The organism is Streptacidiphilus neutrinimicus, from assembly GCF_000787815.1.
Lineage (GTDB): Bacteria > Actinomycetota > Actinomycetes > Streptomycetales > Streptomycetaceae > Streptacidiphilus > Streptacidiphilus neutrinimicus.
The window spans coordinates 61,964-117,380 of record NZ_BBPO01000019.1 but is presented as its reverse complement, the minus strand read 5'-3'; the positions used below and the strand labels follow the sequence as shown (position 1 = coordinate 117,380).

Genomic DNA, 55,417 nt, shown 5'->3' with positions numbered 1-55,417 from the left:
GCCGTGGCCTCCCGGTCGGAGGCGCCGGTGCGCGGCAAGGCGCCCGCGCGGCCCCGCCCGCCCGCGCCGAGGAGGCCGGGGCCCGGCGGGACAAGGCTGCGGCTCGGTGAGCCCCGGAAGCGGCTGCGCGGGATGTGGGTGGCCCTCGCGGTGGTGTTCGCCCTGTTCGCCGGCCGGCTGGTGCAGCTCCAGTTCCTGGACTCCACCGCGCTCGCCGAGGAGGCCAGCGCCAACCGGTACGTGACGACGCCGCTCGCGGCGCAGCGCGGCACGATCACCGACGCCGACGGCGCCGTGCTCGCCACCACCGTCACCGCGTACGACGTCACCGCCGACCCGACCATGCTCACGCCCCAGCAGCTGCACGTCACCGACGGGCCCGCGCAGGCCGCCGCGCTGCTCGCGCCGATCCTGGGGCAGGACCAGAAGACGCTCCAGCAGGCGCTGACAGCGAAGAACCCGAAGACGGACATGTACCGTCTCATCGCCAAGCAGCAGACCCCGCAGACCTGGAACCAGATCAACACGCTCAGCAACGCGCTCGCGTACAAGGCCGGTTCAGGCCACTGCCTGGTCGAGAACACGCTGGCGCTCAAGGCCGGGGACGAGGGACGCGTCGACGAGGCCTGCGCCAACCCGCTCGCCGCGATCTTCCACGCCCGGCACGACAAGCGCGTCTACCCGGACGGCGGCCTGGCCGCCAACGTGCTGGGGTTCGTCAACGCCGACGGCATCGGCTCCGGCGGGCTGGAGCAGCAGTACGAGAAGCTGCTGCGCGGCGTGGACGGCAAGCAGGTGTACGCGCAGGCGAACGGCCGCGAGGTGCCCACGGCGGGCGGCCAGCACGAGACCGAGCCCGTGCCCGGCTCGAGCCTGCGGCTGACGCTGAACCGGGACATCCAGTGGGAGGCCCAGAAGGCCATCTCCGACCAGGTGTCCAAGAGCCAGGCCCTCGGCGGCTACGTCATCGTCCAGGACGTCACCGACGGCCGGATCCTGGCCATGGCGACCGCTCCCGGCTTCGACCCGAACGACCTCGCGCACGCGAGCCCGGCCGCGATCGGCAACACCGCCCTCAGCGACGCCTACGAGCCCGGCTCGGTCAGCAAGCTGATGACGATGGCCGCGGTGCTCCAGCAGAACGTGGCCACCCCCGAGACGCACGTCACCGTGCCGGGCGCGCTGCCGCGCGCGGACCGGGTGTTCCACGACGACGTCGCCCACGGCACCGAGCAGCTGACGCTGAACGGCGTGCTGGCGCAGTCGTCCAACATCGGCACGATCCTGGCGGCGGAGCACCTGGGCTCGACCCAGAGCCAGGCCGACCAGGTGCTCTACGACTACTTGTCCAAGTTCGGCATCGGCCGGCCCTCGGGGCTGGACTTCCCCGGGGAGACGCAGGGCATCCTGCCGCCGCCGCAGCAGTGGAACGGCTCACAGCAGTACACGATCCCCTTCGGTCAGGGTCTGGCCGTCAACGCGCTGCAGACCACCTCGGTCTACTCGACCATCGCCAACGGCGGCGTCCGGGTCGCGCCGACGCTGGTGGAGGGGATCACCGGACCGGACGGCCGGTACACCGCGACGCCCGCGCCGGCCACCACGCGCGTGGTGAGCACGGGCGTGGCGCAGCAACTGGCCGAGATGCTGCAGTCCGTCGTCGGCAGCGAGCAGGGCACCGGCACCATGGCGCAGATCCCCGGCTATCTGGTGGCCGGCAAGACCGGTACCGCGAACAGGGCCACCGGGTCCGGTTACAGCGGTTACACGGCGTCCTTCATCGGTTTCGCGCCCGCGGACAAGCCGCGGCTCACCGTCTCCTGTGTGATCCAGAAGCCGGTGGGCGCGCACTTCGGCGGCGAGCTGTGCGGGCCGGTCTTCAAGCAGGTGATGGAGTTCGCGCTGAAGACACTCGACGTCCCGCCGACCGGCGCGGCCCCCGCGAACCTGCCTGTCAACTGGTGACATGGGTCACGGCGGGGTGGCAGACGGCGGAAAAGGATGGCGATACCCTCACATGACCAGCACGGATGGCGGCATGCACATGGCAATCAACTCCCCACTTGGCTCCGAGAGCACCGGTACGGGTAACCTCACCGCCGTGCCCCATCGTGATCAGCCCTCGCTCCGCCCCAGGACCACCGACGGCGTCGCCCTCGCGCAGGTCGCCGAGCAGCTCGGTCTGGGTGCTCCGGCGAGTGACGACACGCGCGTGACGGGCATCACCCACGACTCCCGAGCGGTCCTGCCCGGCGACCTCTACGCCGCGCTGCCCGGCGCCAACGCGCACGGCGCGGACTTCGCCGACCAGGCCGTCGCGAACGGAGCGGTGGCCCTGCTGACGGACGCCGAGGGCGCCGAGCGCGCCGCCGACGCCGGGGTCCCGCTGCTGGTCGTCGCCCAGCCGAGGGCCCGCGTCGGCGAGCTGGCCGCCGCGATCTACGGCCGCGCCGCCGAGCAACTGCTCTCCATCGGCGTCACCGGCACCAGCGGCAAGACCACCACCGCCTACCTGATCGAGGGCGCGCTGCGCGGCGCCGGCCGCACCCCCGGCCTGCTCGGCACCGTCGAGATGCGCGTGGGCGAGATGCGGATCAAGAGCGAGCGGACCACGCCCGAGGCCACCGACCTGCACGCGGTCCTCGCGATGATGCGCGAGGCGGGCGCGGACGCGGTCGCCATGGAGGTCTCCAGCCACGCGCTGGTCTTCGGCCGGGTCGACGGCGTCGTCTACGACGTCGCGGTGTTCAACAACCTGACGCCCGAGCACCTTGACTTCCACCCGGACATGGACGACTACTTCCGGGCCAAGGCGCAGCTGTTCACCCGCCGCCGGGCCCGGGTCGGCGTGGTCAACCTCGACGACCACTACGGCCGTCGCCTGGCCGCCGAGTCCGAGATCCCCGTCCTCACCTACTCCGCCTCGGGCGACCCGGCCGCCGACTGGCGCGCCGAGCAGGTGCACCTCGGCCACGCCGACTCGCACTTCCGCGTGGTGGGCCCGGACGGCCAGGCCGCCGACGCGTCCTCGCCGCTGCCCGGCCCGTTCAACGTCGCCAACGCGCTCGCCGCCATCGCCGCCGCTGTCACCGCCGGGCTGCCGCTCGACGCGGCCGTCGCCGGCGTCGCCGCGGTGCCGGGCGTGCCGGGCCGGATGGAGCAGGTCGACGCCGGACAGCCGTTCCTCGCCGTGGTCGACTACGCGCACAAACCGGACGCGCTCGAGGGCGCGCTGCGCTCGCTGCGCGAGGTGACCAAGGGCCAGGTCCTGGTCGTCATCGGCTGCGGCGGCGACCGCGACCCGTTCAAGCGCGGCCCGATGGGCGCCATCGCCGCCCGCTACGCCGATACCGCCATTCTGACCAGCGACAACCCGCGTTCGGAGGACCCGCTCGCGATCCTCGCCGCGATGTTCGCCGGCGCCGTCGAGGTGCCGGAGGAGAGCCGCGGCGACGTTCTGGTCGAGCCCGACCGCGCGCGGGCCATCGCCGCCGCCGTCGCCCGCGCCCACGCCGGGGACTCGATCCTGGTGGCCGGCAAGGGACACGAGGTCGGCCAGTACGCCAAGGGCGAGACCCGCCCGTTCGACGACCGCGTCGTCCTGCGCGACGCCATCGCTTCTCAGACAGCGCAGTCCAGTCTCATTGCCCAGTCCACCCCCATGGACGTCGAGGAGTAGAGCCAACGTGATCCCCCTGACCCTCGCGGAGGTGGCCGAGGCCACCGGAGGGACGCTCGTTGACGCACCGGACCCGCAGGCGCGGGTCACCGGCCCGGTGGTGCACGACTCGCGCCAGGTCACGCCCGGTGCGCTGTTCGTCGCCGTGGCCGGCGAGCGGGTCGACGGCCACGACTTCGCCCAGCGGGCCGTCGCCGAGTCAGGCGCCGTCGCCGTGCTGGCGAGCCGCCCGGTCGGCGTCCCCGCCGTGGTCGTCGCCGACGTGCTGGAGGCCATGGCCAAGCTGGCCCACGCCGTCACCGCGCGGCTGACCGACACCACCGTCGTCGCGCTCACCGGCTCGACCGGCAAGACCAGCACCAAGGACCTCATCGCGCAGGTGCTGGGCGCCAAGGGCAGCTGCGTCTACACCGAGGGCTCGTTCAACAACGAGATCGGCTTCCCGCTGACCGCCCTGAAGGCGAGGCAGGACACCGAGTTCCTGGTGCTGGAGATGGGCGCGCGCGGCAAGGGCCACATCGCCGAGCTGTGCGCGATCACCCGGCCCAAGGTCGGCCTGGTCATCAACGTCGGCACGGCGCACCTGGGCGAGTTCGGCAGCCGCGAGGGCATCGCCGAGGCCAAGGGCGAGCTGGTGGAGGCGCTGCCCGCCGACGGCGTGGCGGTGCTGAACGGCGACGACCCGCTGGTGCGCGGCATGGTCCCGCGCACGCAGGCGCGCGTCGTCTTCTACGGCGAGGCCGAGGACGCGACCGTCCGCGCCGAGGATGTCCGATTCGACCAACTGCAGCGTGCCTCGTTCACCTTGAGCACACCCACCGGTTCCGCGCCGGTGGCCCTGAAGCTCTACGGTGAGCACCACGTGAGCAACGCCCTCGCCGCCGCCGCGGTCGCGACCGTGTGCGGGCTGGGCGTCGAGCGGATCGCCGCCGCGCTGAGCGAGGCCGGGAGCCTGTCCAAGTGGCGGATGGAGCTGACGGAGCGTTCGGACGGCGTCACCGTGATCAATGACGCGTACAACGCCAACCCCGACTCGATGCGAGCCGCCCTGCGCGCGCTCGCCGCGATCGGCGGGAGAGGCCCGGAGGCCCGTCGCACCTGGGCGGTCCTCGGGGAGATGCGGGAACTCGGCGAGGAGTCCCTCGCCGAACACGATGCCGTGGGCCGGCTCGCGGTCCGGTTGAACATCGCGACCCTGGTCGCGGTGGGCGGCCGGGAAGCGGCCTGCATGGAGCTGGGCGCGAGAAACGAAGGTTCGTGGGGTGAGGAATCGGTGCTGGTGCCCGACGCGGATAGCGCGGTCGAGCTGCTCCGGGAGCAGGTTCGGCCTGGGGACGTGGTCCTGGTGAAGGCGTCCCGTTCGGTGGGCCTGGAGAAGGTCGCCGCGGCCCTGCTCGCGCAGGACGCGCAGGTCGGCGGCGCCGTCGGGGAGGCTGGTCGTTGATGAAGGCGATCCTCTTCGCCTCGGCGTTCGGCCTGTTCTTCTCGCTGGTCGGCACTCCGGTCCTGATCCGGATCCTGGCCCGTCACGGCTACGGCCAGATGATCCGCGACGACGGCCCGCAGGCGCACCACAGCAAGCGCGGCACGCCCACCATGGGTGGCATCGCCTTCATCCTGGCGACGCTGGTCGGCTACGGGCTGACGCACCTGATCATGGGGACCAAGCCCACCATGTCCGGGCTGCTGGTGCTCTTCCTCTTCGCGGGGATGGGCCTGGTCGGCTTCCTGGACGACTACATCAAGATCGTCAAGCAGCGTTCGCTCGGTCTGCGGGCCAAGGCCAAGATGGCCGGCCAGCTGATCGTCGGCATCGTCTTCGCGGTCGGCGCCCTGCGCTTCCCGGACCCGGCCGGCACCACGCCGGCGTCCACCAAGCTCTCCTTCGTGACCGACTTCGGCTGGTCGCTCGGCCCGGTGCTCTTCGCCATCTGGGCGCTGTTCATGATCCTGGCCATGTCCAACGGCGTGAACCTGACCGACGGCCTGGACGGTCTGGCCACCGGCGCCTCGGTGATGGTCTTCGGCGCCTACGTCTTCATCGGCATCTGGGAGTACGGCCAGAACTGCGCCACCGCGGCCACCGCCGGGGCGCAGTGCTACCAGGTCCGCGACCCGCTCGACCTGGCCGTCGTCGCGGCCGCGCTGATGGGCGCCTGCTTCGGCTTCCTGTGGTGGAACACCTCGCCCGCCAAGATCTTCATGGGTGACACCGGGTCCCTCGCCCTCGGTGGCGCGCTCGCGGGTCTGGCGATCTGCTCGCACACCGAGATGCTGCTCGCCATCCTCGGCGGCCTGTTCGTGCTGATCACCCTGTCCGTGATCATCCAGGTCGGCTCGTTCCGGATGACCGGCAAACGCGTCTTCAAGATGGCACCACTCCAGCACCACTTCGAGTTGAAGGGCTGGTCGGAGGTGCTCATCGTGGTCCGATTCTGGATCATTCAGGGACTGTGCGTCGCCGTCGGCCTCGGTCTCTTCTACGCTGGCTGGGTCACGTCGTAAGAGAACAGGCGAGCGTAATTGAGCAGCGGTGAGGTCGCGGACGGTATGACGGCTATCAACTGGGAGAACCTGCACGTCACGGTGGCCGGGCTGGGCGTCTCCGGCGTCCCCGCGGCCAGGGTGCTGCACAGCCTCGGCGCGGTCGTCACCGTCGTCGACGGCGGTGACGGCCCACGTCAGCAGGCCCAGGCCGAGGAGCTGCGTGATCTCGGCGTCACCGTCCGCCTCGGCGACGGCGACTCCCTGCCCGACGACACCGAGCTGATCGTCACGGCCCCGGGCTGGCCGCCCTACGCGCCGCTGTTCCAGGCCGCGGAGAAGCTGGACATCCCCGTCTGGGGCGACGTCGAGCTCGCCTGGCGCCTGCGCCGCCCGCACCCGGAGACGGGGGAGCCCGCGCCGTGGCTCGCCATCACCGGCACCAACGGCAAGACCACGACGGTCCGCATGCTCGCCTCGATCCTGACGGCGGCCGGCAAGCGCACCGCGGCCGTCGGCAACGTCGGCGTCTCGGTGCTGGACGCCGTGCTGGCCGAGGAGCCGTACGACGTCCTGGCGGTGGAGCTCTCCAGCTACCAGTTGCACTGGGCGCCGAGCGTGCGCCCCTACTCGGCGGTCGTGCTCAACATCGCGCCGGACCACCTGGACTGGCACGGCTCGATGGAGGCCTACGCAGCCGCCAAGGGCCGGATCTACGAGGGCAACGTCGTCGCCTGCGTCTACAACGTCGCCGACCCGGCGACCGAGGAGCTGGTCCGCGAGGCCGAGGTCGAGGAGGGCTGCCGCGCCGTCGGCTTCACCCTCGGCGCGCCGGCCCTGTCCCAGCTGGGCGTCGTGGAGAACCTGCTGGTGGACCGGGCCTTCATCACCGACCGCCGCCACGCGGCCGCCGAGCTGGCCTCCGTGGAGGACGTCCAGCCCAGCGCCCCGCACAACATCGCCGACGCCCTGGCCGCGGCCGCGCTGGCCCGCGCCTACGGCGTCGAGCCGCGCGCCGTCCGCGACGGCCTGCGCGCCTTCCGGCCCGACGCCCACCGCATCGCCTTCGTGGCGGAGGTGGACGGCGTCGCCTACGTCGACGACTCCAAGGCGACCAACCCGCACGCGGCGGCCGCCTCGCTGGCCGCCTACGAGTCGGTGGTCTGGATCGCCGGTGGCCTGGCCAAGGGCGCCGAGATGGGCGACCTCGTCGCCACGGCCGCCCCGCGCCTGCGCGCCGCCGTCCTGATGGGCGCGGACCGCGCGGTGATCAAGGCCGCCCTGGACGAGCACGCCCCGCACGTGCCCGTCTTCGAGCTCCCGGACGGCGTCGTGGGCGCCGCCGCGATGGAGGCGGTCGTCAACGCGGCGGCCGGATTCGCCGAGTCCGGCGACACCGTGCTGCTCGCTCCCGCGTGCGCGTCCATGGACATGTTCACGAACTACGGCGAGCGCGGCGACCTGTTCGCCGCGGCGGTGCACGCGCTGTAGGCAGTGCCTCCACGCTGATCGGCGGATGACCCGGTAGGGTCGTTCGCCGATAGTCGTCGTGCCGGGGAGAGGACCACCGAAGTGCCGGAAGCGAACGTCGCAACCTTCCGGTCCTACAGTCGGCTCAGTGGCGTCAGAAGTGCCTGGCGGAGCTTTCAGCGGGGCCTCGAAAGACCGCTGACGCCGTATTACCTCATTCTCGGGTCCTCCGCGCTGATTCTCGTGCTGGGCCTGATGATGGTCTTCTCCGCCTCCCAGATCCAGGCGCGGCTGGACGGGCTGCCGTTCGACTACTACTTCAAGAAGCAGCTCATCTCCATCGTCATCGGCGCCGGCCTGATGTACCTCGGCGTGCGGATGCCCGTCCGCGCCCACCGCGCGCTGGCGTACCCGCTGCTGCTCGGCGTCGTCGTGCTGCTGCTGGCGGTGATGGTCCCGGGCATCGGGGTCGAGGTGAACGGCAACCGCAACTGGATCCGGCTGGGCGGCTTCTTCCAGATCCAGCCGTCCGAGTTCGCCAAGCTGGCGCTCGTGCTCTGGGCGGCCGATCTGCTCACCCGTAAACAGCAGATGAAAACTCTCGGTGAGTGGAAGCACCTGCTGATCCCGCTCGTCCCGGTGGGTTTCCTGCTGCTCGCGCTCGTCCTCGCCGGCGGCGACATGGGCACCGCGATGATCATCTGTGCGCTGCTCTTCGGGCTGCTGTGGATGGCGGGAGCGCCCACGCGCCTGTTCAGCGCCAGCGCCCTGCTCGCGCTGCTGGCCAGCGCGGTCCTCATCATCACCGTGCCGCACCGGCTCTCGCGCCTCGGCTGCATCGGCGCCACGCACGTCGGCGCGGACGGGTCCTGCTTCCAGGCCGTGCACGGGATCTGGGCGCTGGCCTCGGGCGGGATCTTCGGGACCGGGATCGGCGCCAGCGTGCAGAAATGGGGTCAGCTGCCGGAGCCGCACACCGATTTCATCTTCGCCGTGACCGGTGAAGAGTTGGGTCTGGCGGGGACGGTGTCGGTCCTCGTTCTCTTCGCGGCACTAGGGTATGCGGGTATCCGCGTGGCCGTACGCACGAAGGAGCCGTTCATCAGGTACGCAGCGGGAGGCGCCACCACCTGGATCATGGCCCAGGCCATGATCAACATCGGTGCGGTGCTGGGACTTCTGCCCATCGCGGGCGTCCCGCTCCCGATGTTCTCCTATGGCGGGTCCGCGCTGCTGCCGACCATGTTCGCGATCGGCCTGCTGCTCTGCTTCGCGCGCAGCGAGCCGAGGGCGAGGGCGACGCTCGCCGCGCGGAGCAAGCGCAGGAGCAAGGGAAACAAGCAGGCTCGGCGCCGGTTCCTCCGGCGGCCCCACAAGGAGCGGTGAATTTCGGTGCATGTGGTCCTCGCCGGCGGTGGCACCGCCGGTCATATCGAGCCCGCACTCGCGTTGGCTGACGCGCTGCGGCGCAACGACCCCACGGTCGGCATCACCGCGCTCGGCACCGAGTCGGGGCTGGAGACGCGGCTGGTTCCCGAGCGCGGCTACGAGCTCGCGCTGATCCCGAAGGTCGCCCTGCCGCGCAAGCCCTCCGGCGACCTGATCACCCTGCCCGGCCGCCTCCGCAACACCGTCAAGGCCGTCCAGGACATCCTGGAGCGCACCAAGGCGGACGTGGTCGTCGGCTTCGGCGGCTACGTCTCGATGTCCGCGTACTTCGCGGCCAAGCGCAGCGGCGTGCCGATCGTCATCCACGAGGCGAACGCCCGTCCCGGCGTCGCCAACAAGATCGGCTCCCGCTACACCGACTACGTGGCCGTGGCCACGCCGGACAGCAAGTTCCAGAAGGCCCGCTACATCGGCATCCCGCTGCGGCACACCATCGCCAACCTGGACCGCGGCATGGCCCGCCCGCAGGCGCGGCAGTACTTCGGCCTGGAGCAGAACCTGCCCACCCTGCTGGTCTCCGGCGGCTCCCAGGGCGCGCGGCGCCTGAACGAGACGGTCCAGGCCGTCGCGCCGCGGCTGCAGCAGTACGGCGTGCAGATCCTGCACGCGGTCGGCCCGAAGAACGAGCTGCCGCCCGTCAACGACCTGCCGGGCATGCCGCCCTACCGGGCGGTGCCGTACCTGGACCGGATGGACCTCGCCTACGCCGCCGCGGACCTGATGCTCTGCCGGGCCGGCGCGATGACCGTCGCCGAGCTCGCCGCCGTCGGCCTGCCGGGCGTCTTCGTGCCGCTGCCGATCGGCAACGGCGAGCAGCGCCTGAACGCGCAGCCGGTCGTCCGCGCGGGCGGCGGCCTGCTGATCGACGACGCCGAGCTCACCCCGGACTGGGTGCTGCAGAACGTGCTCCCGGTGCTCACCGACCCGCAGCGCCTGTGGCAGATGTCCCACGCCGCGGCCGAGTTCGGCCGCCGCGACGCGGACCAGCTGCTGGCGCAGATGGTCTACGAGGCGGTCGACGCACACCGGAGCGGCCGCCGCCGTGGCTAGGACCCTGAGTCGGAACCCCGGCTGGCTGCCACCCCTGCGGCTCCGCCGTGCTGGCTCGGGTCGCACGGTGCCGTCGATCGCAGGGCGGCCCGAGCACAGCCGGAGTTCCGACTCAGGGTCTCGCGTCGGGGTCGAGGAGCCGAAGGCGGGCCCTGAAGGGGAGCGCCCGCCCCGGCCCCGGCTCAGGCTGTCCCGCCGGGGGATCGTCGTGCTGTGCGGCCTCGTCGCCGCGCTGCTCGGCACCGGCGTCTGGCTGGTCTGGTTCTCCTCGGTCTTCGACGTGCGCACGGTCTCCGTGGCCGGGCTCAGGACGCTGACCAGGGCTCAGGTGCTGCAGGCCGCCCAGGTGCCGCTGGGCGGCCCGTTGGAGCAACTGGACACCGGCGCGGTGGAGGCGCGGGTGGAGAAGGCGCTGCCGCGCGTCGACCACGCCGCCGTGTCCACCTCCTGGCCGCACTCGGTCCGGATCACCGTCACCGAGCGGGTGCCGGTCGCGGCGGTGCGCGGCGCCGACGGCCGGTACGCGCTGGAGGACACGACGGGCGTGCGGTTCGTGACGCTGTCGACGCCGCCGCCCGGCGTGCCCGTCGTGCAGCTCGCGCTCTCGGACGCCGGGAGGGGCGAGCTCGCTCAGTTCCCCGAGACGGTTCTGGTGGCGGGCGCGGTCGAGGTGGCCAAGTCCCTCCCGCCCGCCGTCGCGAGGCGCACCTCGCTCGTCGTCGTCCACTCGTACGACGACATCGAGCTGACGCTCACCGGCCCTTCGGGCACGGTCTATTGGGGCAGTCCCGAGCAGAGCCCGCGCAAGGCCGTCGTGTTGGGCGCACTGCTGAAGCAGTCCGCACACGGATACGACGTGAGCGCACCGACGGATCCCGCGCTGCGGTCTTGACGGACCGTCTACTGTGCCGTGACGCTTGTTGACCCCCGTGTACGCGCGGAGACCTTAGATCACATAGGCTCACAAGAAAAAACCGCTTGCTCGGCGTGTCCGTTGAACCGGCATGCCCAGATGCCTACTGTCCTAGTGACAGTGGATAATGCAGCAGTGACATAGCATTAACTCTAAACCTCATGTTTAGGGTTCGGGTCGGGAGCGTCGAAAGCACCGCCCCTTCGGTATGAGTAGACAGATCCGAGGCGAGAGGCCTTCGACGTGGCAGCACCGCAGAACTACCTCGCAGTCATCAAGGTCGTCGGTATCGGCGGCGGCGGCGTCAACGCCATCAACCGGATGATCGAGGTCGGGCTCAAGGGCGTCGAGTTCATCGCGATCAACACCGATGCCCAGGCGCTGCTGATGAGCGACGCCGACGTGAAGCTCGACGTGGGCCGTGAGCTCACCCGCGGCCTTGGCGCCGGAGCCAACCCCGAGGTCGGCCGCAAGGCGGCCGAGGACCACCGCGAGGAGATCGAGGAGGTCCTCAAGGGGGCCGACATGGTCTTCGTGACCGCAGGCGAGGGCGGCGGCACCGGCACCGGCGGCGCGCCCGTGGTCGCCAACATCGCCCGCTCGCTCGGCGCGCTGACGATCGGCGTGGTCACCCGCCCGTTCACCTTCGAGGGGCGCCGCCGCGCCAACCAGGCGGAGGACGGCATCGCGCAGCTGCGCGAGGAGGTCGACACCCTCATCGTCATCCCCAACGACCGCCTGCTCTCCATCTCGGACCGCCAGGTCAGCGTGCTGGACGCGTTCCGCAGCGCCGACCAGGTGCTGCTCTCCGGTGTCCAGGGCATCACCGACCTGATCACCACCCCCGGCCTGATCAACCTCGACTTCGCGGACGTCAAGTCCGTGATGAGCGGCGCGGGTTCCGCGCTCATGGGCATCGGTTCGGCGCGCGGCGAGGACCGCGCGAAGGCGGCGGCGGTCATGGCGATCTCCTCACCGCTGCTGGAGGCGTCCATCGACGGCGCCCGCGGCGTCCTGCTCTCCATCTCCGGCGGCTCGGACCTGGGCCTGTTCGAGATCAACGAGTCGGCGCAGCTGGTCAGCGAGGCCGCGCACCCCGAGGCCAACATCATCTTCGGTGCGGTCATCGACGACGCCCTCGGCGACGAGGTCCGCGTCACCGTCATCGCGGCCGGCTTCGACGGCGGCCAGCCGACCCCGATCGTGCGCGAGCCGATCGTCCGCTCCGCGTCGAGCGACCGTCCGGCGGCGACGCCGGAGTTCCCGCGGGCAGGCGCGGGTTCGTCCGCGGCGGGCTCCACGGCGACGGGCCGCAGCATCCACACCCTCGGCAGCGTGCCGCGGGCCGAGGACAACCCCCGTCCGACGCCGGCCCCCGAGCCCACCATCCCCCCGGTCCCGCAGCAGGCCCCGCCCCGCCCGCCGTACGTCGACTCGGCGGCGGAGGAGCTGGACGTCCCGGACTTCCTGAAGTGACGCAGTCGCTGTAGGTGCACCCCCCGGGGGGCGCGAGGCTGCAACACCATGCGGCTCCGCCGCGTGGGCGCGAGCGACCACCCAGTGCGGATGGCCCTGCTCGCTCGGCGACGCACCAGTTCAGGTGGCTTGTCGCGCAGTTCCCCGCGCCCCTCGGTTTCCTCCCCGTGTGCCATAAGGTGATCCCATGATCGGCCAGCGGATTGACCTGGGACATGGAGTGCACGCCGCCTTCACGGACCGGTGGGGCGGGGTGAGCGCGGAGCCCTACGCGGAGCTGAATCTCGGGGGCGCGGTCGGGGACGACCCGGCCGCGGTCCGGGAGAACCGGAAGCTCGCGGCGGCCGCGCTCGGGATCGACCCGGCGGACGTGGTCTGGATGAACCAGGTCCACGGCGCCGAAGGCTTCATCGCGAGCGGGCGGCAGGCGGACGGCGAGGCGCCGAGCGTCGACGCCGTGGCGACCCGGGTGCCCGGCCTCGCTCTCGCCGTTCTCACGGCGGACTGCACGCCGATCCTCCTCGCCGACCCCGTGGCCGGCGTCGTCGGCGCCGCGCACGTCGGGCGGCCGGGGCTGGCGAAGGGGGTCGCCGACACCGTCGTGGCGCTGATGCGCGAGCTGGGGGCCACCGGTATCGAGGCGATGATCGGGCCGAGCGTGTGCGGACGGTGCTACGAGGTGCCGGCGGCGCTCCGGGCCGAGGTGGCGGCCGGGACGCCGGAAGCCTTCGCCGAGACGAGCTGGGGGACGCCGTCCCTCGACATCCCGGCCGGCGTCGCCGCCCAACTCGCCCTGCGCGGAGTGACGGTCCGCAGCGGCCGGCACGTCTGCACCCTCGAGTCCGAGGACCACTTCTCCTACCGGCGGGCGTCGCGGACCGGACGCCTGGCGAGCTACGTCTGGCTGGATCCCAAGTGACAAATCTGACATCAGCGGAGCGTCTGGCCTTTTCAGACCGACTGGCAGAACTCCGGACAAACCTCGCCGCAGTGGAGGCGCGCATCGGCGCCGCCTGCGCGGCCGCCGGGCGGCCGCGCGACGAGGTGACCCTGGTGGTCGTCACGAAGACCTACCCGGCGTCCGACACCCGGCTGCTGGCGGAGCTCGGGGTGACCGACGTCGCCGAGAACCGCGACCAGGATGCGGCGCCGAAAGCGGCGGAATGCCGGGATCTGGCCCTTGCTTGGCATTTCGTCGGCCAATTGCAGACCAACAAAGTCCGTTCCGTTCTCCGGTACGCCGACCGCGTGCATTCCGTGGACCGGACCAGGCTCGTCGACGCGCTCTCGGCGGAAGTGGTCAAATCCGGACGAGCCGAGCTCGGCTGCCTGATTCAGGTCGGCCTGGAGTCGGAGACCCCGGAGGGGGCGCACCGCGGCGGAGCCGCGCCGAGTGAGGTCGAGGCGCTGGCGCAGGCCGTAGCGTCCGCCCCTGGCCTGCGACTTGACGGTCTGATGGCGGTGGCGCCGCTGGTGGGACCGTTCGCAGGCGACGCAGGCCGTGCCTTCGGCCGTCTCGCGGAAATCGCATCCCGCGTACGCGAGACCCATCCTGCTGCCACGATGGTCTCTGCCGGGATGTCAGGAGACCTGGAAGAAGCCATTGCTGCCGGTGCGACACACGTACGCATCGGTACGGCGGTACTGGGTGCGCGGCCGACGCTCCGGTAACGTCACCGGTTAGAAGATCAGACCGGAGAACAAATCCGGACATTCCAGAATCTCTCCGGGGAGCCGGAGGGGAACCGTGGATCGTAGTACCTCCCGGACCGATCCACCACAGAGCGGAGGACAGGAGTATGGCCGGCGCAATGCGCAAGATGGCGGTCTACCTCGGTCTCGTGGAGGACGATGGCTACGACGCCCAGGGTTACGACCCGGACGACGACTACGACCACGAGCCCGAGCCGCTGAGGACCGGACAGACCGAGGAGGTCCGTCGCCCGGCCGCGCCCGTGGCCGCCCCGGTCGCCGCCGCTCCGGTGGCCGCCTCGGCGGTCGTCGCCCCGATGCGGGCGCCCGAGCAGCGCATCGCGCCAGTGGCGTCCATCACACCCGAACGTCGTCTCGTCGAGAAGAGCGCCCCGGTGATCACGTCCAAGACCGCCTCCGAGCGGGAGCCGTACCGCATCACCACGCTGCACCCGCGAACCTACAACGAGGCCCGTACCATCGGGGAACACTTCCGTGAGAACACCCCTGTGATCATGAATCTCACGGAGATGGACGACACGGACGCCAAGCGCCTCGTAGACTTCGCGGCTGGACTCGTCTTCGGGCTTCACGGCAGCATCGAGCGCGTGACGCAGAAGGTGTTCCTGCTGTCTCCTGCTAACGTCGATGTAACGGCGGAGGACAAGGCACGGATCGCCGAGGGCGGGTTCTTCAACCAGAGCTGACAGGCATGAAGGGCGAGGGGAGACACGGTGAGCGTTGTATGGCAGGTGCTGTACATCGTCCTGATGTGTTTCTTCGTCCTGCTCCTGGCCCGCATGGTGATGGACTGGGTCCAGTTCTTCGCCCGCGACTGGCGGCCAGGGCGGGCCATGGTCGTCCTGCTCGAGAGCATCTACACCGTCACGGATCCGCCGCTCAAGTTGTTGCGGCGGTGGATCCCTCCGGTGCGGATCGGGGGAGCGGCCCTCGATCTTGCCTTCATGCTGCTGATCATCATTGTGTTGATCTTGATCCAGGTCGTGGGGGCACTGTGACCGACGCAGACGCCCGGCTGTCCGACGATCACGTTGAGGTGAAGAAATGGCATTGACCCCCGAGGACGTTCGGAACAAGCAGTTCACGACCGTCCGCCTCCGCGAAGGCTATGACGAGGACGAGGTCGACGCCTTCCTCGACGAGGTGGAAGGCGAGCTGACCCGCCTCCTGCGCGAGAACGAGGACCTGCGCGCCAAGCTGGCCGCCGCGACCCGTGCCGCCGCCCAGGCGCAGAACCAGCAGAACATGCGCAAGGAGCTGCCCGGCCCGCAGGACGGTCCGCAGCAGCAGCGCCCCGGCGCACCCGTGCCCGCCGCCATATCCGGCCCGCCGGTTCCGCAGCAGGGCATGCCCCAGCAGGGGATGCCGCAGGGCATGGGCCAGCCCGGCATGCCGCAGGGCATGGGCCAGCCGGGCATGCCCCCGCAGGGCATGGGCCAGCCCGGTATGCAGCAGGGCATGCCGCCGCACATGCAGCAGCAGATGGGCGGCCACCCCGGTCAGCCCGCGCTCCCCGGCCCCGGTGGCCCGGGCGGCCCGCAGCTGCAGCCGGCCCCGCAGATGGGCGGCCCCATGGGCGGCCACACCATGGGCGGCGGTCTCGCCCCCATGCAGCAGCAGCCGATGATGCCGCAGCAGCAGAACAACGACTCCGCTGCCCGCGTCCTGGCGCTGGCCCAGCAGACCGCCGACCAGGCGATCGCCGAGGCCCGCTCCGAGGCCAACAAGATCGTCGGCGAGGCCCGCAGCCGCGCCGAGGGTCTGGAGCGCGACGCCCGCGCCAAGGCGGACGCGCTGGAGCGGGACGCGCAGGAGAAGCACCGCGTCGCGATGGGCTCCCTGGAGTCCGCGCGGGCCACGCTGGAGCGCAAGGTCGAGGACCTGCGGGCGTTCGAGCGTGAGTACCGCACGCGTCTGAAGTCCTACCTGGAGACGCAGCTGCGTCAGCTGGAGTCCCAGGCGGACGACAGCCTCGCGCCGCCGCGGACCCCGGCCACGGCTTCGCTCCCCCCGGCTGCTCCCCTGCCCCAGCCGGCGATGAGCCCGGTTGGCGCCTCCCCGATGAGCGCGGGTGGCCCCTCCTTCGGTGGCAACCAGACGTTCGGCGGCCAGCAGTCCTTCGGCGGCGGCCAGAACGGCCCGTCGTTCGGCGGCAACGCGTTCCAGCCGGCCGGCGCTCAGCCGACGCCTCCGGCGGCGATGACCCAGCCGATGGCGGCCGTCCGTCCGCAGCCCCCGCTGCAGCAGGCGCCCCAGCCGATGCGCGGGTTCCTGATCGACCAGGACGACGAGAACTAGGGTCGTCATACGAGAGGGCCCCGTTCCGGGAAACCGGAGCGGGGCCCTTCTGCGTCGCTCGGCCCTTCTGCGTCGCTCAGGAGAGAGTGACGACCGCGGCCACGCCGTGGTGGACGTCGAGCGCCGCTTCACCGGTCACGAGTGCGGCGTCGAGCGGGCCGAGGTCGGCGCCCTCGACAGTGGCGGCGCCCTCGAGGACGACGGTGAGGGTGGTGCCCGTCACAGCGGTGCTCGTCCTGACGAACCGGACGTCCGCGGAGACCGCGCCGCGGCGCGTCATCACGTTGAAGTCGACCAGCGGGCCGCCGAGAAGACGGCAGTCCGTCCGCGCGTCGCCGGAGAAGGCGAACGGCGAGAAGCGCTCCGAGACGACCGTCTCCACACCGTCGACCGTGAGGGCCATGCCCTCGCCCCGGACGACGGTGATGATCCGGTCGACGCCCTCGAAGAACGAGAACGGACCGCCGGAGGCGACATCGGCGAGTGAGACCCGCCAGTCGAACTCGCCCGCCCCCGACGGCGACGACGCGACCTCGCGGGTCACGCCGCCGCCGTTCTTCCAGGGACTGGCCACGCGGTCGGCGGCGCGCAGTACCTGAAGAGTCGTCATCCTCAGACCTTGCGCAGCCAGAACGTCAGGCCCAGGGCCTCGTCCGCGAAGGGCGCGGCGTCGGCCCAGTCGGGCTCGCCGGAGGCGAAGTCCGTGGCGAGGACCTCGTCGGCGAGGAGCGCGCCGTGGGCGGCAAGCGCCTCGGCCGTCTCGTCGGTGGCGGCGACGTAGCGCAGCACGATGCGGTCGGAGACCTCCAGGCCCGAGTTCTTGCGGGCCTCCTGCACCTGGCGGATGGCGTCGCGGGCGACGCCCGCCAGGCGCAGCTCCGGGGTGATGTGCAGGTCCAGGGCCACGGTCGCGCCGGACTCGTTGGCGACGGCCCAACCCTCGCGCGGGGTCTCGGTGATGACCACGTCCTCCGGCGTGAGCTCCACCGTCTCACCGTTGACCTCGACCGACGCGGTGCCGGTCGCGCGCAGCGACGCGGACAGCGCCGCGGCGTCGGCGGCGGCGACCACCTTGGCCACGTCCTGGACGCCCTTGCCGAAGCGCTTGCCCAGGGCGCGGAAGTTGGCCTTCGCCGTGGTGTCGACGAGCGACCCGCCGACCTCGGCCAGCGACTCGATCGCGGCGACGTTCAGCTCCTCCGCGATCTGCGCGAGCAGCTCCGCCGGGAGCTCCTCGTAGCCGTGCGCGGAGACCAGCGCGCGGGACAGCGGCTGGCGGGTCTTGACGCCGGAGTCGGCGCGCGTCGCGCGGCCGAGCTCGACCAGCCGGCGCACCAGCGCCATCCGGCGCGACAGCGCCGGGTCGATCAGCGACTCGTCGGCGACGGGCCAGGTCGCGAGGTGGACCGACTCGGGGGCGTCCGGCGCCACCGGGACGACCAGGTCCTGCCAGACCCGCTCCGTGATGAACGGGGTCAGCGGGGCCATCAGCCGGGTCACCGTCTCCAGCGCCTCGTGCAGGGTCGCCAGCGCGGCCGGCTCGCCCTGCCAGAAGCGGCGGCGGCCACGGCGCACGTACCAGTTGCTGAGGTCGTCGACGAAGGAGGAGAGCAGCTTGCCGGCCCGCTGGGTGTCGTACGCCTCAAGGGCCGCGTCGACGTCGCGGACCAGGGCGTTGAGCTCGCTCAGCACCCACTGGTCCAGCATCGGCCGGTCGGCCGGCGCGGGGTCGGCGGCGGACGGCGCCCAGCCGGCGGTGCGGGCGTAGAGGGCCTGGAAGGCGACGGTGTTCCAGTAGGTCAGTAGGGTCTTGCGGACGACCTCCTGGATCGTGCCGTGGCCGACGCGTCGCGCCGACCAGGGCGAGCCGCCGGCGGCCATGAACCAGCGCACGGCGTCGGCGCCGTTGGTGTCCATCAGCTCGATGGGCTCCAGGATGTTGCCCAGGTGCTTGGACATCTTGCGGCCGTCCTCGGCCAGGATGTGGCCGAGGCAGACGACGTTCTCGTAGGAGGAGCGGTCGAAGACCAGGGTGCCGACGGCCATGAGGGTGTAGAACCACCCGCGCGTCTGGTCGATGGCCTCGGAGATGAACTGCGCCGGGTAGCGCTTCTCGAACAGCTCCTGGTTCTTCAGCGGGTAGCCGTACTGCGCGAACGGCATGGAGCCCGAGTCGTACCAGGCGTCGATGACCTCGGGCACGCGCACGGCCGTCTTCTGGCAGCTCGGGCACGCGAAGGTGACGTCGTCGATGAACGGGCGGTGCGGGTCGAGGCCGCTCTGGTCGGCGCCGGTGAGTGCGGAGAGCTCGGCCAGCGAGCCGACGCAGGTGAGGTGGTCGTCCTCGCAGCGCCAGATCGGCAGCGGGGTGCCCCAGTAGCGGTTGCGGCTGAGCGCCCAGTCGATGTTGTTGTTCAGCCAGTCGCCGAAGCGGCCGTACTTGACCGTCTCCGGGTGCCAGTTGGTGCGCTCGTTCTCGCGCAGCAGGGCGTCCTTGACCGCGGTGGTGCGCACGTACCAGGAGGGCTGCGCGTAGTAGAGCAGCGCCGTGTGGCAGCGCCAGCAGTGCGGGTAGCTGTGCTCGTAGGCGACGTGCCGGAAGAGCAGGCCGCGGTCCTTGAGGTCGGCGGTCAGCGCCTCGTCGGCCTTCTTGAAGAAGACGCCGCCGACCAGCGGGACGCTCTCCTCGAAGGTGCCGTCGGCGCGGACCGGGTTGACCATCGGCAGGCCGTAGTTGCGGCAGGTCGCGAGGTCGTCGGCGCCGAAGGCCGGAGCCTGGTGGACCAGACCCGTGCCGTCCTCGGTGGTCACGTACTCGGCGTTGACGACGTAGTGCGCCTCGCCGTCCACGTCCACGAGCTCGAAGGGACGCCGGTAGGTCCAGCGCTCCATCTCCTTGCCGGTGAAGCGCTCGCCGGTGGTGGTCCAACCCTCGCCCAGCGCCTTCTCGACGAGCGGCTCGGCGACGACGACCTGCTCGGCGCCGTCGGTCGCGACGACGTAGGCGACCTCTGGGTGGGCGGCCACGGCGACGTTGGAGACCAGCGTCCACGGGGTCGTCGTCCAGACCAGCAGCGAGGCCTTGCCGGCCAGCGGGCCTCCGGTCAGCGGGAAGCGGACGTAGACCGACGGGTCGACGACCGTCTCGTAGCCCTGGGCCAGCTCGTGGTCGGAGAGGCCGGTGCCGCAGCGCGGGCACCACGGGGCGACGCGGAAGTCCTGGACCAGCAGGCCCTTGTCGAAGATCTGCTTCAGCGACCACCACACGGACTGGATGTAGTCCGGGTCCATGGTGCGGTAGGCGTCGTCGAGGTCGACCCAGTAGCCCATGCGCTGGGTCAGGCGGGTGAACGCGTCGGTGTGCCGGGTGACGGACTCGCGGCACTTCGCGTTGAACTCGGCGATGCCGTAGGCCTCGATGTCCTGCTTGCCGGAGAAGCCGAGCTCCTTCTCGACGGCCAGCTCGACGGGCAGGCCGTGGCAGTCCCAGCCGGCCTTGCGGGCGACGTGGTAGCCCTTCATGGTCCGGTAGCGCGGGAAGACGTCCTTGAAGACGCGGGCCTCGATGTGGTGCGCGCCCGGCATGCCGTTGGCGGTCGGCGGGCCCTCGTAGAACACCCACTCCGGGCGGCCCTCGGACTGCGTGAGGCTCCGCTCGAAGATCTTGTGGTCCTGCCAGAAGGAGAGGATCTGGTGTTCGAGCGCGGGCAGGTCGACTTGGGCGGGTACGGCGCGATACAGCGCGGTCATGATTCCTCCGGCGGAACTGCGAAACAGCTGTCTCCGACGGAGGGACGAGGCGACGCGCGCCCCGCGGTACCACCCTCCTTGGCCGCACGTACGGGACTGCGGCCCCCTCATTGGGGTCAGCGGCCGGTTCTACTCCACCTGGCCGAGGGCCCGGCGTTTCCTCCGACGGCTCCGGGGTGATCTTCTCGCTGCGCACGCCCCCGGGCTTCCACCGTCCCCGGGTCTCTCCTGGCTGCGTTCGGCGGTACTCGTCCCCATCCACGCCTTGCTGCGGAAGAAGTCTATAGGGATCGCCGCCGTGATTTCGCGCCCAATGCACGCGCGCCCCTGCACGCCCCCTGTGAGGTGACGCGCCGGTAACGGACACACCGGGCGATTATCGCGTCACGTTCTGGGCACAACTCCCTTCGTCCAGTCGTCCTTCATGCTGCAGGACCACGCGGCCCGGGCAACCGCGCTGGTGCAGCCAGGCGAGTGGAAGGGCGTACTTCGGTATGTCCCGTTGTGGTGGCATTCGCCACGGTTTATCGTTCCGGCACCGAGAGAAGGCCGGTCAGTCATGCACGAAGGGGTCGAGGGAATGGCGGACAAGGCAAGCAGCCGAGCTGGCGGGACACGCCGCGCCGGAGTGTCCGTGGGCGACCCGGGGGAGAGCATCGTGACGCGCAACAAGACCACTGCCGCCACCCGGACGACGCACCAGGCCACCGGCGCGCGTCTGGACCCGGCCGCGCTTCCGGTCCGCCCGGGTGAGGACCCGTGGACGGCCGAGGAGGTCATGGAGCTCCAGTCCGAGCTCACCGCCGAGGCGGCCGAGCTGAGGGCCGAGATCCACACGGCCGAGGAGGCCGTCAGCGGACTGATGCGCGACTCCGGCGACGGAGCCGGCGACGACCAGGTCGACGCCGGTACCAAGAACATCTCGCGCGAACACGAGCTGTCGCTGGCCGCCAACGCCCGCGACATGCTCGCCCAGACCGAGCGCGCGCTGCTGCGCATGGCCGGACCGCAGTTCGGGCTCTGCGAGTCCTGCGGCAAGGCGATCGGCAAGGCGCGCGTCCAGGCGTTCCCGCGCGCCACGCTCTGCGTGGAGTGCAAGCAGAAGCAGGAACGCCGCTACTGAGCCGTACCGGCGAGTAAGGCACCGTCCCCGGGTGCGGCCCCACACCGCGCCCGGGGCGTCGCGTGCCGTACCCTCGACGGCGACAGCCCAACCGACACGGTCACGCGGAGCGCATCATCAGTACCCAGGGTCACCAGAACGCCGAGGCTGCCGCTCCCGCCTCGGGTGAGGACGAGACGGTCGAGACGGTGGAGCCGACGCCGGTCGTGAAGAAGCGCCGCATCGGCGTCCTGCTGAGCGTCGCGCTGCTCGCCTACCTGCTCGACCTCGGCAGCAAGCTGCTGGTCGTGGCCCAACTGGAGCACAAGGACGCCATCCGGCTGATCGGCGACTGGGTGCAGCTCACCGTCATCCGCAACCCCGGCGCGGCGTTCGGCATGGGCGCGGCGCTGACCGTGGTGTTCACGCTCATCGCGACCACGGTCATCGTGGTGATCATCCGTCTGTCGCGTCGCCTCTACAGCCTGCCCTGGGCGGTCGCGCTCGGCCTGCTGCTCGGCGGAGCGTTCGGCAACCTGACCGACCGCATCGTCCGCTCGCCCGGCCTGTTCCGCGGCGCGGTCGTCGACTTCATCTCGGTCAAGCACTTCGCGGTCTTCAACCTGGCCGACTCGGCCATCGTCTGCGGCGGCATCCTGGTGGTCCTGCTCTCCTTCCTCGGCACCAATCCGGACGGCACGGTCCAGCGCGACAAGTGAGCGGCGCCCGGGGGACGGGCGCCCGCAGGTGGGAGGGGGCGTCCGGCTCGGCCGGGCGTCCTTCGTCCATACGGCATACTCGTGACGGTGAGCACCGTTCCCCAGATCCGCGCCCTGCCCGTGCCCGACGGCCTCGAAGGCGAGCGCGTCGACGCCGCGATCGCCCGTATGTTCGGCTTCTCCCGCACGAAGGCCGCCGAGCTGGCCGCCGAGGGCAAGGTCACCGTGGACGGCGCCGAGGTCGCAAAGTCCGAGCGGGTCACCGCCGGAGCCTGGCTGGAGGTCGAGCTCCCCGCTCCGCCGGCGCCGGTGCAGATCGTCGCCGAGAAGATCGACGACATGAAGATCGTCTACGACGACGAGCACTTCGTCCTCGTCGACAAGCCCGTCGGCGTCGCCGCGCACCCGAGCCCGGGCTGGACCGGCCCGACGGTCATCGGCGGCCTCGCCGGGGCCGGCTACCGCATCTCCACCTCCGGCGCGGCCGAGCGCCAGGGCGTGGTGCACCGGCTGGACGTCGGCACCTCCGGCCTGATGGTCGTCGCCAAGTCCGAGCAGGCGTACACCTCGCTCAAGCAGCAGTTCCGCGACCGCGTGCCGGAGAAGCGCTACAACGCCCTGGTCCAGGGCCACCCGGACCCGCTGTCAGGCACCGTCGACGCCCCGATCGACCGCCACCCCAACCACGACTGGAAGTGGGCCGTCGTGGCCGGCGGCAAGCCGTCCGTCACCCACTACGACCTGATCGAGGCGTACCGCGCCGCCTCGCTGCTGGACATCAAGCTGGAGACGGGCCGCACCCACCAGATCCGCGTCCACATGTCGGCGCTGCGCCACCCCTGTGTCGGCGACACCACCTACGGCGCGGACCCGACGCTGGCCAAGCGGCTCGGCCTGACCCGCCAGTGGCTGCACGCCGTCTCGCTCGGCTTCGAGCATCCGGCCACGGGGGACTGGGTGGAGTTCACCAGCGAGTACCCGGCGGACCTGGCCCGCGCCCTGGAGATCATCAGTGCCGAGAGCTGAGGCCGTCGGCGGGGTGACGATCGCCGTCGCCGACGAGGCGGACATGGCGGACGTCCGGGCCGTGCGCCACGAGGTCTTCGTCGTGGAGCAGCGGGTCCCCGTCGAGCTCGAGTACGACGAGCTCGACGCGACCAGCGTCCACGTGCTGGCGCGCGCCGAGGACGGGACGCCGCTCGGGACGGGCCGTCTCATCCACGGTCCGCAGGCGCTGGCCGAGACCGGCCGCGAGGGCGTCGTGCTGCTCGGCCGCCTGGCGGTCCGTCAGCCCGCGCGCGGCACCGGGCTCGGGGCCGCGCTGGTCCGCGCGATCGAGGCCGCGGGGCGTGAACACGGCGGCGTGGAGCTGGAACTGCACGCCCAGGTCCAGGCCCTCGGCTTCTACGAGCGGCTGGGTTATGTCGCTTTTGGAGAGGAATACCCTGACGCGGGTATTCCGCACCGGAGCATGGTGAAGCGTCTGGCATGATGCTCGTGTGGCGCAGCTGACCCTCCTCTTCACGGTTTTCCTCTGCGCCATCATCACCACCCCGCTCGCCGAGCGGATCCGGATTCCGCAGCCCGTGCTGATGACCGTGATCGGCGTCGTGCTGGCTCTGCTGCCGTTCGTGCCGAACATCAGCATCGAGCCCGAACTCATCCTGCCGCTCGTGCTGCCCCCGCTCATCTACGCCTCCGCGCAGCGCTCGACGGCCCGTTACTACCGCCAGAACGCCCGCGTCATCCTGCTGCTGGCCGTGGCCCTGGTCCTGCTCACCACCGCCGCGGTCGCCGGCGCCATGCACTGGATCACCCCGGCGATGCCGGTGGCCGGCGCCGTCGCGCTCGGCGCGCTGATCTCCCCGCCCGACCCGATCGCGGCGGCCGCGGTCGCGCAGAGCGTCGGCCTGCCGCGCCGCCTGCTCGGCATCCTGGAGACCGAGGGGCTGTTCAACGACGTCACCGCGCTGGTCGTCTACGCGCTCGCCATCGACGCCGTGGTGACCGGTCACTTCTCCACCGCGCACGCCGCGCTGCGGCTGCTGCTGTCCGCGGTGCTGGCCCTCGTCTTCGGCGTCGGCATCGGCTGGCTCAGCGGCAAGTTGATGACGCTGCTCAGCGACGCCACGCTCCAGGTCGGGCTCAGCCTGCTGGTCCCCTTCGCCGCCTACGTGCTCGCCGACCAACTGCACGGCTCCGGCGTGCTGGCGGTGCTGGTCTGCGCGTTGTGGATCAACGACCGGGCGGTGGGCGCGGACGACGTCGCGTTCCGGCTCGTCGGCTCCGCGTTCTGGGACGTGGTCGAGCTGCTCATCTCCGGCATGGCCTTCGGGCTGATCGGCCTCGAGTGGTCCACCGTGCTGCACGAGGCCGGCAGCACCTGGCCGTCGATGATCGGCGACGCGGCCCTGGTCATCGTCGTCGTGGTCGGGGTCCGCTTCCTGTGGCTGCTGCCCGGTTCCTGGTTCGCCGCCTGGCTGGACCGGCGGCTGGGCCGCCGCGAGGACGTGACGCCGCTCGGCTGGCGGGAGTCGGTGGTGCTGTGGTGGGCGGGGATGCGCGGCGTGGCCTCGGTCGCGCTGGCGCTGGCCATCCCCTTCACCGTGCACGGCGGCGCGACCTTCCCGCTGCGCTACGAGATCGTCTTCATCGCCTTCTCCGTCGTCATCTTCACGCTGGTGGTCCAGGGCATGACGCTGCCGCTGGCGGTGCGCTGGCTGGGCCTGAGCCGGGACCAGAGCGCGGAGGACCACGAGGAGCGCCGCCTGTGGTACCGGGCCTCCCGGGCCGGGTTGATGCGGCTCAAGGAGATGGCCGCGAACGAGGAGCTGCCCGAGGAGCTGGTCGACCGGCTCAAGCAGCGCCAGGTCGACCGCCTCGCGCGCAGCCGCCCCGACCTCTACGACGAGCAGCAGCGCGAGGAGTGGAAGAAGCGGGTCAAAGTCGTCAAGACCCTGCGCCGGGTCGAAGGCCAGATGCTCGCGGCCTCCCGCGAGGAGATGCAGGCCGCGCGGATGGAGCCGGGCGCCGACCCGGAGCTGGTCGACCGCGTGATCCGCCAGCTCGACCTGCGCAGCGAACGTTGAATCCCTGTCACGAAAGGCACGTGTGAGCACCGACCCGCGGACGACGTCCGACATCGCATCGCAGCAGGCCGACGTCGAACTCGACGACTCGGGGGACGCGGGCTACGCCAAGACCCTGGCGCCCCGTCACATCAGCATGATCGCCATCGGCGGCGCGATCGGCACCGGCCTCTTCCTCGGCGCCGGCGGCAACCTGGCCAAGGCCGGGCCCTCGTTGGCCATCTCCTACGCGGTCGCCGGCGTCTTCGCCTTCTTCGTGGTGCGGGCGCTCGGCGAACTGGTGCTGCACCGGCCCTCGTCGGGCTCGTTCGTCTCGTACGCGCGCGAGTTCCTGGGCGAGAAGGGCGCGTACATCGCGGGCTGGATGTACGTGCTGAACTGGTCGACCACCGGCATGGCCGACATCACGGCCGTCGCCCTCTACGTGCACTACTGGTCGGTCTTCTCGTCGGTCCCGCAGTGGGTGCTGGCGCTGGTCGCACTGGCGGTGGTGCTGTCGATCAACCTGATCTCGGTCCGCCTCTTCGGCGAGATGGAGTTCTGGTTCGCGATCATCAAGGTCGCGGCCATCGTGCTCTTCCTCGTCGTCGGCATCGTGCTGTTGGCGACCCAGCACCAGATCGCCGGGCAGACGCCCGGCCTGCACATGATCAGCGACAACGGCGGCTGGTTCCCGCGCGGCGTACTGCAGATGATCGTGGTGCTGCAGAGCGTGGTCTTCGCCTACGCGGCGATCGAGATGGTCGGCGTCACGGCGGGCGAGACGGCGGACCCGGCCAAGGTCGTCCCGAGGGCGATCAACTCGATCTCCTGGCGCATCCTGATCTTCTACGTCGGATCGATCGTCATGCTGGTGCTGCTGCTCCCGTGGACCGCGTACTCGGCCGGCGAGAGCCCCTTTGTCACCGTCTTCTCCAAGCTGGGCGTGCCGGGCATCGGGGGCATCATGAACGCGGTCGTGCTGACGGCGGCGATGTCCAGCCTCAACTCCGGCCTCTACTCGACCGGCCGCATCCTGCGCTCGCTGGCCGCGGCGGGCTCGGCGCCCGCCTTCACCGGCCGGATGAGCCGTACCCAGGTCCCCTACGGCGGCATCCTGCTGACCGCTACGGCGGCCCTGATCGGCGTCGCCCTCAACGCCTGGCTCCCGGGTGAGGCCTTCGAGATCGTCGTGAACATCGCCTCGCTGGGCGTGATCTCGACCTGGATCATGATCATGGTCTGCCACGCCCTCTTCGTCCGCCGGGCTCGCGCGGGCCACGCCGAGCGCCCCGCCTACCGCCTGGGCTTCTCGCCCTGGATCGAGCTGGTGACGATCGCCTTCCTGCTCTTCGTCGTGGTGGAGATGGGCGTCTCCGGCGGCACCGTCGGCCGCTGGACGGTCCTGCTGATCGTCCCGATCGCCGCGGCGCTGACGGCGGGCTGGTACGCGCTGCGGCGCCGCGCCTGAGGGTCACTCCACCGCGGCCGGCCGCGAGGGCGCCGGCTGCGGGAAGACGCGGGTGTGCTTGACGCTGCCGAAGGCGAACTCGGACTCGATGGAGGCGATGCCGGGGATCGCGTGGAGGCGGGTGCGGACCAGGCGTTCGTAGGCCTGGAGGTCCTCGACCACGATGCGGAGCAGGTAGTCGGTGCTGCCGGCCATCAGGTAGCAGTCCTGGATGTGGTCGATCCGTTGGACGTGCGCCTCGAAGGCCTCGACGCTGGCGGCGTTGTGGCGTTCCAGTCCGATCCGCACGAAGGCGGTCACCGGCAGGCCGAAGACGGACTGGTCCACCAGGGCGGTGTAGCCCTCGATCACCCCCGCCTCCTCGAGCCGGCGCACCCGGCGCAGGCAGGGCGAGGGGGAGAGGCGGACGCGGTCGGCCAGCTCCTGGTTGGTCAGTCGGCCGTCCTGCTGCAGCTCGCGGATGATCGACCGGTCGACGGCGTCCATGGTGCTCGGGTCTCCTGAATGGCTGATCGTGGCAGATCCTGCCTCTTGGCTGGTCTCTGGGGACATTTTTAGCAATCGCATGCCGCACCTGTCGCCATAGCATTGCCGCGTTCCCGCCATTTTCGGCAGCTAGTGGAGTCACGCCGCCATGCCCCCGACGTCCGCCCCGCCCCTCGCGACCCTGCCCGCCGCCGAGCGGACGGCGGCTGCCGAGCCCACCGCCCGTCGGCTCGGGCGGCGGGTGGCCGACCCTCTCGGCGTCGCCGCGCTGCTGGCGACGGTCTGCCTGTGGAGCGCGTTCGCGCTCAGCGACCGGGCGCTCGCCGCCTCCTCGCTGCGCCCGGCGGACGCGGCGCTGATCCGCTTCGGCCTCCCGGCGCTGGTGCTGGCCCCGGCGCTCTGGCGGCGGCGCGGGCAGTTCACCAGCGCGGCGGGCCTGCGCTGGGCGCCCGCTTTGAAGATCGTCCTCGGGGGCGGGGTCCCCTTCTACCTGGCGGCGACCTACGGCGGCGCGCTCACGTCGGCGGCCTTCGTCGGCGCGCTGGTGCCGGGGATGGTCCCGCTCTTCATCGCCGCGCTGGCGGTCCGCGCCGGCCGGGCGCCGCGCGGGCTGCAGGGCGCGGGCCTCGGCCTCATCGGTCTGGGCGCGCTCGCCCTGGTGGGGCCCGATCTGGCGGGGCCCGGTCTCGCGGGGGTGGACGGGCGCACCCTCGCCGGGGTCGGCCTGCTGCTGCTCGCCAGCGGACTCTGGGCGATCTACACCGTCGGCCTGCGGGAGATCTCGCTCGACCCCGTCGCGTCCATGGGGCTGCTCTGCGTCCCGACCTTCGCTGTCATCGCCCTGCTGGCTCTGCCCGGCGTGCTGCCCAGCACCCTCCTCAGCCACGCCGCGCCGCGCGACGTGCTGCTCTTCGTCCTCGTCCAGGGCGTCGGCACCGGCGTCTGCTCCGGCCTCTTCTATGCCACGGCGATCCGCCGTCTCGGCCCCGAACGCTGCACCACCGTCGGCAGCCTCAGCCCCGTCCTGACGGCCGCAGCCGCCGTCCCCCTGCTCGGCGAACCCCTGACCCTCCCCGTCCTGGCCGGCACCGGGTTCGTCGCGGCCGGCGTGATGCTGGCCAATCGACGCGTCGTCCACTCCGGGGGGATGTAGCAGCCAAGCGGAGTCCTCGGCCCCCTGTGGTGGCGGGGTCACGACGAGTCGGTGCGGAAGCTGCTTGTGCCCCGCCCCGGCGGGGCTGTCCCCTCACCCCGCCGTCCGCACGCGCGGGAGCGCCTCCGGGTGGTGGTCGCGGAGCCAGGCGAGGAGGTGTTCGCGGGTCGCGCACTTGAGGGTGTAGGCGTCGTCGGGGTTGCGCGTCGTCATGGTCGCGCGGATCACGATCGTGGACGGGGTGGTGTCGAAGACGACTAGGCCCCAGTCCCGGCCGTCCCACTCCTTGCTGTCCAGCAGCAACCGGTGGAACTCCTCGCGCAGCTCCGGGACGGGAGTGGTGTGGTCGAGGTGGAGCAGGACCCAGCCGGTGGTGTGCGGGTCGGCGCGGGTCCAGTTCTCGAAGGGCCGGCTGACGAAGTAGGAGACGGGGACGACGAGCCGGCGCTGGTCCCAGAGGCGGACGACGAGGTAGGAGAGGGTGATCTCCTCCACCGTGCCCTGCTGTTGCTCGACCACCACCGTGTCGCCGATGCGGACCAGGTCGCCGAAGGCGATCACCAGCCCGGAGAAGAAGTTGCCCAGCGTGCTCTGTGCCGCGATGCCGGCGACGATGCCGATCAGTCCGGCCGAGGCCAGCAGCGAGGCGCCGACGGCGCGCATCTCCGAGAAGGTCAGCAGCATCGCGCCGACCGTGACCAGGATCACCAGCGCGCCGGCCGTCCGCCGTAGCAGGCTGATCTGCGTGCGCACCCGCTGCACCCGGGAGGGGTCGTCGGCGACCTCCTGGTACCGGGAGAAGAAGGCCGTCAGCACGGCCGCGACGACCCGGCCGGCCAGCCAGCCGACGGAGGCGATCAGCGCCAGCAGCAGGCCGTGCCGGACGTCGCCCGCGTGGCTGTCGAAGAGCTGCGCCAGCGGCGCGTTGGCGAGCAGCAGGCCGAGGCAGACGACGCACTGCAGCGGGATGCGGCAGCTCCGCAGCATCGGCCAGACGGTCGTCTCGGGGTGCCGCGCGGCGACGCGCTGCAGCGCCTTGTCGACCAGCCAGCCGATGAGCAGGGTCAGGCCGATGGTCAGCGCGAGGGCGATCAGCTGGCCGATCACGTTCCACGACATGCGGGGCTTCGGACCTGTCTCGATATGTCTGCTCAGCCGGAAATCCTCCCGGCATCATAGGGTCCTGCGTGCTGCTTTGCCTTCAGGCTCACGGGTCCCTAGGGTTGTTCTCTACCCCAGTCGCCGCCCTCGTGAGGAGTGCCGTCCGCCGTGGCCGACAGCTTCGTTCACCTGCACGTTCACACTGAGTTCTCGATGCTGGACGGGGCCGCGAAGAACGGCAAGATGTTCGCTGAGGTGGAGCGGCAGGGCATGCCCGCGATCGCGATGTCCGACCACGGCAACATGTTCGGCGCCTACGAGTTCTTCCAGATCGCGCAGAAGCACCCGGTCAAGCCGATCATCGGCATCGAGGCCTACGTGGCGCCCGGCAGCCGCACCCACAAGAAGCAGACCTTCTGGGGCCAGCAGGGCGGCCGGATGGCCGGGGGGGACGCCAGCGGCGAGGGCGGCAAGGACGTCTCCGGCGGTGGCCGGTACACCCACATGACCATGTGGGCCAAGAACGCGGGCGGCCTGCGGAACCTGTTCAGGCTCTCCTCGCTCGCCTCCATCGAGGGCTACTACATGAAGCCCCGCATGGACCGCGAGATCATCTCGCAGCACTCCGAGGGCATCATCGCGACCACCGGCTGCCCCTCGGGCGAGGTGCAGACGCGGCTCCGCCTCGGCCAGTACGAGGAGGCCGTCGCGGCCGCCTCCGCCTACCAGGACATCTTCGGCAAGGAGAACTACTTCCTGGAGCTGATGGACCACGGGCTCGACATCGAGCGCGACGTCCGGACGGACCTGCTGCGGCTGGCCAAGGAGCTGAACATCCCGCTGCTGGCCACCAACGACTCGCACTACGTCACCGCCGACCAGGCGGACGCGCACGACAACCTGCTCTGCATCGGCGTCGGCAAGAACAAGGACGACCCGAACCGCTTCAAGTTCAACGGCTCCGGCTACTACCTCAAGACCGCCGAGGAGATGCGCGAGCTCTTCCGCGAGCTGCCGGAGGCGTGCGACAACACGCTCCTGGTCGAGTCGATGATCGAGCCCTACGACGAGGTCTTCGCCTTCGTCGACCGGATGCCGCAGTTCGACGTGCCCGAGGGCGAGACGCAGGTCAGCTACCTGCGTCAGAAGATCGGCGAGGGCCTCAAGAAGCGCTTCGGCGACGACCCCGGCCAGGAGGTGCTCGACCGGATCGAGCTGGAGATGTCCGTCATCGACCCGATGGGCTTCTCCTCCTACTTCCTCGTCGTCGCGGACATCTGCCAGTACGCCCGCGACAACGGCATCCCCGTCGGCCCGGGCCGCGGTTCCGCGGCCGGCTCGATGATCGCCTACCTCACCGGCATCACCCAGCTCGACCCGATCGAGCACGACCTGCTGTTCGAGCGGTTCCTCAACCCCGAGCGCATCAACCCCCCGGACGTCGACATCGACTTCGACGACCGCCAGCGTGACCAGATGGTGCGCTACGTCGGCGAGAAGTACGGCGCCGCGTACACCGCGCAGGTCAACACCTTCGGCACGATCAAGGCCAAGGCCGCCGTCAAGGACTCCTCCCGCATCCTCGGCTACCCCTTCGCCATGGGTGACAAGATCACCAAGGCGATGCCGCCGGACGTGATGGGCAAGGGCGTCCCGCTCAAGGACCTCTTCAATCCCGAGCACCCGCGCTACAACGAGGGCACCGAGATCCGCGCCCTCTACGAGAACGAGCCGGACGTCAAGAAGATCATCGACACCGGTATCGGCATCGAGGGCCTGATCCGCGGCACCGGCGTGCACGCGGCGGCGGTCATCCTCTCCTCGACCCCGCTGCTCGACCTGATCCCGCTGCACATGCGGGACAAGGACGGCACGATCATCACCGGCTTCGACTACCCGTCGTGCGAAGCCATGGGCCTGATCAAGATGGACTTCCTGGGTCTGCGGAACCTGGGCATCATCGATCACTGCATCAAGGTCATCAAGGCCAACCGTGGTGTCGACGTCGACTGCGACGAGATCCCGCTGGACGACCCGGTCACCTTCCAACTGCTCCAGCGCGGTGACACCCTGGGCGTGTTCCAGCTCGATGGCGGTCCCATGCGCGCGCTGCTGCGCCTGATGAAGCCGACCGAGTTCGCCGACATCTCCGCCGTCTCCGCGCTGTACCGCCCGGGCCCGATGGGCATGAACTCGCACACCAACTACGCCCTGCGTAAGAACGGCCAGCAGGAGATCACCCCGATCCACCCGGAGCTGGAGGAGCCGCTCAAGGACGTCCTCGGCCCCACGTACGGCCTGATCGTCTATCAGGAGCAGGTCCAGCGAGCCGCGCAGGTGCTGGCCGGCTACAGCCTCGGACAGGCCGACCTGCTCCGCCGCGCGATGGGCAAGAAGAAGAAGGAGGTCCTGGAGAAGGAGTTCGTGCCCTTCCACGCGGGCTGCAAGGAGCGCGGCTACTCGGACGAGGCGATCCAGGCGGTGTGGGACGTGCTGGTCCCGTTCGCCGGCTACGCCTTCAACAAGTCGCACTCCGCCGCGTACGGGCTGGTCTCCTACTGGACCGCGTACCTCAAGGCCAACTACCCGGCGGAGTACATGGCCGCGCTGCTCACGTCCGTCGGCGACGACAAGGACAAGATGGCCGTCTACCTGGCCGACGCGCGTGCCCAGGGCATCAAGGTGCTCTCCCCGGACATCAACGAGTCCGTCACCGACTTCACCGCCGTCGGCGAGGACGTCCGCTTCGGTCTCAAGGCCATCCGCAACGTCGGTGAGAACGTCATCGACTCGCTGGTCGCCACCCGCAAGTCGAAGGGCAAGTACGCGACCTTCGCCGACTTCCTGGACAAGGTCGAGCTGCCGGTCTGCAACAAGCGTGCCGTTGACTCGCTGATCAAGGCCGGTGCGTTCGACTCGCTGGGCCACACCCGGCGCGGCCTGGTCGCCGTGGCGGAGACCGCGATCGACGCCGTCATCGGCGTCAAGAAGCAGGCCGCGATCGGCCAGGACGACCTCTTCGGCGCGATCGACGACGGCGCCGGGGCCCCGACGATCGGCCTGGACTTCCAGGTCGACGACAAGGAGTGGCCGCGCAAGCACCTGCTCTCCACCGAGCGGGAGATGCTCGGCCTGTACGTCTCCAGCCACCCGCTGGACGGCGCGGAGCACATCCTTGCCCGCAACCGTGACACCTCGATCGCCGAACTGCTCGGCTCCGGCCGGACGGAGGGCGAGGTCAAGCTCTCCGGGCTGATCACCTCGGTGGACCGCCGGATCAACAAGGCGGGCAACGCCTGGGCCCTGATCACCCTCGCCGACCGTGACGGCTCGGTCGAGGTGCTGTTCTTCCCCAAGACGTACATGCTGCTCAGCGAGATGCTGGTGGAGGACAACGTCGTCGCGGTCAAGGGCCGCCTGAACGAGCGCGACGGCGCGCTGAGCATCTTCGGCTCGGAGATGCAGATGCTCGACATCTCCGCCGCGGAGCACGGCGGCAAGCCGCCGATCCAGCTGAACATCAACGAGCGGAAGATCAACGCCCAGTTGGTCTCCGAGCTCAAGCGCGCGCTCCGCGCCCACCCGGGCGACGTCCCGGTCCGCCTGCTGATGGAGGGCCACTCACGCAGCGTCCTGTTCGAGCTGGGCTTCCTGGTGGACCCGGACAACGGCTTCGCGAGCGACATCAAGGGCATGCTCGGCGCCGGCGCCTGGGCGACGCTGTAGCCGTCGGGCGGGCGTCCGGGGCGCGCGGCCGACCGTGCAGGTCGCCCGCGCGCCGGACCCAGGGCGTGCCCGACGCCTCAGTGGCGTTCTTCCTTCGGCGTGAACAGGGCCGTGGCCGCCAGGAAGGTCAGCAGGGCCGCCATGGGCCAGGCGACGATCGCCGTCTTCGCGCCGAGGGCGAGGGGGCGGGAGAAGTCCTTGTTCGTCGGGACCGAGGCCGCCAGCTTGAGCAGGTCCTGCTGGCCGATGTGCACGGCAAGCTGCCAGGCGATCCAACCCGCCGCGAGACCGCCGAGGGTGAGGCCGATCGGGACGGCCAGGCCCGCGCCCCGGCGACGGGTGAGGAAGTAGGCGAGCGCGGCCGCGACGATGCCGAAGCAGCCGCCGATCAGGGCGAAGTAGCCGTCCGCGGCGATCTGCTGCTCGCCCTCGGGGTCGCGCAGGTAGACCGCGGTGCCGTCGGAGTACAGCGGGACGCGGGGCGCCACCGCGTGCCACAGCAGGCCGAAGAGGAGACCGGCGACCGCCGAACCGACCACCAGGGCGAGGCCGATGAGGATCTCGCGGCGGTGGTCCGGGCGCGGCCGCGCGGCGTCGGCCGCGTCGTCCGGAGCCTCCCAGCGCGGGCCGTCCCCGGGCGGGGCCGGAGGTGCGGACGGCTGGCGGCTGGGGCCCTCGGGGGTGTTGGGTGCGGTCACCGGGACATGGTCGCACGTCCGTCCGGCGGCCGCGCGGACGGACCCGCGATCGCCGCCGCCCAGGCGGGCGTCAGGCGCGCGTCGCGGCCTTGCGGTAGGCCCAGGTGGACAGCGCCAGCGACAGCACGCCCACCGCCGCGCAGACGGCGAGGTCGCCGGCGACGGCCGCCCAGTCCGGCCGGGCGGTGAAGGTGCGGGCGAACGCCTCCACGCCGTAGGTGGAGGGGAGCAGGTCGCGCAGCCACTGGAGCGCCGTCGGCATGTGGCTCGCGGGCAGGACGCCGAGCAGCAGCGCGGCCGACATGCCGAGCTGCCCCAGCAGCGTCGCGATCTCCTGCCTCGGCGCCAGCAGGCCGAGCGCGGCGCCGACCCCGGCCAGCGCCGCGCCCGCGAGCGGGATCACCGCCAGCACGATCCACACATGCACCCAGGGGAGCTGGAACATCGCGCAGCCCACGGCCGCCGTCACCAGCGTGCCCGGTACGGTGAAGGACGCGTACGCCGCCGCAGTGCCCAGCACCACCGACGCGGCCGGGACGGGCAGCGTCGCGTAGTGGTCGAGGCCGCCGGTGGCCCGCAGTTTGCCGAAGTACTGGGCGAACAGGTTCAGCGCCACGAACGCCACGACCAGCACCGCCGATCCGGCGACCACGTCGCGCGCGGCCTCGGTGTCGTGGGCGCCGACCACGCCGCGCATCATGACCAGGATGCCGAGGGACTGGAACGTCGCCACGAACATCAGCGGGATCCGGGCCACCCTGGCCCGGGAGAGCTGCGCGCGGTAGACGGCCCCGAGCGAGGGCAGCAGCGCGGCGCGCGGCGCGGGCGCGAACGGCTCGAAGGCCGAAAAGCCCTCGACGGTCTCGAAGGGAGCGCTCACTTCTCCAGTCCCTCGTGTCTGCCGCCGAGCAGCAGGTAGACGTCCTCCAGGCTGGGCGTGGACAGCGAGAAGTCGTCCAGCGCCGCGAACGCGGGGCCGCCGGTCACCTCGGCGACCAGCTCGCGCGCCTCGTCGGGCTCGGCGCGCACGGCCCACCGGCGGCCGTTCACGGTGGCGCGGCCGGCCAGCGCGGCGACGAGCGGCAGCCCCGTCGGAGCCTCCTCGCGCCAGACCAGGTCCAGCCGGACCGAGCCGTCGACCATGGCCTTGAGGCCGCCGGGGGTGTCGCAGGCGATGATCCGGCCCTCGTCGACGACGGCGACGCGGTCGAGGACGGTCTCCGCCTCGATGACGTTGTGGGTGACCAGCAGGACCGTCACGCCGTCCTCGCGGCGGCGTCGGTCGACGGCCGACCAGACCGCGCGCCGGGCGACCGGGTCCATGCCCGTCGTCGGCTCGTCCAGCACCAGCAGCGGGCGCGGTCCGGCGATCGCGGCGCCGAAGCAGGCCAGGCGGCGCTGGCCGCCGGAGAGCTTGGCCAGCGGGCGGGCGGCGATCGGGCCGAGCGCCAGCTCGTCGATCACCTCGGCGGTCACGCCGCGGGCCGCGGCGGCCGTCAGGCCGCGCAGGCGGGCGGTGGTCTCGACGGCGAGGCGGACCGTCAGCTCGTCCAGCGCCGTCGACTCCTGGCCGAGGTAGGCGAGCAGGCGCGCGGCCAGCTCCGGACGGCGGACGATGTCGTGGCCCAGGATCTCGATGCTGCCGGAGTCGGGACGCAGCAGCCCGGTCAGCTGGCGGACCAGGGTGGACTTGCCGGCGCCGTTCGGACCGAGGAGGCCGAAGACCTCGCCGCGGGCGATCTCCAGCGACACGCCGTCGTTGGCGCGGATGTGCGTGGCCTTCGCGCCCCGGCCGACGCGGTAGGTCTTCACCACGTCCCGCAGCGCACAGCAGACGGCGGTCGCGGGCGTGGCCGTCGCCGCCTGCGGTTCTGCTGCCACCGTGTTCACGTGCTCCCTCACCGTCCGGGCACGCTGGGGAAGACCCGGACCGCGTAGAGCCTACGCCGCCCGCGGGGATCGATGTCGCCGGGGGCGGAGGGGACGCGTCCGGCGTCGGGGACAATGGGTCGGGTCGACGCCTGATCGAGGATGAGGAAGATGCGCAGACGGTCCGTGCTCCTGCTGGCCTCCGTGGTGCTCGCGGTGGGCGGCATCGTGCTGCCCTCGATCGGGGAGCAGCAGTCCAGCGGTTCCACCCGGATCACCCACGTCGTGGTGAACGGCGGCAAGCCCGTGGTGCTGAAGGGCAAGGACAGCGCCACGGTCACCTTCGCCATCACCGCGCAGGACAAGTCCGGCATCAAGTCCGTCGACAAGATCGGCGTCTGGGGCAGCAACTACGGCGTGCTGCGGCCGTCCCCCGCGCCCTGCGTGGCCAGGAGCAGAACGGTCTCGGTCTGCACCGGCTCCTTCACGGTGAACCTGGCCGACCACGACGTCTACGACAACATGGCCGGCCGGTGGTTCATCCAGGCCACCGCGACCGCCAACGACGGCGACCGCTTCGAGTCCGACACGGCGGGCAAGTTCTTCATCAAGAAGGACGGCTACGCGACCCTGACCGGCACCCAGTCAACCGCCGCCCCCGGCACGCTGCTGGACATCGAGGGCCAGCTGATGCAGCCCAACTGGAAGTCCGGGCTGTGGACCTGGGACCCCTACCAGCCGGTCCAGCTGCGCTTCAAGCCGGCGGGCAGCTCCGCGTGGCGGATAGTGGCGCGCACCAAGACCGACTCGCACGGCTACATGCGGGCCGAGACCAAGGCCACCACGACGGGCACCTACGCCTGGTACTTCGCGGGCAAGGACTGGTCGGTGCCGGTGACCAGCGCGGCGGCGCAGGTCAGCGTCGACTGATCGGCGCGACGACGGCCCCCGTCAGCGTCGCCAGGTCCCCCGGGGCGAGCTCCACCTCCAGGCCGCGGCGTCCCGCCGAGACGAAGACCGTCGGGTGCTCCAGCGCGGAGGCGTCCAGCACCGTCGGCAGCGCCTTGCGCTGGCCGAGCGGGGAGATGCCGCCCCGCACGTAGCCGCTGCTGCGCTCGGCGGCGGCCGGATCGGCCATCGCGGCGCGCTTGCCGCCGAGCGCCGACGCCAGCGCCTTGAGATCCAGCTGGCCCGCGACGGGCACGATCCCGACCGCCAGTGCGCCGTCGACCTCGGCCACCAGGGTCTTGAACACCCGCTCCGGGGCGACGCCCATCGCCTGCGCCGCCTCGCCGCCGTACGACTCGGCGGTCGGGTCGTGGACGTAGTCGTGCACGCTGAACCCGACCCCGGCCCGCTCCAGCGCGACGGTCGCGGGCGTGCCCTGCCCGCCCTTGCTCTTCTTCGCCACGTGCGCCGCGCTCCTGTCCGGTCGTCTCGCTCTGGGGGCTCGGCGCCTGTGCCGCCGCCGGCCCTAGTTGGGGCTGAAGGCCTGTCGGGTCAGCTCGACCGCCGGGAGGGAGGGGAGCTTGGCGAGGACCGCCGCCTCGCGGCGCAGCAGGCGGAGCTCCGCGCGGAGCCGGTCGCTGGCGGAGCCGGCGGCCAGCAGGCGCTGCTTGTCCCCGGTGTCCAGCACCGAGGCCGCCGCGACCAGGTAGGAGAGGATGTTCGGGTCGTCCGGCAATTCGCGCTCGCCCGCGACGGTGCTCTCCTGCGCGCCCGCCAGGCGCTTGCGGTAGGTGCGGAACACCCGCTCCACCCCGGCGGCCAGGACCTTCGCCTCCGGCCCTGTCTCCTCCGGGACGTCCTCGACCTCGGCGGTGAGGTAGGGGCCGGTCGCGTCGATGGACAGGACGCGGAAGCGGGTGGTGCCGGTGGCGATCAGCTCGTAGCGGCCGTCGCGGTGCGACTGGAGCTGGGCGATCTCGGCGACGCAGCCGATCTCGAACAGCGCCCGGTGCGGGTCGGGGCCGAGCCCGGCCAGCGCGGGAGCGCCGTCGACGCCCGTCGGCGCGACCTCGCGGCCGTCGCGGATCGCCACGACACCGAAGCGGTGCGGCTCGGGCTGGGCGGTCAGGTCGGCCATCAGCCGGCGGTAGCGCTCCTCGAACACGTGGAGGGGGAGCACCAGCCCCGGGTAGAGCACCGAGCCCAGCGGGAAGAGGGGGAGCCGTTCCGTCACAGTGCGCAAGCGTAAGGGCTACCGGCGGGTCGCCGTGCCGGGGTTCCGGTGCCCGTACCGGGTCGCGCTCGGGGCAGCTCGCCGGTACGGGTGTTCGGGGGTCTCCGGTTCGGGGACCGAAGACCACGCTGCCCTCGCCGCACGGGCCCGGCGAGTCCGGCGCGGCCGAACGTGTCGTCGGTCACGGTCGGGCGCGGCTGCGGCCTCCACGGGGCGGTCCGGGCCGATGATGTCACCGCCCGTCTCAGGACACGTATCAGAGAGTGATATGGATCGGCAGTCTTTTCCCACGCCTCACTAGACTCGACAGCGTGATTTCTCGAATCGACCTCCGCAGCTCCACCGAGGACCCGCGCGCCGTGCTGCCGCGCGCCGAGCTCGATGTCGAGGCCGCCCTGGAGAAGGTGCGGCCCATCTGCGAGGACGTCCATCATCGCGGCGTCGAGGCGCTGATCGAGATCACGGAGCGCTTCGACGGGGTTCGGCTGACCGACATCCGCGTGCCCAAGGCGACGATCGCCGCCGCACTGGAGACGCTGGACCCCGCCGTCCGGGCCGCGCTGGAGGAGTCGATCCGCCGCGCCCGCCTGGTGCACCGCGAGCAGCGCCGCACCGACCACACCACCCAGGTGGTGCCCGGCGGCACCGTCACCGAGCGCTGGGTGCCGGTCGAGCGCGTCGGCCTGTACGTGCCGGGCGGCCTGGCCGTCTACCCGTCCTCGGTGGTCATGAACGTCGTCCCGGCGCAGGAGGCCGGAGTCGGCTCCCTGGCCGTGACCTCGCCGCCGCAGAAGGAGTTCGGCGGGCTGCCGCACCCGACGATCCTGGCGGCGTGCGCGCTGCTGGGCGTCGACGAGGTCTACGCCGTCGGCGGCGCCCAGGCGATCGCGATGTTCGCCTACGGCGCCGGCGAGTGCCGCCCGGTCAACCTGGTCACCGGCCCGGGCAACATCTGGGTCGCCTCCGCGAAGCGCCTGCTCAAGGGCCGGATCGGCATCGACGCCGAGGCCGGGCCGACGGAGATCGCGATCCTGGCGGACGCCACCGCAGACCCGCGTCACGTCGCGGCCGACATGATCAGCCAGGCCGAGCACGACCCGATGGCCGCGGCCGTCCTGGTCACCGACTCCGTCGAGCTCGCCGAGGCCGTCGAGGCCGAGCTGCCCCAGCAGGTCGAGGCGACCAAGCACAGCGAGCGGATCGCCACCGCGCTGGCGGGCCCGCAGTCCGGCATCGTCCTGGTGCGCGACCTGGAGCAGGGGCTCGAGATCGTCAACGCCTACGCGGCCGAGCACCTGGAGATCCAGACCGCCGACGCCGAGGCCGTCGCCGCGCGCGTGGTCAACGCGGGCGCGGTCTTCGTCGGTCCGTTCGCGCCCGTGTCGCTCGGCGACTACGCGGCCGGGTCCAACCACGTCCTGCCCACCGGCGGCTGCGCCTGCCACTCCTCGGGGCTCTCCGTCCAGTCCTTCCTGCGCGGCATCCACGTGGTCAGCTACGACCGCGACGCCCTGGCCGAGGTGGCCGGGCACGTGGTCACGCTCGCCAACGCGGAGGACCTTCCGGGCCACGGTGACGCGATCCGTGCCCGCTTCGACTGGAGTGTGCCGAAGAGTGAGTGACGACCTGCAGATCGACGACCTGCCCATCCGCGACGAGCTCAAGGGCAAGTCCCCGTACGGCGCGCCGCAGTTGCACGTGCCGGTGCTGCTGAACACCAACGAGAACCCGTACTCGCTGCCCGAGGACCTCGTCGCCCGCATCGCCGAGCGGGTCGCCGAGGCGGCGCGGGACCTCAACCGCTACCCCGACCGCGACGCGGTGGAGCTGCGCACGCAGCTGGCGGCGTACCTGTCGCGGTCCACCGGACGGACGGTGACGCGGGAGCAGGTCTGGGCCGCCAACGGCTCCAACGAGATCATCCAGCAGCTGATGCAGACCTTCGGCGGCTCCGGGCGCACCGCGCTCGGCTTCTCGCCGACGTACCAGATGCACGACCTGATCTCGCGCGGCACCGGCACCCGTTGGATCGAGGGCCCGCGCCGCGCGGACTTCACCATCGACGTCGAGGCCGCCGAGGCGACCCTGCACGCCGAGCGTCCGGACGTGCTCTTCGTCTGCTCGCCCAACAACCCGACCGGCACGGCCGTCGAGCGCGAGACGGTGATCCGCCTCTACGACGCCGCGCAGGCGGTCAAGCCGACGCTGGTCATCGTCGACGAGGCCTACGTCGAGTTCTCGCACCGGCCCTCGCTGCTGGAACTGCTCGACGGCCGCCCGCTCATGGTCGTCACCCGGACCATGTCGAAGGCCTTCGGCGCGGCCGGTCTGCGTCTGGGCTACTTCGCCGCGACGCCGGCCGTCGTCGACGCCGTGCAGCTGGTCAGGCTGCCCTACCACCTCTCCGCGGTGACGCAGGCGACGGCGCTGGCCGCGCTGGAGTTCACCGACGTCCTGCTCGGCTACGTCGACAAGCTCAAGTCCGAGCGCGACCGCATCGTCACCGAGCTGCGCGCGATGGGCCTGGAGGTCACCGACTCCGACGCCAACTTCGTGCAGTTCGGCCGCTTCGAGGACACCCACGCGATCTGGCAGGCGATCCTGGCCCAGGGCGTGCTGGTACGCGACAACGGCGTGCCCGGACGGCTCCGGGTCACCGCGGGCACCCCCGCCGAGAACGACGCCTTCCTCGACGCCGTCCGCACAGCCCTCCCGTCGCCCGCCGCCACCCTTTCAACGACGCGCTCCGCGCGCTCCTCCCTTTTGGAGAACCGCTAAATGTCCCGCAGCGACCAGCACCGTGTGGGCCGCGTCGAGCGCACCACCAAGGAGACCTCCGTCAAGGTCGAGATAGACCTGGACGGCACCGGGAAGACCGACATCTCCACCGGTGTCGGCTTCTACGACCACATGCTCGACCAGCTCGGCCGCCACGGCTTCTTCGACCTCACCGTGAAGACCGACGGCGACCTGCACATCGACACCCACCACACCATCGAGGACACCTCGCTGGCACTCGGCGCCGCCTTCAAGCAGGCGCTGGGCGACAAGGTGGGCATCCGCCGCTTCGCCGACGCCTCCGTGCCGCTGGACGAGTCGCTCGCGCAGGTGACCGTCGACCTGTCCGGCCGTCCGTACCTGGTGCACACCGAGCCCGAGGGCATGGCCCCGATGATCGGCTCGTACGACACCACGATGACGCGGCACATCCTGGAGTCCTTCGTGGCCCAGGCACAGGTCGCCCTCCACGTCCACGTACCGTATGGACGTAACGCCCACCACATCGTCGAGGCACAGTTCAAGGCGCTGGCGCGCGCACTGCGCTACGCCTCCGAGCTGGATCCGCGCGCGGCGGGCATCATCCCGTCGACCAAGGGCGCACTGTGAGCGGCACCTCCTTCGTTCTGATCTTCCTCGGCCTGTTCCTCGCCGGCGGCGCGTACTCGTTCTGGAGGCAGAAGCTGCCGAAGGGCGTGATCGTGCTGCTCGCGATCTGTGCCGTGATGAGTCTCGCCGCGGGCCTGCTCCGCATCTGACCCGGAAGGGACGTACGACATGACCGCCAAGAGCGTGGTCGTCCTCGACTACGGCTCCGGCAACGTCCGCTCCGCGCAGCGCGCCCTCGAGCGCGTCGGCGCGGAGGCCGTCATCAGCTCCGACTTCACCGAGGCGCTGAACGCCGACGGGCTGCTGGTGCCCGGCGTCGGCGCCTTCGCCGCCTGCATGGAGGGCCTGAGGGCCGTCAAGGGCGACCGGCTGATCGGCCGCCGCCTCTCCGGCGGCCGCCCGGTGCTGGGCATCTGCGTCGGCATGCAGATCCTCTTCGCCCACGGCGTCGAGCACGGCGTCGACACGGAGGGCTGCGACGAGTGGCCCGGCACCGTCGAGCCGCTGCGTGCGCCCGTCGTGCCGCACATGGGCTGGAACACCGTCACCCCGGCCGAGGGCACCGTCCTCTTCGCCGGGCTGCCCGAGGACGCCCGCTACTACTTCGTGCACTCCTACGGCGTCCGCCGCTGGGAGATGGACCCGATCGAGCAGCTGCGGCCGCCCAAGGTCACCTGGGCCGAGCACGGCGAGCCGTTCGTCGCCGCGGTGGAGAACGGCCCGCTCTCCGCCACGCAGTTCCACCCCGAGAAGTCCGGCGACGCCGGCGCCGCCCTCCTCAAGAACTGGATCGACACGCTGTGAGCGACACCTCCAAGCTCGTTCTCCTCCCTGCCGTCGACGTCCGCGACGGTCAGGCCGTGCGCCTGGTCAAGGGCGCCTCCGGCTCGGAGACCTCCTACGGCGAGCCGCTGGCGGCCGCGCTGGCGTGGCAGAACGCGGGCGCCGAGTGGATCCACCTGGTCGACCTCGACGCCGCCTTCGGCACCGGCGACAACCGCGAGCTCCTCGCGGAGGTCACCGGCCGACTGGACGTCAAGGTCGAGCTCTCCGGCGGCATCCGCGACGACGCCTCGCTGCGCGCCGCGCTCGCCACCGGCTGCGCCCGGGTCAACCTCGGCACCGCGGCTCTGGAGTCCCCGGAGTGGGTCGCCAAGGTCATCGCCGAGTACGGCGACCGGATCGCGGTCGGCCTCGACGTCGTCGGCACCACGCTGCGCGGCCGCGGCTGGACCAGCGAGGGCGGCGACCTGTACGAGGCGCTGGCCCGCCTCGACGCCGAGGGCTGCGCCCGCTACGTCGTCACCGACGTGGACAAGGACGGCACGCTCACCGGCCCCAACCTGGAGCTGCTGCGCAACGTCTGCGCCGCCACCGACCGTGCGGTCGTCGCCTCCGGCGGCGTGTCCTCGCTGCCGGACCTCCGTGACATCGCGACGCTGGTGCCCGAAGGTGTGGAGGGGGCCATCGTGGGCAAGGCCCTCTACGCGCAGGCGTTCACGCTCGAAGAGGCTCTCGCAGCAGTGTCCTGACACCGATGGAGGTCGCGGGATGACGCAGGATCGGCGGCACGTGGGCGGTTACTCCCCCTGGGAGGACCAGTACGGCTTCGCACGTGCCGTCGCGATAGGGGACTTCGTCTTCGTCTCCGGCTGCACCGCCTGGGACGACGGCTCGGTCCGGTTCGAGGGCTCGCCCTACGAGCAGACCGTGGCCGCCTTCGGGGTCGCCCTCGACGCGCTCTCCCGGTTCGGCCTGGACAAGGCGGACATCGTCCGCACCCGCCTCTACGTCACCCACGCCCGCGACACCGACGAGGTCGGCCGGGCCCACCGGGACCTGCTGGGGGAGATCCGGCCGGCCTGCACCATGGTCGTCATCAACGCCCTCGTCGACTCGAGAATGAGCGTCGAGGTCGAGGTCGACGCGTACAAGAAGAATGTGGAGCTCCTGAGATGACCCTCGCGGTCCGCGTGATCCCCTGCCTGGACGTCGACGCCGGGCGGGTGGTCAAGGGCGTCAACTTCCAGAACCTGCGCGACGCCGGCGACCCGGTCGAGCTGGCCAAGATCTACGACGCGCAGGGCGCCGACGAACTGACCTTCCTGGACATCACCGCCTCCTCCGGCGACCGCGAGACCACGTACGACATCGTGCGCCGCACCGCCGAGCAGGTGTTCATCCCCCTGACCGTCGGCGGCGGCGTGCGCACCGTCGAGGACGTCGACCGGCTGCTGCGCGCGGGCGCGGACAAGGTCGGCGTCAACACCGCGGCCATCGCCCGGCCCGAGCTGATCCGCGAGATCGCGCGGCGCTTCGGCCGTCAGGTGCTGGTGCTGTCGGTGGACGCCCGCCGCGTCGTCGACCAGGACCGCGCCGAGGGCGCCGGGACCGCCTCCGGCTTCGAGGTCACCACGCACGGCGGCCGCACCGGCACCGGGATCGACGCGGTGGAGTGGGCGACGCGCGCCGCGGAGCTCGGCGCGGGCGAGATCCTGCTGAACTCCATGGACGCCGACGGCACCAAGGACGGCTACGACCTGGAGATGATCGCGGCCGTGCGCAAGGCGGTCTCGGTCCCGGTCATCGCCAGCGGCGGCGCGGGCAAGGTCGCCGACTTCGCCCCGGCCGTGGGCGCGGGCGCGGACGCGGTGCTGGCCGCCAGCGTCTTCCACTTCGGCGATCTGACGATCGCTGAGGTGAAGGAGTCCCTGCGCGGGGCGGGGCACCCCGTCCGGCTCTGAGCAGGGCTGAGTCGGGATCAGGTCCGACCTCCGAACGGCTCTGTCCGAATTGCGGGGGTCGATGGTGACGCTCTGATACTGAACAGGTGCGAAAAGGCATCCTGCAACGACTCGGCGAATGGTGCGCCCGCCACGCGATCATCGTGCTCGTGGTGTGGCTGGCGGTCCTGGGCGTGCTCCACGGACTGCAGAACAGTTTCGGCGGCACGTACTCGGACGACTTCAACCTGCCCGACAGCCAGTCGCAGAAGGGCGCCAACGTCCTCCAGGCGAACGCGCCCAGCATCGGCGGCACCAGTTCGACGGTGGTGATGCAGGACGCGAAGCCCCTGACGGACTTCACCACCCAGGTGAACCAGGTGGTCGCCAACTTGCAGAAGCTCGACCACGTGCTGTCCGTGCAGAACCCGCTGCCGCAGCCGAACTCCTCCGGGGGCACGACCCCGACCGGGGCGCTGTCCAGCAACGGCACGATCGGGTACATCACCGTCCGCTTCGACGAGAACCCCACCGCGCTGGGCAGCGACTACCTGCACGGCGTCGACACCGCGGTCCAGCCGTTGCGCTCGGCGGGCGTGGACGTCGAGTACGGCGGACCGCTCGGCGAGGCGGCCAGACCCCACGCGAAGGACCTCACCAGTGAGGCCATCGGCTTCGCCGTGGCGATCGTGGTCCTGATCATCGGCTTCGGCAGTCTGATCGCGGCCGGCCTGCCGCTGGTGACGGCGCTGATCAGCGTGATCGTGGGCCTGAGCTGCCTCAGCCTGCTCGCGGCCGCGATCGACTTCGCCAGCGTCTCGCCGACCCTGGCGACCATGATCGGGCTCGGCGTGGGCATCGACTACGCGCTGTTCCTGATCACCCGCTACCGACAGCTGATCATGGACCGGGTGGAACCCCACGTCGCGGCGGGCATCGCGGTCACCACCAGTGGACGCGCGGTCCTGGTCTCGGGCTGCACCGTCATCGTGGCCCTGGCCGGCCTCTACGTCTCGGGGCTCAGCTTCATCGGCCGTCTCGGCATCGCGGCCGCGGTCACGGTGGTGACCGCGGTCGCGGGCGCGCTGACGCTGGTGCCGGCGCTGGCCGGGTTGATCGGGCGGCGGATCGACCGGTTCTGCCTGAAGACCCCCGTGGCCGAGGGCGGCCCGGTGGCCGGCGAGGACGCCGGGAAGAAGTCCGAGGAGGCCGAGGAGGAGCAGCACGGCTTCTGGCACCGCTACGCCAAGCGCGTCGAACGCCGCCCGTGGTGGTTCCTGGCGAGCGGCGTGGTGGTGCTCGGGATCCTGGCGATCCCGCTGTTCTCGATGCGGCTCGACCACATCGACGACGGCGCCGACCCGACGTCCTTCACCGACCGCCGCGCCTTCGACCTGATCAGCCAGGGCTTCGGGCCGGGCGCCAACGGACCGCTCACCCTCGTGATCGACCAGACCAACGTGCCGTCGAGCCAGCGCTCCTCACTCCTCTCCAACCTGCAGAAGTCGCTGACCGGCGTCCCGAACGCGGCCAGCATCAGCCCGCTCCAGCCCACCAGCAACGGGAACGTGCTGACCGGTACCGCGCTCTCGACCCAGCGGCCGCAGGCCGCGGACACCACCCACCTGTTCAACCACCTGAAGGACGTGTCGCTGCCGCAGGGCGCCAAGGGGACGGCGGCCACGACCTACGTGACCGGCGTGACCGCGGCCCAGCAGGACTTCACCGAGATCATCAGTTCGCGGCTGGCGCTGATCATCGTGGTCGTCGTCTGTCTCGCCTTCCTGATCATCCTCGCGGTCTTCCGGGGCCTGCTGGTCGCGGTCAAGGCGGCGGTGCTGAACCTCTTCTCGATCGGCGCCTCCTACGGCGTGGTGGTGGCGGTCTTCCAGTGGGGCTGGGGCGGCACCGCGCTGGGCGTCGCCGGGAAGGTGCCGATCGAGAGCTACGTGCCGATGATGATGTTCGCGATCATTTTCGGGCTGAGCATGGACTACGAGATCTTCCTGCTCTCCCGGGTCCACGAGGCGTGGATCCGCACCAAGCGGGCCGAGGACAGCGTCGCCTACGGCCTGGAGATCACCGCACGGGTGATCACCTGCGCGGCGCTGATCATGTTCAGCGTCTTCGCGGCCTTCATCCTGAGCGACAACATCGTGGTCAAGATGCTGGGCCTGGGTCTGGCGGTCAGCGTCCTGGTGGACGCCACCGTCGTCCGGCTGCTGCTGGTCCCGGCCGTGATGACGCTGCTCGGGCGGCACGCCTGGTGGGTGCCACGGTGGCTGGACCGGATCCTGCCGCACCTCGACACCGAGGGCGAGGAGGCGCTCCACCAGGCGACGCAGATGTCGCAGAAGTAGCCGCCGCGGCGGCCGACCGCGAGCGCTGTCTAGCCGATCACGGGCCCGGTCACCGGCAGCACGATCTGACACGGGATCGGCTGCGGGCGGGCCGGGTCCAGGGCGTTGAGCATGTCGGTGAGGGCGACCGGGTCGTAGGCGATCTCCAGGTGGTCGGACTGGTCCAGCCCGCACTGGTCCTGGACGGTGATGTCGGTGACGTTGGGCGCGGCGGGGAGGAACGCGTTGGTGTAGGGCGTCACGACCTCGTCGTCCTCGGTAGCGATGACGGTGTAGTCGATGCCCGGCACGGTCTCGCCGCCCGCGTTCAGCGCGGTGAGGAACGGCGAGCCGACCTCCTGCTCCACGCAGGCGTCGCACGGGCCCGAGAGGAACGCGTTGCCCGGCTCCAACGCGCCGAGCTTGCTCGCCAGTTCGGTGATGCCGTCGAGCGTGGTCCCGTTGTTGCTCGGGGAGAGCGCGACCAGCTTGGCCACCTTGTCCGCGCCGCCGAGGTTCTTGATGTAGTAACGCGGCATCATGCCGCCCTGGGAGTGGCCGACCAGGTCGACCTTGGCGGCGCCGGTCGCGGCCCGCACCTGGTCGACGAAGGACGCGAGCACGGCGGCGCCGCCCTCGACGGAGCCGACCCCCTGGACGGGGGAGGAGGGGGAGGGGCCGCCGTAGTCGAAGGTGTAGACGCAGTAGCCGTTGTCGGCGAGCAGGGGCGCGGCGCCGCCCCAGTTGTCGTTCCCGTTCTCCAGCGTGCCGTGCACCAGGACCACCGGCTCGGGGTGGGCGGCCGAGGGCCGGCAGCTCCAGTCGTTCGCACCCGCCGGAGCGCTGCCGGGGAAGAAGAAACCGGCGGTGAACCCGGTGTCGAAGTGGAGGTTCACGGGGTACCAGGCGGCGGCAGCGGGCTCCGCCGCGAAGGCGGCGATTCCGATGAGGGCGGTCGCGGTCGCGCCGAGGGTTCGGTTTCGGCTTCTACTACGCATCGTGGACTCCGTCCCGGTCCGGTATTGCGTGGGGATTTCGGCGGTGATGGTGAAGCGGATCCCGGGGCGGGGTCAAGCAGAAAGACCGTGCTAAGGCGAATCGTGCACATGGGTGCGGGCAACTCGTCCGGCGTGCTTCCGAAACACTCACGAGACCTAGCGAAACGTGGACGTACACGGCTATTGACCAGCCGGTAACATCGCCGCATACTGACCGGTAACGTCGGAGGGAGCAGCGAGGGAGCGGTCTTTGAGCGGCCCGTGGAGCGCCCTGCCCAGAGGGCTCGCGGCGGAACTGCGCAGGGAGCAGCAGACGATCGCCGCGGAAATCATCAGGGAGATCAGGAAGCAGGTCCCGGAATTCTCCCGGCCGCTCGCGGGTCAATTCGGCGCGGGAATCCAGCACGGGGTCGAGACCGCGCTCGCGGAATTCACCGAACTGATCGAGGGCGCGCGGAGCGAGAATACCGAACGCATGCGCGTCTATCGCGCGCTCGGTCGCGGCGAGCTCGCCGAAGGCCGCAGCCTCGACGCGTTGCAGGCCGCCTACCGCCTCGGCGCCCGCGTCGCCTGGCGCCGCTACGCGCGCGTCGCCCGGCGCGTCGGGCTCGGCACCGAGCAACTGGTGGTGCTCGCTGAGGCGATCTTCGCCCATATCGACGAGCTGGCCGCCGCCTCCGTCCAGGGCTACGCCCGCGCCCAGGCCGACGAGGCCGGCGCGCTCGGACGCTCCCGCTCGCACCTGCTGACGCTGCTGGCCCGTGGCGGCGGCCGCGCCGAACTCGAGGCCGCGGCCGACCTCGCCGACTGGCCGCTGCCCTGGGAGCTGTGCGCGGTCGCGCTCGCGCCGGACGCGGGCGGCCGGCCGATGGGCGTCCGGCCGACAGAAGCCCGAAGACCGGCGCTGCCCGACCTCGTGCTCGCCGAACTCCACGGACCCGAGCCCTGGTTGGTGATCCCCGAGCCCGACCTCTACCTACGCGACGGCCAGGTCCGCGCCCTGCTGGAGGCGCGCGGCGGCGTCATCGGCCCGACCGTTCCGCCCGAGCAGACCGGCGACTCGCTGCGCTGGGCCCGCACCCTGCGCGCCCGCCCGCCTCGGACGGCCGAGGGCCCGGTGGACGGCGGGGCGCACCTCGCCGCGCTGCTGCTGCTCGCCGACCCGGCTCTGGTCCGCCTGATCGCGGCCCGAAGACTGCGCCCCCTCGACGACCTGACGCCCAAGCAGCGCCGACGCCTCGGCGAGACCCTGCTCGCCTGGCTGCAGTCCGACCGCGGCAGTGCGCCGGACGTGGCCGCCCGTCTGGGCATCCACCCGCAGACCGCGCGCCAGCGCCTGCACCAGGTGCAGCGCATCTTCGGCCCGGCCCTCGCCGACGCGGACGCCCGCTTCGAGCTGGAGATCGCCCTGCGCGCGCGAGAAGCCCAGCAGGACGGCTGAGGCGACCTGACCCAGCGGGCGCTAGATGCCGAACTTCACCTGGCGCACCTGCGCCGTCGCGTCCTCGGGCCCCTCGTACTCGACGTGCGCCTCGGACTGGCGGCCCATCATGAACAGCAGGAGCTCGCCCGGTTCGCCGGTCACCGTGACCACCGGGGCGCCCTTGCGGGCGACCGCGGTCTGCCCGTCGGGGCGCCGCAGCACCAGGCCGACCGGCGAGCGCCGCCCGTTCAGCCGGGCCGTCGCCGCCAGGCGCTTCCACAGGTACTCGCTCAGCTCCTCGTCCAGCACCCGCGGCGACCAGCCCGGCTGGGCGCGGCGCACGTCCTCGCCGTGGACGAAGAACTCCACGGTGTTGCCCGCGTCCTCCGCGCCGGGCAGCCGGAACGGCGAGTAGGCCGGCGGCCCCACCCGGATCGCCTCGAGCAGCTCCGCGTAGGGCTTGGCGGCGTACTCCGCCTGCACTCGCTCCAGCCGCGCCGCCAGCGGCTTGATCAGGATGCCTCCGGCGGCGTCGGGCCGCCGTTCCCTCACCACCACGTGCGCGGCCAGGTCGGTGGTCCGCCACCCCTCGCACAGCGTGGGCGCGTCCGGCCCGACGCCCTCCAGCAGATCGGCCAGCAGCAGGCGCTCACGCCGCCCCAGATTCGACATGACCCAAGCCTAGAGCGATCCGCCGACGGCGGGGCCGTTCGGGCGGTTCGGGCTGCGAACGGCCCTCGAGGATTCGATCGTCGTTTTGTGTGACCTGGCGCCGCGCTGGCAGGTCTCCGATGTGACAGGACGAAACCGAACCGACGACGGAGGCGCGCATGGACTGGCAGACGGACTGGCAGGGGACCGAGGAGACGCAGGGGCAGTGGGCCGGGCCCCGCACCGGGCGCCGGGCGTCGTCCCGGCGCGCGGCGCACGCCGGAAGCCGGCACCGCAAACGAGCGCGCTGGTCGGTCACGCCGCTGGTCGCCGCCGCCGCGGTCGTGTGCGCGGGGGCCGTCGGGGCGGTCGCGCTCTCCCCGGCCGCGTCCCGTGGTCCGGTCGGCAACCCGCAGGCCGCTCCCGCGGCCGGCCCCACCACCGCGGTCGACTCGGCGGACGGCGCTTCGGCGGCGGCGTCGAGCTCCGGGTCCGCGTCCGCCTCCGCCTCCGCCTCGCCGACGCCCTCGGTCCGGGTCACCCCGGCGCACAGCGCCACGCCGAGGTCGATGGCGAGCTCCGCGCCGAGCCGCCCCACCGGGGCGTCGAACCCCGGCGGGTCGAACTCGCAGACGCCCGGAGCCACGAGCGGTTCGGCCCCGGCCGTGTCGGGACCCGGCTCCTCCTACGCCGTCCAGCAGGTGCTCGCGGTGATCAACCAGGCCCGCGCCCAGGCCGGCCTGCCCGCCTACACGATCACCAGCGGCCTCACCGCCAGCGCCGGCGCGCACAACGCGGTGATGATGGGCGGCTGCGGCCTGTCGCACCAGTGCCCCGGCGAAGCCGATCTCGGCACCCGGATCACGGACGCGGGCGTCCACTGGGGCGCCTGCGGCGAGAACATCGGCGAGGGCGGCCCGATGGCGGACACCGACGCCGCGATAGCCCAGATGGCGGTGGGCCTCACCCAGAGCATGCTGGCGGAGCAGCCGCCGAACGACGGCCACCGCCGCAACATCCTGAGCAGCGCGTTCCACCACATCGGCATCGTGGTCCAGCGGACCGCCTCGGGCACGGTCTACATGACCCAGGACTTCTCGGACTGAGCCGCGCGCCGGTGCCCGGGCGCGCGTGCGGCCGGGCACCGGGTCGCGTCGCCCGCTAGGCGACCGAGAAGTCGTCCGCGTACACGTCGCCCTGGCCGTACCAGCCGTGGACGTACACGGTGACCGCGCCGCTGCCGCCGGTGGTGAACGAGACCGTCAGCTGGTTCCAACTGGTGCTGTTCGACCAGGTGCTGGCGCTCGCGCCGCCGCTCACGCCGATGTAGGCGTAGGGCCCCTGCACCCAACCGGTGAGCGTGTAGCTGTGGTTGGGCTGCAGGGTGAGGCTCTGGTCGCACTCGCCGGTGGTGCCGGAGGACGGGGCGACCTGGAGCGCGTGGCTGCCCGAATGCACCGGGCTGCTCACCACGGCGCTGCCGGACTGGCAGGTCCACGGGCTCAGACTGCCGGACTCGAACCCGGCGTTGGCGAGCGCGCCGCCGCCCGTTCCGCCACCGCCGCCGGAGGAGGTGACGGTGAGCGTATAAGTCGCGGTGTGGCTGCCCGAGGCGGCCGTGCCGGTCACGGTGATCGGGTAGGCGCCGGCGGCCACCGAGGAGCCGACGGAAGCCGTCATCGTGGAGCTGCCGCCGGAGGTGACCGAGCCGGGGCTGAACGAGACGCTGACGCCGGAGGGCGCGCCGGAGGCTGCGAGGCTCACGCTCTCGGCGCTGCCCGCCGTCACGGCCGTGGCGACGGACGCGGTCGTGCTGCCGCCCTGCGCGACGGACGCCGAGCCGGGGGCGACGGACACCGAGAAGTCGCTGGAGCTGCCGCCGCCCCCGCCGCCGCCCGAGCTGCCCTCGTAGGGCACGAAGGCGTCGGTGAAGGCGAGACTGTTCTGGCTGATCTCACTGCAGGTGGACAACGAGTTGGCGCTGCCGCTGCACGGCTGGTCGCGGTCGACGGACCAGAAGGCCAGGCGGCCCACGCCGTTCTGCGCGGCGAAGGTCTCCACCGTCTGCGCGTCGGCGAGGGTGAAGGTCGAGCCGTCGTCGTTCTTGCCGATCATCGGCGTGATGCCGAGGTTGGCATAGGTGTAGCCGGGGTCGACGGACTGCATCTGCGCGAGCGTGGCCTGGGCGGCGGAGACCGCGCCCTGGCCCATCTCGGTGCCGCTGCCCGCGTAGTAGTCCATGGCCATGATGTTGACCACGTCGATCCTGATCCCGGCGTTCTTCGCCGCCTTGAGGATGTTGACGCCGTCGCCGGTCAGGCCGCTGGTCAGCACCGGCAGCGTCATGGAGAACGTCAGGCCCGGGTTGGCGGCCTTCAGGTCCTTCATGGCCTGCATCTGGCGGGCCGCCGACGCGGTGTCGGCGACGGCCGCGCCCTCAACGTCGAAGTCGAGCTGGTTGACGCCGTAGTCGTTGATGATGGCCTGGTAGCCGGCGTCGATGCTGCTCTGGGTGGTGCAGGTCCACGCCAGCGGCTCGCCGCTGGCGCCGCCGGAGGAGATGATCAGCGAGGCGCCCTCGGACTTCGCCTTGGCGATCTCCGGATCGGTGTAGGAGTCGGCGCCGATGGGCAGGGTGTCGCCCCAGATCTGGTTGCAGCCCTCGCCGAGCACGAAGGCGGCGGTGTAGGCCTTGAGGTGGTGACCGGTGATCGCGGTGTCGAGCAGGCCCTCCTGACCGTTCGACATGTCGACGTACGGTGCCACCGAGTAGACGCTCGTCGCGGCGGAGCTGCTGGTGGGGGCCAGCAGGCCGACCGCTCCGGCGGTGGCGAGCGCGAGCGCGCACGCGGAGCCGGTGAGTCTCGCCAAGCGCATGACAGTGATCCCTTCGGGGATGCCCCAAGGGTGCGGGGGTGTGGGGGAGTCCGTGCGTCCAGGCCTGGCGGGTCTACGAAACAGCGTTCATGAGTCCGCGTCAATAGGACTAGACCAACTTGCCCCGGCTCACCGCTTGAGCGGCGCCGTCAGCTTCCGAGCGCCCTGGTAACTGCCGCCGGAGAGTGCGCAGGTGACGGTGTGTCGTCCGCCCTTGTATTCGGCCAGGCTCGGATACAGCTGGTAGTACTGGAGCTCCGTCACGCTCTGCTTGTGGTAGGCCGCGGCGTTCAGCGGCTCGCACAGGGCCAGCGACTTCTGCAGGATCGCCGGGTAGTCCGTCAGACCGTCCGGCAGCGTGGCGAGTTGGGTGACCTCGGCGTCGTGCGGGTCGGTGCACGAGCGCTTGGCCAGCAGCTTGAGCGTCTTGGTGAACGCCGGCGAGTCGAAGCAGTCGCCCGGCTGCAGCGAGATGTAGGCGAAGGTGTTCGGCAGCGTCGGCGAGGGAGACGGCGACGGGGCCGTCCGCGACGGGGACGGCGACGGCTTCGCCTGCGGCGTCGCAGCCGGTTTGGAGCGCAGCGCGAAGACCAGGACCAGCGCCACCGCCGCGAGCACCGCCACCAGCGTCGCGGCCAGGCCGAGACGAGAGCCGCGCAGCCGTCCGAACCCCCCAGCAAGCCCCATGCGCCCAGCATGCCGCCTCCGGGCGTGTCCGCGACAGGGTGCGTCACTGTGGTTGCATTGGTGGTATGTCCGCCACACCCGCCGCACCGAACACCACCGAGCTCGACCCGGCGATCGCCGCCCGCCTCAAGCGCGACGCCGACGGGCTGGTCCCCGCCGTCGCCCAGCAGTACGACACGGGCGAGGTGCTGATGATGGGCTGGATGGACGACGAGGCGCTGCATCGCACCCTCACCACCGGACGCTGCACCTACTGGAGCCGCAGCCGCTCCGAGTACTGGGTCAAGGGCGACACCTCCGGCCACGTCCAGCTGGTCAAGTCGGTGGCGCTGGACTGCGACGGGGACACCGTCCTGGTCCGGGTCGACCAGCTCGGCGCGGCCTGCCACACCGGCGACCGCACCTGCTTCGACGCCGGCACGCTCCCGGTCACCGGCGGCTGAGACACCCGCGCCGCGCCGCTGGGACAGCCGCCTCACGCCGCTGAGACACCCGCCCTCCGGCGCTGAGACGCTCCGGCCGGGCGGAGGTCGAGCCGCTAGGCTTCCTGGGCATGACCAGCGGCAGCGTCACCCCCGACCTCGACACCTTCCGCAAGCTCGCCGTGGACCGCCGGGTGATCCCGGTGACCCGGCGGTTGCTGGCCGACGGGGACACGCCCGTCGGCGTCTACCGCAGGCTCGCGGGGGAGCGGGCCAACACCTTCCTGCTGGAGAGCGCCGAGCAGGGGCGCCACTGGTCGCGTTACTCCTTCGTCGGCGTCCGCAGCAGCGCCCAGCTGACCGTCGACGCCGAGGGCCGCGCCCGCTGGCTCGGCACCCCGCCCGTCGGCGTCCCCACCACGGGCGACCCGCTGCAGGTGCTGCGCGCCACCATCGAGGCCCTGCGCGGCCCGCGCGACCTGCACGCGGGCGGCGAGCTGCCGCCGTTCACCGGCGGCCTGGTCGGGTACCTCGGCTACGACATCGTTCGCCGCCTGGAGCGGCTGCCCGAGCTCGCCCCGGACGACCTGCGGCTGCCCGAGCTCACCATGCTCTTCGCCGACGACATCGCCGTGCTGGACCACAAGGACGGCTCGGTGCTGCTGATCGCCAACGCGGTCAACCGCGACGACCAGCCCACCGGCGTCGACGGCGCCTGGGCCGACGCCGTCGCCCGGCTCGACCGGATGACCGCCGATCTGGCGCGGCCGGCCGAGGCCGGAGCCGCCGTGCTCACCCCCGTCGCTGAGGTGGACGCGGTCTCGCCGTTCGGCGGCGCGCCCTACCGGGCCGCGGTCGAGGCGGTGAAGGAGAAGATCCGCGCGGGCGAGGCGTTCCAGGTGGTCCCCTCGCAGCGGTTCGAGGTCGAGTGCCCGGCGAGCGCGCTGGACGTCTACCGGGTGCTGCGCACCACCAACCCCAGCCCGTACATGTACCTCTTCCGCTTCGGCGCCCCCGGCCCGGACGCGGAGCCCTTCGACGTCGTCGGCTCCAGCCCGGAGGCGCTGGTCAAGGTCGAGGACGGCGAGGCGATGGTGCACCCGATCGCCGGCACCCGCCCGCGCGGCGCCACGCCCGAGCGCGACGCGGAGCTCGCCGCCGAGCTGCTCGCGGACCCCAAGGAGCGCGCCGAGCACCTCATGCTGGTCGACCTGGGCCGCAACGACCTGGGCCGGGTCTGTGCGCCGGGCAGCGTCGAGGTGGTCGACTTCATGACCATCGAGCGCTACAGCCACGTCATGCACATCGTCTCCACGGTCACCGGCCGCGTCGCCCCCGACCGCACCGCCTTCGACGTGCTGACCGCCTGCTTCCCCGCCGGAACGCTGTCCGGCGCGCCCAAGCCGCGTGCCATGCAGATCATCGAGGAGCTCGAGCCCACCCGTCGCGGCCTCTACGGGGGCTGCGTCGGCTACTTCGACTTCGCCGGCGACTCCGACACCGCCATCGCCATCCGCACCGCGCTGATCCGCGACGGCCGGGCCTACGTCCAGGCCGGTGCGGGCGTCGTGGCCGACTCCGACCCGGCGAGCGAGGACACGGAGTGCCGTAACAAGGCCGCCGCCGTGCTCCGGGCCGTCGCCGCCGCGGCGACCCTGCGTCCGGCCGGTCCGGCGGCGCAGGGCACACTGGAGCGGTGACCCCCGAGCAGACCCCAGCCCAGACCGCAGCCCAGCCCGCAGACCCGACGGCAGACCGGACCGCGGAGCAGGCCGCCGAGCCGCAGCCCGCGTCGGCCACATGGCGTCGCACCCTCGCGGTGACGCTGCTGCTGTCGGTCGTCGGGGCGACGCTGCTGCTGGTCGCGGGCGGGCAGACCTGGGTGTCCGGCACGGTCCAGGCGCAGGGCGCGACCAGGGCCGTCACCGCCCACGGCAGCGAGGTCAGCGGCGTCCCGGGCGCGATGGCGCTGGTGGCCCTCGCCTCGGTGGTCGCCGTCTTCGCGGTGCGCGGCGCGGCGCGTCAGCTGCTGGGCGGCCTGGTCGCGCTGGCC

50 protein-coding genes are annotated in these 55,417 nt (G+C 71.5%); 37 read left to right on the top strand and 13 right to left on the bottom strand.

All coding sequences use genetic code 11. The annotated features are described in order from the left end of the window. Positions 1-3 precede the first annotated feature (3 nt). The 14 genes from TR48_RS15165 to TR48_RS15100 all read left to right on the top strand — a co-directional run bounded on the left by TR48_RS15165 (position 4) and on the right by TR48_RS15100 (position 16,532). A complete protein-coding gene (locus TR48_RS15165) occupies positions 4-1,965 on the top strand; it encodes a peptidoglycan D,D-transpeptidase FtsI family protein (RefSeq protein WP_084729429.1) in 1,962 nt (653 codons plus the stop codon). A 52-nt stretch (positions 1,966-2,017) separates the two neighbouring features. Then, positions 2,018-3,679: a UDP-N-acetylmuramoyl-L-alanyl-D-glutamate--2,6-diaminopimelate ligase gene (locus TR48_RS15160; protein WP_042367138.1), complete on the top strand. Its 1,662-nt coding sequence runs from the start codon at positions 2,018-2,020 to the stop codon at positions 3,677-3,679. Positions 3,680-3,686: 7 nt separating this feature from the next. Next, the gene (locus TR48_RS15155) at positions 3,687-5,123 is read left to right on the top strand and encodes a UDP-N-acetylmuramoyl-tripeptide--D-alanyl-D-alanine ligase (RefSeq protein WP_042367136.1); all 1,437 of its coding nucleotides are present in this window, start codon (positions 3,687-3,689) and stop codon (positions 5,121-5,123) included. Further along, a complete protein-coding gene (gene mraY / locus TR48_RS15150) occupies positions 5,123-6,184 on the top strand; it encodes a phospho-N-acetylmuramoyl-pentapeptide-transferase (RefSeq protein WP_042367134.1) in 1,062 nt (353 codons plus the stop codon). The genes TR48_RS15155 and mraY overlap by 1 nt, the downstream gene beginning before the upstream one ends. A gap of 45 nt (positions 6,185-6,229) precedes the next feature. Next, positions 6,230-7,654, top strand: coding sequence for a UDP-N-acetylmuramoyl-L-alanine--D-glutamate ligase (gene murD, locus TR48_RS15145; RefSeq protein ID WP_042367132.1), 1,425 nt, complete (start codon positions 6,230-6,232; stop codon positions 7,652-7,654). A gap of 81 nt (positions 7,655-7,735) precedes the next feature. Then, positions 7,736-9,019, top strand: coding sequence for a putative lipid II flippase FtsW (ftsW, locus tag TR48_RS15140; RefSeq protein ID WP_084729427.1), 1,284 nt, complete (start codon positions 7,736-7,738; stop codon positions 9,017-9,019). 6 nt (positions 9,020-9,025) lie between these two features. Then, on the top strand, positions 9,026-10,132 hold the full coding sequence (murG, locus tag TR48_RS15135) for an undecaprenyldiphospho-muramoylpentapeptide beta-N-acetylglucosaminyltransferase (RefSeq protein WP_042367130.1): 1,107 nt from the start codon (positions 9,026-9,028) through the stop codon (positions 10,130-10,132). A gap of 208 nt (positions 10,133-10,340) precedes the next feature. Beyond that, complete coding sequence (locus tag TR48_RS15130) at positions 10,341-11,024, top strand: cell division protein FtsQ/DivIB (RefSeq protein ID WP_052442686.1); 684 nt, start codon at positions 10,341-10,343, stop codon at positions 11,022-11,024. Between the two features lie 264 nt (positions 11,025-11,288). Further along, a complete protein-coding gene (gene ftsZ, locus TR48_RS15125) occupies positions 11,289-12,521 on the top strand; it encodes a cell division protein FtsZ (RefSeq protein WP_042367128.1) in 1,233 nt (410 codons plus the stop codon). 187 nt (positions 12,522-12,708) lie between these two features. After that, positions 12,709-13,440: a peptidoglycan editing factor PgeF gene (pgeF, locus tag TR48_RS15120; protein ID WP_042367126.1), complete on the top strand. Its 732-nt coding sequence runs from the start codon at positions 12,709-12,711 to the stop codon at positions 13,438-13,440. 23 nt (positions 13,441-13,463) lie between these two features. Then, complete coding sequence (locus TR48_RS15115; protein WP_042367190.1) at positions 13,464-14,192, top strand: YggS family pyridoxal phosphate-dependent enzyme; 729 nt, start codon at positions 13,464-13,466, stop codon at positions 14,190-14,192. Positions 14,193-14,320: 128 nt separating this feature from the next. Next, positions 14,321-14,920: a cell division protein SepF gene (locus TR48_RS15110; RefSeq protein ID WP_042367124.1), complete on the top strand. Its 600-nt coding sequence runs from the start codon at positions 14,321-14,323 to the stop codon at positions 14,918-14,920. 27 nt (positions 14,921-14,947) lie between these two features. Continuing rightward, positions 14,948-15,232, top strand: coding sequence for a YggT family protein (locus tag TR48_RS15105; RefSeq protein WP_042367122.1), 285 nt, complete (start codon positions 14,948-14,950; stop codon positions 15,230-15,232). A 46-nt stretch (positions 15,233-15,278) separates the two neighbouring features. Then, a complete protein-coding gene (locus tag TR48_RS15100) occupies positions 15,279-16,532 on the top strand; it encodes a DivIVA domain-containing protein (protein WP_042367120.1) in 1,254 nt (417 codons plus the stop codon). A 76-nt stretch (positions 16,533-16,608) separates the two neighbouring features. Here TR48_RS15100 and TR48_RS15095 read toward each other — a convergent pair whose 3' ends face one another. Both TR48_RS15095 and ileS read right to left on the bottom strand, forming a co-directional pair. Further along, positions 16,609-17,142 carry a HutD/Ves family protein gene (locus TR48_RS15095; protein ID WP_042367118.1) on the bottom strand — a complete coding sequence of 178 codons (534 nt, stop codon included), beginning with the start codon at positions 17,140-17,142 and terminating at the stop codon, positions 16,609-16,611. A 2-nt stretch (positions 17,143-17,144) separates the two neighbouring features. Next, positions 17,145-20,282, bottom strand: a complete 3,138-nt coding sequence (gene ileS / locus TR48_RS15090) for an isoleucine--tRNA ligase (protein ID WP_052442685.1) — start codon at positions 20,280-20,282, stop codon at positions 17,145-17,147. 658 nt (positions 20,283-20,940) lie between these two features. Here ileS and TR48_RS15085 point away from each other — a divergent pair. The 6 genes from TR48_RS15085 (at position 20,941) to TR48_RS15060 (ending at position 26,642) form a co-directional block, all read left to right on the top strand. Next, a complete protein-coding gene (locus tag TR48_RS15085) occupies positions 20,941-21,405 on the top strand; it encodes a TraR/DksA family transcriptional regulator (protein ID WP_236652156.1) in 465 nt (154 codons plus the stop codon). 62 nt (positions 21,406-21,467) lie between these two features. Beyond that, positions 21,468-22,103, top strand: a complete 636-nt coding sequence (lspA, locus tag TR48_RS15080) for a signal peptidase II (protein WP_042367116.1) — start codon at positions 21,468-21,470, stop codon at positions 22,101-22,103. Between the two features lie 87 nt (positions 22,104-22,190). Beyond that, positions 22,191-23,129, top strand: a complete 939-nt coding sequence (locus tag TR48_RS15075) for an RluA family pseudouridine synthase (RefSeq protein WP_042367114.1) — start codon at positions 22,191-22,193, stop codon at positions 23,127-23,129. Positions 23,130-23,172: 43 nt separating this feature from the next. Then, a complete protein-coding gene (locus TR48_RS15070) occupies positions 23,173-23,595 on the top strand; it encodes a GNAT family N-acetyltransferase (protein WP_042367176.1) in 423 nt (140 codons plus the stop codon). Positions 23,596-23,602: 7 nt separating this feature from the next. Continuing rightward, positions 23,603-25,192: a Na+/H+ antiporter gene (locus TR48_RS15065; RefSeq protein ID WP_042367112.1), complete on the top strand. Its 1,590-nt coding sequence runs from the start codon at positions 23,603-23,605 to the stop codon at positions 25,190-25,192. 22 nt (positions 25,193-25,214) lie between these two features. After that, on the top strand, positions 25,215-26,642 hold the full coding sequence (locus tag TR48_RS15060; RefSeq protein WP_439654470.1) for an amino acid permease: 1,428 nt from the start codon (positions 25,215-25,217) through the stop codon (positions 26,640-26,642). Positions 26,643-26,645: 3 nt separating this feature from the next. Here the strand turns inward: TR48_RS15060 and TR48_RS15055 are convergent, their stop codons facing one another. Next, complete coding sequence (locus tag TR48_RS15055) at positions 26,646-27,128, bottom strand: Lrp/AsnC family transcriptional regulator (protein ID WP_042367110.1); 483 nt, start codon at positions 27,126-27,128, stop codon at positions 26,646-26,648. Between the two features lie 148 nt (positions 27,129-27,276). Between TR48_RS15055 and TR48_RS15050 the strand changes: the two genes are divergently transcribed. Continuing rightward, positions 27,277-28,281, top strand: coding sequence for a DMT family transporter (locus tag TR48_RS15050; RefSeq protein ID WP_084729423.1), 1,005 nt, complete (start codon positions 27,277-27,279; stop codon positions 28,279-28,281). 93 nt (positions 28,282-28,374) lie between these two features. Here the strand turns inward: TR48_RS15050 and TR48_RS15045 are convergent, their stop codons facing one another. Continuing rightward, positions 28,375-29,400: a mechanosensitive ion channel family protein gene (locus TR48_RS15045; protein ID WP_042367108.1), complete on the bottom strand. Its 1,026-nt coding sequence runs from the start codon at positions 29,398-29,400 to the stop codon at positions 28,375-28,377. 150 nt (positions 29,401-29,550) lie between these two features. Here TR48_RS15045 and dnaE point away from each other — a divergent pair, with 150 nt between their 5' ends. Next, positions 29,551-33,108, top strand: coding sequence for a DNA polymerase III subunit alpha (gene dnaE / locus TR48_RS15040; RefSeq protein WP_042367106.1), 3,558 nt, complete (start codon positions 29,551-29,553; stop codon positions 33,106-33,108). A 77-nt stretch (positions 33,109-33,185) separates the two neighbouring features. Here dnaE and TR48_RS15035 read toward each other — a convergent pair whose 3' ends face one another. From TR48_RS15035 to TR48_RS15025, 3 genes are all read right to left on the bottom strand, one after another. Then, positions 33,186-33,806 (bottom strand): hypothetical protein, encoded by a 621-nt coding sequence (locus TR48_RS15035; RefSeq protein WP_042367104.1) that lies wholly within the window; start codon positions 33,804-33,806, stop codon positions 33,186-33,188. A 70-nt stretch (positions 33,807-33,876) separates the two neighbouring features. Continuing rightward, entirely contained in the window at positions 33,877-34,686 is an 810-nt protein-coding gene (locus tag TR48_RS15030; protein ID WP_042367171.1) for an ABC transporter permease, read from the bottom strand. Continuing rightward, on the bottom strand, positions 34,683-35,687 hold the full coding sequence (locus TR48_RS15025; protein WP_042367169.1) for an ABC transporter ATP-binding protein: 1,005 nt from the start codon (positions 35,685-35,687) through the stop codon (positions 34,683-34,685). Before TR48_RS15025 ends, TR48_RS15030 begins: the two co-directional genes overlap by 4 nt. A gap of 159 nt (positions 35,688-35,846) precedes the next feature. Here TR48_RS15025 and TR48_RS15020 point away from each other — a divergent pair, with 159 nt between their 5' ends. After that, the gene (locus TR48_RS15020; RefSeq protein WP_042367102.1) at positions 35,847-36,605 is read left to right on the top strand and encodes a hypothetical protein; all 759 of its coding nucleotides are present in this window, start codon (positions 35,847-35,849) and stop codon (positions 36,603-36,605) included. On the opposite strand, the gene ybaK is transcribed toward TR48_RS15020, so the two are convergent. Continuing rightward, on the bottom strand, positions 36,592-37,086 hold the full coding sequence (gene ybaK / locus TR48_RS15015) for a Cys-tRNA(Pro) deacylase (RefSeq protein ID WP_042367100.1): 495 nt from the start codon (positions 37,084-37,086) through the stop codon (positions 36,592-36,594). The genes TR48_RS15020 and ybaK overlap by 14 nt on opposite strands. A 63-nt stretch (positions 37,087-37,149) precedes the next feature. After that, complete coding sequence (locus TR48_RS15010; protein WP_042367098.1) at positions 37,150-37,857, bottom strand: LON peptidase substrate-binding domain-containing protein; 708 nt, start codon at positions 37,855-37,857, stop codon at positions 37,150-37,152. A gap of 311 nt (positions 37,858-38,168) precedes the next feature. On the opposite strand from TR48_RS15010, the gene hisD reads away from it, so the two are divergent. The 9 genes from hisD (at position 38,169) to TR48_RS14965 (ending at position 46,327) form a co-directional block, all read left to right on the top strand. Next, positions 38,169-39,479, top strand: coding sequence for a histidinol dehydrogenase (gene hisD / locus TR48_RS15005; RefSeq protein ID WP_042367096.1), 1,311 nt, complete (start codon positions 38,169-38,171; stop codon positions 39,477-39,479). Then, positions 39,472-40,635, top strand: coding sequence for a histidinol-phosphate transaminase (locus tag TR48_RS15000; RefSeq protein ID WP_084729419.1), 1,164 nt, complete (start codon positions 39,472-39,474; stop codon positions 40,633-40,635). The genes hisD and TR48_RS15000 overlap by 8 nt, the downstream gene beginning before the upstream one ends. After that, positions 40,636-41,244, top strand: a complete 609-nt coding sequence (hisB, locus tag TR48_RS14995; protein WP_042367089.1) for an imidazoleglycerol-phosphate dehydratase HisB — start codon at positions 40,636-40,638, stop codon at positions 41,242-41,244. Next, on the top strand, positions 41,241-41,393 hold the full coding sequence (locus TR48_RS44335; protein WP_042367087.1) for a CG2302 family histidine operon protein: 153 nt from the start codon (positions 41,241-41,243) through the stop codon (positions 41,391-41,393). The genes hisB and TR48_RS44335 overlap by 4 nt, the downstream gene beginning before the upstream one ends. Before the next feature lie 19 nt (positions 41,394-41,412). Next, positions 41,413-42,048 (top strand): imidazole glycerol phosphate synthase subunit HisH, encoded by a 636-nt coding sequence (hisH, locus tag TR48_RS14985; RefSeq protein ID WP_042367085.1) that lies wholly within the window; start codon positions 41,413-41,415, stop codon positions 42,046-42,048. Next, positions 42,045-42,776, top strand: a complete 732-nt coding sequence (gene priA / locus TR48_RS14980; protein WP_042367083.1) for a bifunctional 1-(5-phosphoribosyl)-5-((5-phosphoribosylamino)methylideneamino)imidazole-4-carboxamide isomerase/phosphoribosylanthranilate isomerase PriA — start codon at positions 42,045-42,047, stop codon at positions 42,774-42,776. Before hisH ends, priA begins: the two co-directional genes overlap by 4 nt. Positions 42,777-42,795: 19 nt before the next feature. Further along, positions 42,796-43,203, top strand: a complete 408-nt coding sequence (locus TR48_RS14975; RefSeq protein WP_042367081.1) for a RidA family protein — start codon at positions 42,796-42,798, stop codon at positions 43,201-43,203. After that, a complete protein-coding gene (hisF, locus tag TR48_RS14970) occupies positions 43,200-43,988 on the top strand; it encodes an imidazole glycerol phosphate synthase subunit HisF (RefSeq protein ID WP_042367079.1) in 789 nt (262 codons plus the stop codon). Before TR48_RS14975 ends, hisF begins: the two co-directional genes overlap by 4 nt. Before the next feature lie 86 nt (positions 43,989-44,074). Beyond that, entirely contained in the window at positions 44,075-46,327 is a 2,253-nt protein-coding gene (locus TR48_RS14965) for an MMPL family transporter (RefSeq protein WP_174501704.1), read from the top strand. A gap of 29 nt (positions 46,328-46,356) precedes the next feature. On the opposite strand, the gene TR48_RS14960 is transcribed toward TR48_RS14965, so the two are convergent. Continuing rightward, complete coding sequence (locus TR48_RS14960) at positions 46,357-47,304, bottom strand: esterase/lipase family protein (RefSeq protein WP_042367077.1); 948 nt, start codon at positions 47,302-47,304, stop codon at positions 46,357-46,359. A 250-nt stretch (positions 47,305-47,554) separates the two neighbouring features. Here TR48_RS14960 and TR48_RS14955 point away from each other — a divergent pair, with 250 nt between their 5' ends. Continuing rightward, the gene (locus tag TR48_RS14955) at positions 47,555-48,745 is read left to right on the top strand and encodes a helix-turn-helix domain-containing protein (protein ID WP_042367076.1); all 1,191 of its coding nucleotides are present in this window, start codon (positions 47,555-47,557) and stop codon (positions 48,743-48,745) included. A gap of 21 nt (positions 48,746-48,766) precedes the next feature. On the opposite strand, the gene TR48_RS14950 is transcribed toward TR48_RS14955, so the two are convergent. Continuing rightward, positions 48,767-49,399: a TIGR03085 family metal-binding protein gene (locus TR48_RS14950; RefSeq protein WP_042367074.1), complete on the bottom strand. Its 633-nt coding sequence runs from the start codon at positions 49,397-49,399 to the stop codon at positions 48,767-48,769. A 158-nt stretch (positions 49,400-49,557) separates the two neighbouring features. Here TR48_RS14950 and TR48_RS14945 point away from each other — a divergent pair, with 158 nt between their 5' ends. Next, on the top strand, positions 49,558-50,484 hold the full coding sequence (locus TR48_RS14945; RefSeq protein WP_052442684.1) for a CAP domain-containing protein: 927 nt from the start codon (positions 49,558-49,560) through the stop codon (positions 50,482-50,484). A 55-nt stretch (positions 50,485-50,539) separates the two neighbouring features. Here the strand turns inward: TR48_RS14945 and TR48_RS14940 are convergent, their stop codons facing one another. Both TR48_RS14940 and TR48_RS14935 read right to left on the bottom strand, forming a co-directional pair. Then, a complete protein-coding gene (locus TR48_RS14940) occupies positions 50,540-52,255 on the bottom strand; it encodes a carbohydrate binding domain-containing protein (protein ID WP_042367072.1) in 1,716 nt (571 codons plus the stop codon). Between the two features lie 129 nt (positions 52,256-52,384). After that, positions 52,385-52,942 carry a hypothetical protein gene (locus tag TR48_RS14935; protein ID WP_042367070.1) on the bottom strand — a complete coding sequence of 186 codons (558 nt, stop codon included), beginning with the start codon at positions 52,940-52,942 and terminating at the stop codon, positions 52,385-52,387. A gap of 65 nt (positions 52,943-53,007) precedes the next feature. Here TR48_RS14935 and hisI point away from each other — a divergent pair, with 65 nt between their 5' ends. The 3 genes from hisI to TR48_RS14920 form a co-directional block, all read left to right on the top strand. After that, a complete protein-coding gene (gene hisI / locus TR48_RS14930; RefSeq protein WP_042367068.1) occupies positions 53,008-53,385 on the top strand; it encodes a phosphoribosyl-AMP cyclohydrolase in 378 nt (125 codons plus the stop codon). Between the two features lie 110 nt (positions 53,386-53,495). Next, positions 53,496-55,064: an anthranilate synthase component I gene (locus tag TR48_RS14925; protein WP_042367066.1), complete on the top strand. Its 1,569-nt coding sequence runs from the start codon at positions 53,496-53,498 to the stop codon at positions 55,062-55,064. After that, on the top strand, positions 55,061-55,417 hold a 357-nt coding region (locus TR48_RS14920), incomplete at its 3' end, for a Trp biosynthesis-associated membrane protein (protein WP_042367064.1). The genes TR48_RS14925 and TR48_RS14920, both read left to right, overlap by 4 nt.

Bases quoted from the DNA above. Each gene is read 5' to 3' on its own strand.
- pgeF (WP_042367126.1), top strand. From the start codon at position 12,709: ATGATCGGCCAGCGGATTGACCTGGGACATGGAGTGCACGCCGCCTTC.
- TR48_RS15070 (WP_042367176.1), top strand. From the start codon at position 23,173: ATGGCGGACGTCCGGGCCGTGCGCCACGAGGTCTTCGTCGTGGAGCAG.
- TR48_RS15020 (WP_042367102.1), top strand. From the start codon at position 35,847: ATGCGCAGACGGTCCGTGCTCCTGCTGGCCTCCGTGGTGCTCGCGGTG.
- TR48_RS15160 (WP_042367138.1), top strand. From the start codon at position 2,018: ATGACCAGCACGGATGGCGGCATGCACATGGCAATCAACTCCCCACTT.
- TR48_RS14950 (WP_042367074.1), bottom strand. From the start codon at position 49,399: ATGTCGAATCTGGGGCGGCGTGAGCGCCTGCTGCTGGCCGATCTGCTG.
- ileS (WP_052442685.1), bottom strand. From the start codon at position 20,282: ATGACCGCGCTGTATCGCGCCGTACCCGCCCAAGTCGACCTGCCCGCG.
- murD (WP_042367132.1), top strand. From the start codon at position 6,230: ATGACGGCTATCAACTGGGAGAACCTGCACGTCACGGTGGCCGGGCTG.
- hisI (WP_042367068.1), top strand. From the start codon at position 53,008: ATGTCCGCCACACCCGCCGCACCGAACACCACCGAGCTCGACCCGGCG.
- TR48_RS14945 (WP_052442684.1), top strand. From the start codon at position 49,558: ATGGACTGGCAGACGGACTGGCAGGGGACCGAGGAGACGCAGGGGCAG.
- TR48_RS15095 (WP_042367118.1), bottom strand. From the start codon at position 17,142: ATGACGACTCTTCAGGTACTGCGCGCCGCCGACCGCGTGGCCAGTCCC.
- TR48_RS14925 (WP_042367066.1), top strand. From the start codon at position 53,496: ATGACCAGCGGCAGCGTCACCCCCGACCTCGACACCTTCCGCAAGCTC.
- TR48_RS15100 (WP_042367120.1), top strand. From the start codon at position 15,279: ATGGCATTGACCCCCGAGGACGTTCGGAACAAGCAGTTCACGACCGTC.
- TR48_RS14960 (WP_042367077.1), bottom strand. From the start codon at position 47,304: ATGCGTAGTAGAAGCCGAAACCGAACCCTCGGCGCGACCGCGACCGCC.
- TR48_RS14940 (WP_042367072.1), bottom strand. From the start codon at position 52,255: ATGCGCTTGGCGAGACTCACCGGCTCCGCGTGCGCGCTCGCGCTCGCC.
- TR48_RS15055 (WP_042367110.1), bottom strand. From the start codon at position 27,128: ATGGACGCCGTCGACCGGTCGATCATCCGCGAGCTGCAGCAGGACGGC.
- TR48_RS15110 (WP_042367124.1), top strand. From the start codon at position 14,321: ATGGCCGGCGCAATGCGCAAGATGGCGGTCTACCTCGGTCTCGTGGAG.
- hisH (WP_042367085.1), top strand. From the start codon at position 41,413: ATGACCGCCAAGAGCGTGGTCGTCCTCGACTACGGCTCCGGCAACGTC.
- TR48_RS14975 (WP_042367081.1), top strand. From the start codon at position 42,796: ATGACGCAGGATCGGCGGCACGTGGGCGGTTACTCCCCCTGGGAGGAC.
- TR48_RS15050 (WP_084729423.1), top strand. From the start codon at position 27,277: ATGCCCCCGACGTCCGCCCCGCCCCTCGCGACCCTGCCCGCCGCCGAG.
- hisF (WP_042367079.1), top strand. From the start codon at position 43,200: ATGACCCTCGCGGTCCGCGTGATCCCCTGCCTGGACGTCGACGCCGGG.
- hisB (WP_042367089.1), top strand. From the start codon at position 40,636: ATGTCCCGCAGCGACCAGCACCGTGTGGGCCGCGTCGAGCGCACCACC.
- mraY (WP_042367134.1), top strand. From the start codon at position 5,123: ATGAAGGCGATCCTCTTCGCCTCGGCGTTCGGCCTGTTCTTCTCGCTG.
- TR48_RS15045 (WP_042367108.1), bottom strand. From the start codon at position 29,400: ATGTCGTGGAACGTGATCGGCCAGCTGATCGCCCTCGCGCTGACCATC.
- TR48_RS14935 (WP_042367070.1), bottom strand. From the start codon at position 52,942: ATGGGGCTTGCTGGGGGGTTCGGACGGCTGCGCGGCTCTCGTCTCGGC.